The organism is Bacillus sp. (in: firmicutes), assembly GCF_031983925.1.
GTDB lineage: Bacteria > Bacillota > Bacilli > Bacillales > Bacillaceae_G > Bacillus_A > Bacillus_A pacificus.
Window position 1 is genome coordinate 353,783 of sequence record NZ_DALYZR010000001.1, and the last position, 57,671, is coordinate 411,453.

Genomic DNA, 57,671 nt, shown 5'->3' on the forward strand with positions numbered 1-57,671 from the left:
AAAAAAGGACAGTTTCAGCAAAAGTTAAGTAGTCCGGAGGCTTTCGTTAGTACTCGCTTTCAAGAAAAGTTGCAGAGCGAACCTATGAAGGAGACGAAGGCTACTACGCAGCCGGCTAAAGTAGAAGATATGAGTCAGCCGGTACAATCTACGAAAATAGAAGCGGTTGTGAATAAACCGGAAGCATCTATTCATAAAGTAGAGGAAGTAAGTAAGCCGGAAGAAAAGCCTGAAACGAAGAAAGTTGATGACGTGCAAGTCGCGCAAAAAGAGTTTGAACGACGTTTCCCGGAAACGAAAAATGAGGCAGTTGATACGTGGGGATTAACGAAGAAGTATAATATTCAAAAAATACGTTCTTCAAATGAAGGGAAGTATGAGGATATTATAGGTAGAGTAAGTCGTACATACGGAATTCCGAAAACGTTAATTCAAAAAATGATTGAAGTAGAGTCTGATTTTAATCCGAAAACGGTGTCGCATGCAGGGGCGATGGGACTTATGCAGCTTATGCCGGCGATTGTAAAAGAGATGGGTATAAAAAATCCATTTTCACCAGCTGAAAGTATTGAAGGCGGCGTGAAAGAGTTGAGCGGTTATTTAAAGAAAAATAACGGTGACTTAGTATTGGCGCTTGCTTCTTATAATGCTGGTCCTGGTAATGTGAGAAAGTACGGAGGCGTACCTCCATTTAAAGAAACGCAAGGATATATTAAAAAAATATTAAATATCGACGTTTCAAAATAAGAGATTTCATTATATAGAGAGAACATGAAATTTTCGTGAACATGATATGGGAGTGGCTAGATTGAAATTACAAGATGATATTCCGTTAACAATTTATTTTGAAATCGGAAATACGAAAAAGAAAATTGAAGATCTGCTTCATATTACGAAAGGTACATTGTATCGTCTTGAAAATTCAACGAAAAATACGGTGCGTCTTATGCTTGAGAATGAAGAGATTGGAACCGGAAAGATTTTGACGAAGAATGGAAAAATGTACGTTGAAATCGTTGAATTGAAAAGGTAGGGAAGGGGATTTTCATGAGTGGCGATAAATTAAGCCAAGAGCAAATTGATGCCCTGCTGAAGGCGGTAAATGAAGGCGAGGAAATGCCAGCTTTCGCACAAGAAGCAGGGAAGCAAGATAAATTTCAAGAGTATGATTTTAATAGACCGGAGAAGTTCGGTGTTGAACATTTACGTAGCTTGCAAGCGATTGCTTCTACGTTTGGTAAACAGACGTCACAGACGTTATCTGCGCGTATGCGTATTCCGATTGACTTAGAGCCTTCGACAGTGGAGCAAGTTCCATTTACGAGTGAGTATGTGGAGAAAATGCCGAAAGATTACTATTTATATTGCGTCATTGATCTCGGACTTCCAGAGCTTGGAGAAATTGTTATTGAGATTGATTTAGCATTTGTTATTTACATTCATGAGTGCTGGCTTGGCGGAGATAGTAAGCGTAATTTTACGATGCGTAGACCACTGACGGCATTCGAGTTTTTAACGCTTGATAATATATTTGCGCTTCTATGCAAAAATTTAGAGCAATCGTTTGAAAGTGTTGTGGCAATTAAACCGACATTTGTAACGACAGAGACAGATCCGAATGCACTTAAGATTACGACAGCGAGCGATATTATTTCATTACTGAACGTAAATATGAAAACGGATTTTTGGAATACGACAGTGCGCATCGGGATTCCGTTCTTATCTGTTGAAGAAATTATGGATAAGTTAACGTCTGAAAATATTGTCGAACATTCTTCAGATAAGCGTAAAAAGTATACGTCTGAAGTGGAAGTGAAAGTAAATCAAGTGTATAAACCAGTTCACGTTGCCATTGGTGAGCAGAAGATGACGATGGGCGAGATTGAACAAATTGAAGAAGGCGATATAATTCCGCTTCATACGAAAGTTTCGGATGAATTGCTTGGTTTTGTAGATGGAAAGCATAAATTTAATTGTTTTATTGGAAAAGATGGAACGCGTAAGGCGCTCTTATTTAAAAGTTTTGTAGAGTAGGAGGATCCATATGAAGCATGAAGTATCTCCTGTGTCATTAATGGGGTTAGAAGAATTTGCAGGAAAGCGAAATGAAGCAAGTAAAGCACATATTGATACTGTTTCAGATATTTCGATTGAACTTGGTGTAAAGCTTGGGAAAACATCTATTACGCTCGGTGATGTGAAACAGTTAAAAGTGGGCGATGTTCTGGAAGTAGAGAAAAACTTAGGACATAAAGTAGATGTGTATTTAAGTAATATGAAAGTTGGCATTGGAGAAGCGATCGTAATGGACGAGAAGTTCGGTATTATCATTTCTGAAATTGAAGCTGACAAGAAGCAAGCTGCGCTTATGAAAGCGCAAAGTCAAATGCAAGATAAAGAGTAGAGGAGGAGTCATATGTCGTATATGACGACCTTATTTCAAGTCGTTTTACTGTTTGGTGCGCTCGGCTACGGTGCATATTTTATGACGAAAAAGACACGCAAACAGCAGTTTTTTAAACAAGGTGAAAATGGCCACATTCAAGTGAAAGACGGCGTGTATTTAAATCATCAAACGAGCGCCTTTTTATTTGAAGTAGATGGCAAGCAAGTGTTCACTGTTATTAGTAATAACGGTGTACAATCTGTGCAATTAACAGGAACAGGAAATCAGTTTCAACAAGCGCTAGAAGACGCGGTGAAGAGTGAAACGAAAAAAGTAGAGGATCCATCATGAGAATAAAGAAACAGTTATCATTATTAGCCGTTATTTTCGTATTTTCTATCGTTTTTTCAATTATTTTTGTAAATCCAGCGTATGCAGCCCAAAACGGTTTTATTAATTTCGAAAATGGAAAAGAGTTTACGAGTAATTCAAGTGTACAATTATTTGCGCTCGTTACCCTTTTATCATTATCTTCATCTATCGTTCTATTATTTACACATTTTACTTATTTTATGATTGTTCTTGGGATTACACGTCAAGGACTTGGGGTAATGAATTTGCCACCGAACCAAGTGCTCGTTGGACTTGCCTTATTTTTATCACTCTTTACGATGCAGCCTGTTCTTGGGCAACTAAAGAGCGATGTGTGGGATCCGATGACGAAAGAGAAAATAACGGTAAGCCAAGCTGCGGAAACGACAGCGCCGATTATGAAAGAGTATATGTCAAAGCATACATATAAGCATGATTTAAAAATGATGCTAAAAGTACGCGGAGAAGAGTTGCCGAAAGATTTAAAAGATCTTTCCTTATTTACGCTCGTACCATCCTTTACGTTAACGCAAATCCAAAAGGGGTTATTAACAGGGATGTTCATTTATTTAGCGTTTGTATTTATAGATTTGATTATTAGTACACTTTTAATGTACCTCGGGATGATGATGGTACCGCCGATGATTTTAAGTTTACCGTTTAAAATACTCGTTTTCGTATATTTAGGTGGATATACAAAAATCGTCGACATTATGTTTAAAACGGTCGCCTGAAGCGTTTGATGCTATGTGATAGGAGTCATATAAATGAATACGTCACCAATTATAGATATTTTTCAAACCTTTTTTTATAAAGGGGTTATGATTTTAATGCCGGTTGCCGGCGTAAGTATGATTGTCGTTATTATTATCGCAGTCATTATGGCGATGATGCAAATTCAAGAGCAAACGCTGACGTTTTTACCGAAAATGGCGAGTATTGTACTCGTTATTATCATTTTAGGTCCTTGGATGTTTCAAGAGTTAACGACGCTTATTTTAGATTTATTTGATAAAATTCCATCGCTATTGCGTTCGTACTAAGATAGGTGGACTGAAATGAATATGGAATTATGGGCGGCGACGTTTTTTGCGTTTTGCCGCATTACTTCATTTTTATATTTTTTACCGTTTTTCTCTGGTCGATCTATTCCAGCTATGGCGAAGGTTACAGTTGGACTTGCCCTTTCCATAACAGTTGCCGATCAAGTTGATGTCTCTCACATAAAGACAACTTGGGACGTAGCAGCTTATGCAGGTACGCAAATTGTAATTGGATTATCACTTTCAAAAATTGTAGAAATGCTGTGGAACATTCCGAAAATGGCCGGGCATATTTTAGACTTTGATATCGGTTTATCACAAGCAAGTTTGTTTGATGTAAATGCAGGCTCACAGTCTACTTTACTATCAACCATTTTTGATATATTTTTTCTCATTATTTTTATTTCACTTGGCGGCATTAATTATTTCGTTGCCACGATTTTAAAGTCGTTTCAATATACAGAGGCGATTTCAAAATTGTTGACGACTAGTTTTTTAGATAGTCTACTCGCAACGTTATTATTTGCGATCACATCAGCGGTTGAAATTGCACTTCCGCTTATGGGAAGTTTATTCATCATTAACTTTGTTTTAATTTTAATCGCAAAAAACGCTCCGCAATTAAACGTTTTTATGAATGCGTATGTGATTAAAATTACGTGTGGTATTTTGTTTATTGCAATGAGTGTACCGATGCTCGGTTATGTGTTTAAAAATATGACGGATGTATTGCTTGAGGAATATACGAAACTATTTAATTTTTTCTTAACGAAGTAGGGGGACGCACATGGCAAAGGATAATAAAACAGAAAAGGCCACCCCGCAGAAGCGTAAGAAATCGCGTGAAGAAGGGAATATTGCCCGGAGTAAAGATTTAAATAATTTATTTTCCATTCTTGTATTAGCAGTTGTCGTTTACTTTTTCGGGGATTGGCTCGGGTTTGAGATTGCCAATTCTGTATCGGTGCTGTTTGATCAAATTGGAAAAAATACAGATTCAACCGAGTATTTTTATATGATGGGGATGTTACTACTAAAAGTATCAGCACCTATATTAATACTCGTATACGCTTTTCATTTATTCAATTATATGATTCAAGTCGGTTTCTTATTTTCTTCTAAAGTGATTAAGCCGAAAGCGTCGCGTATTAACCCAAAAAACTATTTTACGAGATTGTTTAGTCGTAAAAGTTTAGTAGATATTTTGAAATCACTGTTTTATATGGGATTAATCGGTTACGTCGCTTACGTGCTCTTTAAAAAGAATTTAGAGACAATCGTGAGTATGATTGGATTTAACTGGACTGCGTCACTTACTGAAATTATTAGGCAAATTAAATTTATCTTCTTAGCGATTTTAATTATATTAATCGTTCTTTCTATTATTGATTTTATTTATCAAAAATGGGAGTACGAACAAGATATTAAGATGAAAAAAGAAGAAGTAAAACAAGAGCATAAAGATAATGAAGGGGACCCGCAAGTAAAGGGAAAACGAAAAAACTTTATGCACGCTATATTGCAAGGGACAATTGCGAAGAAGATGGATGGCGCAACGTTTATTGTAAACAACCCGACTCATATTTCAGTCGTACTCAGGTACAATAAACACGTTGATGCAGCACCAATTGTTGTTGCAAAAGGGGAAGATGAGCTCGCTTTATATATACGAACGCTTGCCCGTGAACAAGAAATACCAATGGTGGAAAACCGTCCGCTTGCTCGTTCTTTATATTATCAAGTCGAGGAAGATGAGACGATTCCAGAAGATTTATACGTAGCTGTAATTGAAGTTATGCGCTATTTAATTCAAACGAATGAACTTGAAGTATAATAGCGCGTTTGGAGGAGATCTCTTTGTTTAAGATAGATTCTGCAAGAACCTATTTTTCTATCTTTTTAGCAGCGTCATTCGTAGTGGCGCTCTTAATTCCACTTCCACCATTTATACTTGATATCATTATCGTTTTTCTACTAAGTATGTCAGTGCTTATTTATATGCGAGCGACAAGTATTAACGAGTGGGATGAATTAAAGTCATTTCCGACGATGTTGTTATTAATCGGGATTTTCCGCGTATCGATTAACGTATCGACGACGCGAGCGATTTTGACAAACGGAAATGCCGGTCATGTTATTGAAGAGTTCGGCCAGTTCGTAATTGGCGGGAACTTATTAATTGGTATCGTTATTTTTACAGTATTAATCATATTCCAGTTTATCGTTGCAAACGGTGCATCTCGTACAGCTGAAGTTGCAGCTCGTTTTACGCTTGATTCTTTACCAGGGAAACAAATGTCGATCGATGCTGATTTAAACCAGCGTATTATTTCAGAAAAAGATGCACAAGCAAAACGAAAAAAATTAAATATGGAAACAGAGTTTTACGGGGCGATGGATGGTGCCGGGAAGTTCATTAAAGGGGACGTTATTTTCGGGATTGTCATTTTATTCGTAAACATCATTTTCGGTTTAATTGTCGGAATGATGCAGCAGGGCATGAGCTTTGGTGAAGCGGCTCTTCATTACACGCAGTTAACTGTCGGTGATGGAATTGTAAACCAAATCGGTTCTTTAATGCTTGCGATTTCAACAGGTATTATCGTAACGCGTGTATTTGACGGTTCACCGGATACAGTAACAGAAGGTATCTTTAAAGAGTTATTAGCACATGAAGTCGTTGTATATGCGCTCGGTGGTTTATTTATCGCAATGGGTATTTTTACTCCGCTACCATTTCTACCGTTCGCACTCGTTGGTGGAACAATTATCTTCTTAGGAATTCGAAATAAAAATCGAATGAAGAAAGAAAAAGAAGATGAGCTTCAAAAAGAATTAGAAATGATTCAAGGCGAAGATGAGCAATTGCAACAAGTGGAAGATTCATTTGGCGTATTTACAGATAAATATCCAATTATTGTAGAACTAGGTTTAGATTTAGCGGCACTTGTAAAGCAGAAAATTAACGGGGAAACAGCTCGTGATAAAGTTGTTCTTATGAGGAAATCGATTATTACCGACCTTGGTATTAACGTTCCTGGAATTAACTTTAAAGATAATACGAGTTTTAGACCGCGCGGACGTTACATTATTCGCATTAAAGGTGCGAAGGCAGCTGAAGGTGTTTTGAAATCAGGTTACTTATTAGCGCTGAAAACACCAAATGTAATGGCCGATTTAGATGCAGAACCAGCGAAAGATCCGATTTTTGGCGAGGATGGATATTGGATTTTAGAACATATGGTACAAGATGCACAAATGAAAGGCTATCAAGTATTAGAGCCACTTAGCATATTAATTACACATTTAGATGTTGTCGTTAGACGTAATCTTCATGAGTTAATTCAGCGTCAACATGTAAAAGATTTAATTAACTCCCTTGAAAATGATAATGGCGTTTTATTAGAAGAGATTAAGAAGAAAGAAATCGACTTATCACTTGTTCAAAATGTTATTAAGCAATTGCTAAAAGAAGGTATTTCTATTCGGGATTTACCAACTATTATTGAAGGTATTATTGACGGGAAAGAAATTTATCAAAATCATGTTGACGGCGTAACGTCATTCGTTCGTGAATGTATTTCAAAAGTGATTTGTGAAAATGCGAAAAATCCTGACGGGAAAATATATGCGGCGCTCTTCTCAGATTCAATTGAGTTAGATGCAGACGTTGTGAACAATTCTTATCAAGGTTATTTATTAAACTGGGATTTAGATTTAGAAACGCGAGTCGTTGAACAAGTACAACGCGTATTGAAACAAGCGAGGTTAATGGGAAGAGAACCAGTATTATTAACGCGTAGAAAAGATTTCAGGTTTGCGATTGTAAGACTTCTTGAGCGTTATCAAGTAGAAGCGCAAGTACTTTGTATTAGCGAATTAGCACCAGAAATTGTTGTAGATCAAATTGCCTATATTGAATAGTAGGGGGTGAAGTAATGGAAAGTACAGAAAAGAAAGAAGCGTTAATGCGAATAAAAGCAGCTTCGAAAAATGAATTGTATCGAAAGTTATTTGACCAATATGGTACAGATTATTATTACGTTGTCGATGAAAGTGTAAAACGCAATATCCCGTTTTTTTGGAAAAAGAATTATGAAATGTTAGTTGCTTTTCCAGAGGATAAACAGGAAGAAGTAAACGAAGGCACAGCTCAATTTCATGAACAATTAATGGATGTTGTAAATGATTCTTCAGAACAAATTGTGAAGGCGAACGGAATTCAATCGGTACTGCACAATTTAGAAAACGTGACGACTCCTATGTCGTACGCGGCGATGCAAACAGGAAATAGTGAAGAATGGGCAAGAAAGAAAGAGAAACTATTAAAGCTGTTTGAAAAAGGTATCGTCGTTGTGAAACAGACGGAAGAAACGAAAGTAACGAAAAAGCAAAAAGCTGTGAAAAAAGTCGTTCCCGTCAAAAAAGAAGAAGTGGTTGTAAAAAAAGAAAAGCAAGAATCTGTACCATTTATTATTCAAAAAGTAATTCGCATGCTAGAACAAAACGATGTAGAACAATACTTCATTCATGCATATGCTGAAAAGTTAAAAGTGAAGTTTGAGAATGCAACGATGATTACAGAAGAAGAAGTAATCGAATATATATTGGAAGATATGACCTCTCATTTCAATACGGAAAATGTATTTGAAAAAGAAGTACAAACAATTGCATTAATCGGTCCAACTGGTGTTGGAAAAACGACGACACTTGCGAAAATGGCGTGGCAGTTTCACGGTAAGAAAAAAACGGTTGGTTTTATTACGACCGACCATTCTCGCATTGGGACAGTTCAGCAACTGCAAGATTACGTAAAGACAATTGGATTTGAAGTAATCGCTGTGCGTGATGAAGCTGCAATGACAAGAGCGCTTACGTATTTTAAAGAAGAAGCGCGCGTCGATTATATTTTAATTGATACAGCTGGAAAAAATTATCGTGCGTCAGAAACAGTGGAAGAAATGATTGAAACGATGGGACAAGTAGAGCCAGATTATATTTGTTTAACGTTATCAGCTTCGATGAAAAGTAAAGATATGATTGAAATCATTACGAACTTTAAAGATATTCATATTGATGGTATCGTATTTACGAAATTTGATGAAACAGCAAGTAGTGGGGAATTGTTGAAAATTCCAGCAGTATCATCAGCTCCCATTGTATTAATGACAGATGGACAAGACGTAAAGAAAAACATACATATCGCTACAGCGGAACAATTAGCGAAACAAATGTTGCAAACATCATAGAAAAGAGGTGAAGAATAAGGCAATTGCCTTATTCAATCGAGTATGAACGGTCTTTATATAGGTTCAATGGGTATGATGAATTACATGCAGCGCATTAATGTTCATTCGAATAACGTTGCAAATGCCCAAACGACAGGATTTAAAGCAGAAAATATGACTTCTAAAGTATTTGATGTACAAGACACATATCGCCGCGGTGACGGAGCTGTAACAAATATTGGCTCAGTCGATTACGCTGTAGTACCAGCCGCAACGCATGTGAACTTAGTACAAGGAAATATACAAATGACAAATAGTGCTACAGATTTCTTTTTAGATGATGGTGCAAACGGTACAACATCATTTTTCGTTACATCTAAAAACGATGAAACGTTTTTAACGAGAGATGGTAGTTTTACAATAAATAGTGATCGTTACTTGCAAACATCATCTGGTGCTTTTGTTATGGGAGAGAATAATGAACGTATTCGTATTCCTGAAGGAGCAAAGGTAGCTGTACAAGCAGATGGTACATTATATGATGAAGTAACACAAAATAATATTGCTCGCCTGCAAACAAAAACAGTAGATGCAGAAGCGAATAATCGTCTTGTGCAACGAGAGAACAAAAGCTTTACACTAGCAGAAGGAAATATTGCTGATTTACCGAACGGAACAGGCTTAGTAAAAAACCATATGCTAGAAAATTCAAATGTAGATATGACGAAAGAGATGGCAGATCTAATGACAGATCAAAGAATGATTTCAGCATCACAACGCGTTATGACTTCATTTGATAAAATTTATGAAAAAGAAGCAAATGAAATATTGAGATAGGGGACTTCCGTTAGCGGAAGTCTTTTTTATTTCTGTTTTAAATTTCAGAATTATCAATTGACTTTGTGGAGCTTCTTTTTTATATTAGTAGGTATAACTATAACTACTAAAGAGGTGAGAGTATGACAACGGCATTATATTTAGAAGATGCATACAAAACGATTTGCGAAACAGAAGTGATAAAAGTAGAAGGAAATAAAGTATATGTAAAAGAAACAGTTTTTTATCCAACTGGTGGAGGGCAGGAATGTGATACGGGTGTCATTGTACAAGATGGATCTGTATTTGAAGTTGAAAAAGTAAAGAAGGAGCAGGGAGAAATAGTTCACTATATAAAAGATGGAGCTCAAGTAAATTTAGGTCCAGTTAAATTAGAGATTAATTGGGAAAGACGTCATAACTTAATGCGTCATCATTCTTTACTGCATCTTATCGGAGCTGTCGTTTATGAAAAGTATGGAGCTCTATGCACTGGAAATCAAATCTATCCTGACAAAGCACGTATCGATTTTAATGAGTTGCAAGAGTTATCGAGCGTGGAAGTAGAAGAAATTGTTAAGGAAGTGAATAAACTTATTAAACAAAATAAAGAAATTTCCACTCGTTATATGAGCCGCGAAGAAGCAGAAAATGCTGTAGGAATGATTAAAACAGCCATAAACCTCCTGCCAACTACTATACAAGAAATCCGCATTGTTACAATTGAAAATTTAGACGAACAAGCTTGTGGAGGCACACATGTGAAAAATACGAATGAAATAGGAACACTTGTTATTGATAAAGTAAAAAGTAAAGGTAAGCAAAATCGTCGCTTTGAAGTTAGAGCGATTTAGATTGTGAGGAGTACTAATGGATGAAATTATAAAGGAATTACAAAAGCTAGGTTTTTCCCAGTACGAATGTAAAGCGTATATTGGACTACTAAAACATTCCCCAGTAACTGGGTATGAAGTGAGTAAACAAACAGGAGTACCCCGTTCTATGATTTACGAGGTACTAGGTAAGTTAATGGATAAAGGAGCAGTACATATTGTACCTTCTGAACCAGTTAAATATGTACCAGTACCAGCTACGGAATTAATGAATCGCATGCGAAAAGACTTTGAAAAATCCTTTGAATTTTTAGATGAGAAATTAAATGGTTTAGAACAAGAGCGACAAATAGATGTAATTTCGCATATTCGCTCAAATGATCGTGTTTTGAAGGAAATATGCAATATAATTAATAGAGCGAAGGAAGAGTTATGGATTTCTGTATGGGAAGATCAAGTGCATGAAATTGAGCCATACATTCATCAAAAGGAAGAAGAGGGAGTACATATATTTTCAATCTTATTTGGCGCTCCAGAAACAAAAATAGGAGCGACGTTTCACCATAATTATATGACGCCTCACGTTGTTGAAAAGAGAATGGGTGGTCATTTAACTGTAATTGCGCGTGACGGAGAAGAAGTATTAATTGCGAACTTCTCAAATGATAGCACTTCATGGGCTGTTACAACGTATGACCCAGCTCTAGTTCTCGTTGCTACAGAGTATGTGCGGCACGATATTATGGTTGAAGAAATCACGCAGGAATTTGGAGCTGATAAGTTAGATATGTTATGGCGTGAAAATATAGATTTAGTTCATGTCGTAACAGGAAAACGAACTTTAGAAGGAATGGAGGATGATACGGATGAGTAAAGCCCAAGCACATGTAGCTTTGCAAAGCGATGATACATTTCAGCAAGGAGTAAAAGATTGTTTACCAACTGTATTTGGTTATTTAAGCATCGGTATAGCAGCCGGTGTAATTGCAAAAACAGCAGGTTTCTCCATTATTGAAATTGCGTTTATGTCGACTTTAATTTATGCAGGTTCTGCCCAATTTATATTAGCTGGTATGTATGCAGCTGGTGCACCTGCTTCAGCGATCATTTTCACCGTCTTTTTTGTTAATTTACGCCACCTTCTAATGAGTGCTGCGCTTGCACCGTACTTTACGAAACTGCCTCTATTTAAAAACTTACTAATTGGTTCTCAAATTACAGATGAAACGTTCGGCGTTGCAGTACAGCATGCAGCGCAAAAAGGATATTTAGGCGAAAGATGGATGGTTGGGCTAAATGTAACGGCTTATTTAAATTGGATCCTTGCTACTATTATCGGCGGGCTATTTGGTGAATGGATACCAGATCCGCATACGTACGGTATGGATTATGCATTACCAGCAATGTTTATCGGGTTATTTGTACTTCAGCTCATAAGTAGTAAACCGAAGTTAGCAATTCATCTTACTGTTGCAATTGTAGCAATTATCATCGCATATGTTTCACACTTATTTATGCCAGATAGTATAGCGGTTATTATCGCAACACTACTAGCTGCGACGATTGGAGTGGTGATTGAAAAATGGAAATGAGATTAGATGTAATATTACTTTTATTAGCAGCAGGAGCTGTTACACTCGTGCCACGTATTTTACCTCTACTCGTATTTAGTAAACTACAAATTCCAGAATGGGGTTTAAAATGGTTAAATTACATACCAATCGCGATATTAGCAGCACTTTTAGCACAAGTATTATTTATGCATGAGACGATGCAGTGGGATTACCTGATCGCAGCAATTCCAACATTTCTTGTTGCGATATATACTCGTAGTTTATTAGGTGCAGTATTAACTGGTGTGATTGTGATTATTTTGTTACGTTTCTTTTTCTAAAAAGGATTACGCTCATATAATAGCGAAAGGTGTAATAACATGAAAAATATAGGGGTGGTGTTATGATACTTTTAACGATAGGAGCAATTTTGTTAACGTTGTTTATTTTCTTTATTATCGGCTTCATTACGTTTATGATGTTTGTTGATAAGGCGACACCTCAAATTTATTACACACCTTGTGAATCAGTGACAGTGAAATCTAAAGGTAAAAATAGAAGGAAGAAAAGTTGAAAGTTGACTTTTCTTTCTTTTGTTTTATCTGATTTTTCTGTATAATTTAAGTTAGTTATCCAACTAACTTAAAAGGTGGTCATAGAAGTGGCAAAACCAAATGTTGTTAATAAAGAGAATTTACTACAAGCAGCAAAAGAAATTATTGCAGAGCATGGGATGGAAAAGTTGACATTAAAAGCAGTTGCAGAGAGTGCTCAAGTTACACAAGGTACCGTATATTATCATTTTAAAACGAAAGATCAATTATTACTGGAAGTAACTGAATCGTTTTGTAAAGCGTCGTGGGAACAACTAGGAAAGGATGTACAGTTAGAAAAGGCTTTGCAGTCTGCCGAAAGTAGATGTGTGAAAGATTCAATGTATCATCATTTGTTTTTTCAATTAGTAGCTAGTGGATTACAAAATGATGCGATGAAAAATAAAATTGGTGGATTGTTACATTATGAAAACCAAGAATTAACAAGAGTGTTAAATAAAAATATAGGAGGTACAATGACACCTCAAATTTCAACTGAAACGTGGAGCATTTTATGTAATGCATTAATTGACGGATTGGCATTGCAAGCATTATTCAATCCATCTTTTTCTAGCGACGAAGTATATGGTGATTTGCACCTGTTATTGGAAAAGTTCATAGAGCTACAAAAGGGAGGTAATGGTAGTGAATAATAAACTTTGGCTCACTATTTTATTTTCTATCGGCGTTTGGTTTTTTGCCTCAGCGTTCTTCATTATTTTCGGTTCTTCTGTTTTATTGGAATACACTTCAAGTAGATTTTTTCTACAATTGACGTTTCTTGAATTAGGAACGGCTATAGCTTTATGCTTTGTAATGTGGCTATACAAAAAACTAGATACTACGAAATATGCAGTTATTAAGTTAGGTATATGTGGTACAGCAATCGGTTTAACTTTAGATTCTTACATCTTGTATCATTCTTCTAATCTATTCTCACAATTATCCTCACAGCAAATCATGTCATTTACCATTTGGATGGTGATTGCATATGCTCTTTATTTAATAATTCCTTTCGTTATGGAACGAAAAAGACTGTTATAAAGAGGATTTTTATCCTCCTTATAACAGTTACATCCCCGAAAGAACTAACAAAAACAGCCCAAATAAAAAACTAATAAAGGAAAGAAAACCGATACATATGGAGAATACACGGTTGTTTCTCCATTCGCGCCAGAAAGCGATAAAGCCTAATATGCAAAGGAAAAACCAAATGGGCAGGAATAGTAACTCGCTAATTTTTTCGGGAAGTAACGCATAAAAGGTTGATAAATATAAGATCCAATTTGTAAAAAATAAAATGTAAACGATAATAGATTGTAAGTAGGGACGTTTGGAAAACGCTCCTTTTTTTACGGTTACTAGAATAATAGTTAGCGCTGAGAAAAAGGCAATGAATATGAAAATCAGTAAGAGTAATGTAAGTGTCATTTACATCTCCTTTATAAGAGTGTTTTTTACAAGAAATGAATCTATTAAATTATATGCTTGATTTGTAGAGTGCCCGTTATATTTTTCGGTGTACGGATTTAGAAAACCATGTTCACCGTGTAGTTGGTATATTTCTAATAAAGGGTTCTTTTGTTGCTGCAACGATTGAATGAAAGAGGGTACTGAAAAACTAGCTTCTTTTTCAGGGAAAATAAGTAAGGTAGCACATGTTGGTTTCATATGAATATAGTCACGTATACGAGAACCGTAACATCCGATAATAAAATCTATTTTCGGATTGTTACTACATAGCCATGAGATGGTAGCACCAACACTAAAGCCGATAAGTCCAATATGTGTGTAACGACTAGAAAGATGAGTAATGAATGTTTCAATTTGCTTTTTTCCATCTTCAAATCCAATATGATTCATAAAAAAATGATATGCTTTTTCTTCATCACTATAATGAAATGCAGGTTGCGATTGTAGCAGATTAGGACAGAATACATCTATATGAGATGAAGTGAAGTGGTCGGTAACGTGATGCATATGGTCGTTCACACCATATATCTCATGAACAACAACGAGAGCTAATTTTTTCTTCATCGTTATAAAGTACCTCTATGAAATTTAAATTCTTTCTCAACAAGGCAGATACGAAGGTGGAAGTTTTCATACCATTGCTCACGGCCCCTTTTTTTCGCTTCTTTATGTAAGGCATTCTGTTTCCAATTTTCAATCGCCTCAAGTGATTCCCAATAAGAAATTGTGATTCCGAGCCCTGAATGATCTCGTGCACTTTCTACACCTAGAAATCCAGGTTGCTGCTTTGCAAGTTCCTCCATTTTGTCAGAAGCGGCATTATAGTCTGTTGTATCATTTGATAAATTAGAAGTGAATATAACTGCATAATAATGACTTGTTTTTTGTAAATTATTTTTCATATACAATCCTCCTTTTCATATAGTTTAGCATGTGAAAAATAGAAAAGAAGTCATGGCTTCTTATTAATATTTCGTTTTTTATTGTTACTTGAATGAAGTAAGATGGTTTCTATATTGATGTTCGAAATTTTATTATCACTAGATATGAAAATCTTTATATATGAATGTTTAAAATAGGAAAAAATCACATATTTTGTTAACAAAATATGTGATTTATATTAGAATAATACGTGTAATATATATTTATATAATATATTAATAAATTTTATTGAAGGAGGTGACCTCTTTGCACAGTAGGAGGAAAGAAAATAAAAAAATATTAAATGTATTTGTAGTTGTTATGAGTCTATTCTTGCTATTATCTCAATTACAATTTTTAAGTCCAATTGATACGGCAACGGCAGCAGTTACAGATGAAGAAGGTTTTGATAAACCAACCTATCAATCTATTCATAAAGGTGAGATGTATTCGACCGGTAATGTGAATTTAGGTATTAAAGCTACTGAAGCTCAGAAGAAAACGGCATTGTATTCGGAGATAACGAATACTGCGTATACAGCACCGAATGGCTATACCCGTGAACTCATTGATGTAGATGATGACCCAACAACTACAAATTCATCTAAGGCATATATTCCTGTTCCAGAAGATGCTGAAATTGAATGGGCTGGATTATATTGGAGTTCCACACGTTATGAATTAACGCAGCAACAGTATGTAGCACCAGTTAAGTTCACGACTCCGGCGGGGAAGAGCTTTCAAGTAAAACCAAGTAATACGTATTACGGAAGTGGCTTGCTTTATGGTTTCGGTATTGATGGTACTTATTATTCTAACTATGCAGATGTTACAAAGCTTTTACAGTCCTCTAATTCAAAAGGAGGAAGCTATACTTTAGCAAATATTCCTTATCCAAATACAAAACTTGCATATAATTCTGGATATTATTCTTTTGCTGGTTGGTACATGTTAGTTATTACAAAAGATAAGTCTAAAACAAGAAAAGCATTTACTGTTTATGATGGTGGATTGAAAAGAGCTACTGGATCAGGTGAAAAAGAATTCACAGTGAAAAACTTTATTGCTTCAAAAACTGGAGATTTAGATCCGAAAGTTTCTGTTTTCGCTGTCCAAGGTGATAGATATTGGACAGGTGATAGACTGTTTGTTCACACAGATAACACTTGGAAAGAAATTAATGATAAGCTCAATCCAACTGGTAATATATTTAATTCCACTATTTCTGAATATGAGGAACATATGCGAGATAAGTATCCGGGTACATTTAACCCAGATTATAAAAATAATTTGGGTGTTGATGCAGATTTAATCAAGTTACCAGCAGGATATATTAAACCAGAGCAAAAGGAAATACGCTTAAAAGCTGCGACAGCTGGTGATGACTACGTATTAAACACATTAGCTTTTGCAGTAAATGCAACAGCGCCAGAGCTTGTCATAGATAAGGAAGTAGTAGATGCAAAAGAAAAGTATGAGCCAGGTGATGAAGTTACATATCGTTTAAGGGTGAAAAACATTGAACCGAATTCGAGTTCTGTTGATACAAAAATTGAAGATGTTTTAGATTCGCGTCTAGAATTTGTACCAAATTCGGCGAAAATCATTTCTGGTCCGAATGCTGGAAATGAAACAGAACAAGTTGACTATGATGCAAAGACAAGAAAGTTAACAATAAGAATTGGTGAAGGAGCAAATGCTACAAAAGGTGGAATCTATACGGATAAAACACCTGAGACAACAATTGAATTTAAAGCAAAATTAGGGGGAGAAAAGGTAGAAACAGAAGTCCCTAATATCGCTGTTGTTCAAGGGGTTGATGAGTTAACAGGAAGTCAGGTTGAAGCTAACGATTCTAATAAAGTAGTAGTTAAAGTATTACCCGAACGAGAAGAGAAACCCGGGAAGTTAGTAGCTACTAAACTAGCTAAAGATATAAACGGTGGTACGCTGAAAGTTGGCGACAAACTAGAATATACAATTCATGCTAAAAATAGTGTGCCAGATTCTATCTTAAAGGCAGTTAAAATTACGGATAATCTTCCTGAAGGAGTAGAGTATGTTCCGAACACGTTAAAGATAAACGGAAAGGAACAAACGGATGTTGAAGATGAAGATTATGCACATATAAAAGATGGAACGATTTATGCTCATTTCGGCGATCTTAAAGGTGAGGAAGAGAAAGCAATCACGTTTGAAGTTGTTGTAAAACCGGAGCTGGCAAATAAGAAAATAAAAAACATAGCAATAGTTGAGACCGATAGTTCGAAAGATAAGGAGAAACCAGAAGTTGAAACACCGGTTGACCCGTTGTCTGGACAACTAGAGTCGAAAAAAGAGATTATTGGTATAAAGCAAGAAAAATTTCATGTTAATGATGAATTTGAGTATCAAATTAAAGCCCGAAATAAAGTGGAAAATGGGCTTATTAAAGATATGCGTCTAATAGATAAACTTCCTGAAGGTATTGAGTATATAGCTGGTAGTATGAAATTGAATGGGAATGTATTGACAGATGCAGTTGACGAAGATGAAGGATCGTATGAGGATAATACGATTAAAGTAAACTTTGGGGACGTGCTTGATACAGAAGAAAGAATTGTAACTTTTAAAGTGAAAGTTACGCAAGACGCATTAAAAACGAAAGAAATTGAGAACATAGCGGTTGTTGAGGGGAAAACACCGGATAATGAAGATTTACCACCACAAAAACCGAATGTAAAAACAAATGTAGAAGCAAAGGAACCACAAGTAAGAAAGATGGTTTCGGATGCAGATGAAAAAGAAGTGGAAAAAGCGACATTACAAAGTATAGATGAAGAGTTTACATGGCATGTAAACTATCATTTTGGTAATGATGTTATGAACCTTGAAAAAATAGTATTGCAGGATGACTTAGAAGATATTTTAACTACCTTGCATGTAAAACTTGTAAACAGTAATGGAGAAGAAATAGAAGTTAAACCGCAAATTGATGAACAATCAAAGAAAGTAAGTATTGAGTTACCGAAGCAGGACGGAAATTATGCTTACCTTGCGAATCAATCGTATACAATGCATATTAAGTCAAAATTAAGCGCGAATGTAAATGCAGATATACTAACGAAATACAATGCGAATGATGGTATTCCAAATAAAGCAGAGTTACTGTTTGACCAGAAGAAATTCGTATCAAATGAAGTGTTTGTAGTACCGCCAGCATTAGGGAAATTTGAGATTGAAAAAGTAGATGCGAATGATGAAAATCTCAAATTGGAAGGCGCAGTATTTGAAGTGATTAGTAAAGATGGAAATATAGTATGTAAATTAACAACCGATAAAGATGGTTTGGCAACTTCTATTCCATTAATCGTTGGCAAATATACATTAAAAGAAGTACAAGCACCAAAAGGATATATGTTGATGAGAGAACCAGTAGAAATAGAAGTGAAATCTGGAATGGATTCACAAAGAATAAGAGTAGTAAATAAAAAGAGTGAATTTGTTATTCCAGAGACTGGTGGAATAGGGACAATAATTTATTATGTAATTGGTGGAATATTGATGTTTGTTACATTGTTCCTCTTTGTTAGAAAGAGAAATAATGAGAGATAGAAAAAACAAAAGTAATACAAACAATAGGGAGTGGACAACAATGAAAAGGATTTTTAGTTTATTTTTAATCTGTATGTTAGCTTTTTCAACGTTATCTAACATGGCTGTTAGTGCGGAATCTAGAAGTACAGGTACGTTAACGATTCATAAGTATGAGCAAAGTAAAGGTTCTAAAACAACTACAGAAGGCAATGGAAAAGAAGGACAAACTGTTCCAGAAGATGCAAAACCTTTAGAAGGTGTAACTTTTGAAATTAAACGGATTGAGTCATTTGAAAAAATTTCAAATGATGGAACTGTTATAAAAGAAGAAGCAAAGCCAGTAAAAAATGCTACAATTACAAAGGTAACAAATGCAAAAGGGGAAGCTATTTTTACAGATCTTCCACTAGGACGTTATGAAGTAAAAGCTATTAAAGGTCCAGAACATATTGCTTTGGATACGACTACTTTTATTGTCGATATTCCAATGACAAGTACAGACGGTAAAGATTTAAATTACGATGTTCATATTTACCCTAAAAATGAAACAAAAAGAGGTTCAGTAGAATTCGTAAAAATAGGTGAAGCTGGTCAAGTGTTAAAAGATGCAGAGTTCCATTTGTTTAAAAAGAATAAAGATGGAACAAGCACACAAGTGAAGACACCAAGTTCATTAGTAACAGGGGAAGATGGTAAAGTTCGTGTAGATTCTCTAGAATATGGGGATTATTATTATTTTATTGAGCATAAGGCTCCAAACGGTTATATAACTAGTAAAGAAGAGCGTCCTTTCTCTATTAAGGAATCTGGTGAAGTAGTTAAGCTAGAAGATATAAAGAACTATAAAGAACCTACGATTACTAAAAGTATAAATAACGGTTCAAAAGTAGCTGGAATCAATAAAGAGACAGATTATACGTATGATATCAAAACATTACTTCCAGAAGATATTAAATTATATAAAAAATATGTCGTAACAGATATTTTAGATGATCGTTTGGAAATAAAAGGCCAACCAATTGTTATGGTTGATGGAAAGAAAGTTGAAGATGGTAGTGTAAAAGTAGTTGTAGAAGGTCAAAAAGTAACCGCTACAATTGAAGATTTTTCAAAAATAAATGGAAAAGAGCTTCATTTACAAATTACTGCAAAAATTAAAAGTGATGTTGAATCTGGAGTGAAAATTCCGAACAAAGCAGTACTTGATTTTGTAAATAAAGATGATGTTTCATCAGAAAAAGATGGAAAGCCATCTAATGAAGTGGTGGTCACACCGACAGCTGGAAATATTAAAATTGAAAAAGTTGATGGTAAGGATAAGACGCTTAAATTAGAAGGTGCGAAGTTCCAATTACAAGATAAAAAAGGTAATGTTATAAAAGTTAATGGGAAAGAAATGAATGATATAACAGATGCAAATGGTATTATTACATGGAATGAAATCCCGTACGGTGAATATCAAATTGTTGAGACGGAAGCACCAAAGTATAAAGATAAAGACGGTGCAGTCGAACACTATCAAAAGTTAAGAGATCCGATTGATATTACAATTGATGAAAAACACCAAAAAATAGAGCTACAAGTTGAGAATAATAAGAGTGGATGGATTATTCCAGCAACAGGTGGTATGGGAACAATTCTCTTTACGGTAGTTGGTCTGTTATTAATGGTGACAGCAGCGTTTATTTTCTTTAGAAAGAAACCGGTAAAGAATTCTTAATTCATATTTTATAATAATTGAGTTTGGAAAAGAGGAAAGGTAAAATGCTTTCCTCTTTTCCATATTTTATCCGAAGTGAAAGAGGATGTTATGAAACGAAATATTATCTTTGGAAGTATTTTTTTACTAGGATTAAGTATATTTCTCTATCCAACTGTGAGCAATTGGTTTGCAACAAGAACACATTATTCAGAAGTAAGTACCTATGATGAAGCAGTGAAGAAATTGGAGAAAGAAGAGATTGATCGTAAAGAAACGGAAGCACGAGAGTATAATAAGAAGGTCCAAAATACGACGCAAACATTTTCGGACCCGTTTCATGAAAAGAGTGATGAGGAAAAAAGTTCATATGTAGATATGTTAAATATAGGGGATGTTATGGGGTATGTAGAAATCCCTAAAATTAATGTGAATCTTCCAATTTATCAAGGGACGACGGAAGAAGTGCTAAGTCGTGGAGTTGGACAACTGAATGAATCTTCACTACCAGTAGGGGGAGAAAATACGCATACAGTTTTAACTGGGCATCGCGGTTTGCCTTCAGCACTAATGTTTACTCATTTAGATAAAGTCGAACAGAATGATATATTTTATATACATTCATTAGATAAAATACTTGCTTATAAGGTAGATCAAATAAAAGTTGTATTACCAAATGAAACGGAAGACTTATTAGTTGTACAAGGACAAGATTACGCAACATTAATTACGTGTACCCCGTATGGAGTGAACACGCACAGGTTACTAGTGAGAGGACACCGTGTTCCATATGATGCTGGTGAAAAAGAAAAGATTACAAAATCTTTCATTTTAGAAGATTGGATGATCGTTTTTCCTATTGGTATTATTTGCATCGTCCTTCTAATAATCTATTTAAAAAAACGAAAATAGTATGTATTGTGTGGTGAGTGTGTGAGAAGGGGAGTTATGAGCGTAGCATTGTTTCTTACAGGATTATCACTATTTATATATCCAATAATCGCTAATTATATAAACAATTATGTGTATAAGACAGAAGTGATACGTTATGAAAAAATGGTTGATGATTTAAAAATAGAAGATGTAAATGAGAAGTTTCGAAAGATGGAAACATATAATAAATCGTTAGGGAAAACTACTTTCAAAATGAGTGACCCATTTGTACAGGATGATGAAATAAGTACGGACCTGTTACATTTTATAAACAAAGATGAAATATTTGGCACAATTTCTATTCCGAAAATAAATGAGGAGTTGCCAATTTACTTAGGAGCAAGTCAAGAAAACTTAAGTAAAGGAGTAGGGCAAATTGAAGGGACTTCTTTACCTATTGGTGGGAAAGATACACATGCTGTATTGGCAGGACATCGTGGATATCACGGGGCAACGATGTTTCGTCATCTTGATCAGTTAAGTGATGGAGATGTATTCTATGTAAAGGTATTTGGAAAGCAGCACGTGTATAAAATAATTGGACGTGAAATCATTAATCCAAATCAAGTGGATAAATTAAATGTAGTAAAAGGAAAAGACAAAGTTACACTGCTTACATGTGAACCATATACATCAAGTAAATATCGTTTGTTAGTATATGGGGAGCGAGTAGAAAGTGAGCAAAAGGAAATGGAACGTCTGAAAAAGAGTGTAGTCGAAGTTAGAAGTTATGAAACAAGAGCCATAATTATAAAACTAGCTTGTGGAATAGTAGGTTTCATTGTAATTTGTATTGGTTTGTATGGATTACTAAGGAAAAAATAAGAATGATGATACTTAAATAGAACAAAGAAAAATGCCACTTCAAAAAATGAAGTGGCATTTCTTATATTTCCTCTAAGCTATTAACTGGAACTGTTAATTCGCGTCCTGGGTTTTTTACTTCATATATGCGGGCGGTTTCATTGCTCTCGTCGACGTGTTGAATCATAACAGGCATGCCTTGAAAACTAACATTCGCTTGCTCTGCTGACACAGAAAGCTCTTTTGCACGTTGAATATTCATTTATATTCCTCCCATCATTATTATCTTTGCTAAAAAAGAGGAATAATATACCATTTCGAGACATTCTTAAAGTTTTTGTATTATTTGTAATGTTTCTTTAATAAATGAAGAGAAGATCGAATCAGGATAGCTATCTATTGTTTGAACGGCTTCTTTTGCCTCTTTTAAGGCAGATTTTTTATCTTGAAGTTCTATATAGCAAAGGGCACGATAAGATCCAGCTGTTAATAACCACGATTGATCAAGTGGATGACTCATATAATCTGGTATGGTAGCGTGTTTTAATGTTTCCAAAGCTTCCTTATAACGTTTTAAACCATACAAAGATTTTCCTTTTTCCAGATAATACAGTCCATCGTCTTGGAAAATTGGATCATTTTTTAGTTTTTCTCGAAATTGTTCTAGATGTTCTAATGCGAGTGTATATTCATTAGTAATTGTATTGTAGTAATAAGCTTTTAATATATCTATATTTGCAGCGGATAAAGTATCTTCTGTAAAAATGGCAAATTGCTCAGATTTTTTTATGTAATATAAATATCGTTCTTTATCAGCTACAATGATTTTTTGATAAGATAAAATACGGTAAAATTCATCTGTTTTATAATACACTTGATGTTTTTTTGAAAATGCAAGTGCATCTAAAATGACTTTTTCACATTTTTCATAATTGCCATATGCGAGTAAAATAATTGCTTCTTTTAAATATAATTGTATATGTGTAATAAGATCCATTTCTAAATTCTTCGTTTTATATTCATCGCGAATTCTAGCGATTAATTGTAAACATTCTTTATATTTTTTACGTTTGAAGAGCATATAGTAAAACAGTAGTTTCGTTTCAGTACTTTCGCGATACAAAGTATATTTTTCAAATATAGACACAGCTGTTTCAACGTAATATTCAATATTATAATCGTTCATAATAGCCGCTCCAGTTATGAACTGTTTATATAAACGTGCTGTATTTAAAGTTGGAGGTAAATCTGTTTGAACGATAGGTAGTAAAGTTTTGTATACTTCATCGCCATTTGCCTTTATTAGTGGCTCCATTTTTTGAATAAGTTCTACAACTTCTCCTTCATCTTCTTCTAATAAAAAGCTCGGTTCACATTCAAGTTTTTCTGCAATATATTGTAATGTTTTCATAGAAGGTGTAGCTTTTCCATTTTCAATTTGACTAAGCATACTTTTTGTCAGTTCTGAACCTGCTAGTTCAGTTTGTGTAAGTTTTTTTTCTTTACGTAATGCTTTAATTTTTTCGCCGAGAGTTGCCATAGTGTAGCTCCTTTATAATCAAAAAGTTAAATACAATTAAACTTTTTGTTGTAATAATGGGAAAGGTGATTATATAATAAGTTTAACACAATTTAACTTTCAAAGGGAGAGTGTCATAATGGAAGATGTAAGTATAGGACAACATGATTCAAGAATGAAGATTGCAACGAGAAATATTATTTTAATGATGATTGGAAAAATGACGTCTTTATTAGGAGCAGGCATTTATACGTTTGCAATGGGGTTATACGTATTAAAGACAACTGGTTCAGGGATGGGATTTGCAACTACGCTCGTTTGCGGATCACTTCCAAGGATGATCTGTGGCCCAATTGCAGGTGCTGTAGCTGACCGCATCAATCGAAGATGGCTTGTCATTGGTACTGATTTATTGAGTAGCTTAACGATGCTTATTATGTTTATTCTTGCTACTATATTTGGACCATCACTACTTTTTATTTATGTTTCAGCAGCATTATTATCAATTTGTGCAAGTTTTTATTCTGTAGCATTAACTTCATCTATTCCGAGTTTAGTAGACGAAGGACGTATTCAAAAAGCGAGTGCTTTAAATCAAACGGCGGCTTCTTTATCAAATATTTTAGGGCCGATTATCGGCGGAGTCGTATTTGGTTTCTTTTCAATTCAGTCGTTCTTTTTGTTAAATAGTATTACGTTCTTTTTAGCAGTTATTTTGCAATTATTTATCGTATTTGATTTATATAAAAAAGAAGTGGCTGAGAGTAAAGAGCATTTCTTGACGAGTATAAAAGAAGGTTTTTCATATGTAAAACGACAACATGAAATATATGGTTTAATGAAAATTGCACTGTGGGTAAACTTTTTTGCGTGTGGGCTAACCGTTGCACTGCCATACATTATCGTCCATACATTGCATTTATCTTCAAAGCAACTCGGTACTGTAGAGGGAATGTTAGCAGTCGGGATGCTAATGGGTGCGATTGCTTTATCTGTGCGTAAAGAAGTAAATAATCCGTTTCGTTCTATTTATATTGGATTGTTTTTATTTGCGGGTTTAAGTTTATGTACAGTCTTTCCGTTGTTAGTTATTATTCCAAAAGTAGCGAGTTTTATTTACTATATCGCTTTTATGATGTTAACGGGTATAGCAATTATGGTTGTCAATATTCCGATGCAAGTACATATGCAAAAAACGACAGATCCGAACTACTTAGGGCGTGTATTTGGCCTACTTGAAACAATTGCGACTGCAATCGCACCGCTCGGTATGATTGTATATGGATTATTATTAGATATGTTACCAACTAGCATTGTTATGATGACAATAGGCGGAGGTTTATTGTTAGTTGTATTAGTTGGAGTAAGGCAACATATGGCGAAAAAGCAAGTGGATGTGTCGGCTTAAAAATAATAAAATAATAAAAATTTGACTTATTATTATAAAAATGACCAAATCAGTATTTTAGTTTTTGAAACTCTTTTTCATGTATGTTAAAGTAAAGTGAGCAGGCAAAGAAAAGGAGACAACAGCATGAAAAAATTAAGTTTTGTTATGCTTTTTCTGTTAGTCGTAATGGCTGGATGTAGTAATTATGACACATATATTGAAACAGGTATGCAATCATTGAAAGATGAAAAATATAGTGATGCAACAATGTGGTTTGAAAAAGCAGAAAAAGAGAAATCGGGAAATGAAGCGAAATCATATAAAGAAATGGCCGAGAAAATGGATCACGGAGCGACAGCATTAAAAGACGGTAAGTATTTAGAAGCGAAAGACATTGCAAATGAAGTGTTACAAATGAAAAAAGACGATGCACTTGAAACAGCTGTAACATCAAATGCGGAGAATATGCTTCAAAAAGCAAAAGATGTAGAAAAGAAAGTAAATGAAAGAGTAGCAAAACGGAGAAAAGTAGAAGAAGAAGGAATTGATAAACTCATTAAAGCTGTAGATAGTATAGATGATGTGAAAGAAAAAGAGAAAAAAGTTTCAGAAGCATTAGATAAGGCTGAAGAGGCGCAAGCAAAAATTGAAGCGAAGAAAAATAAATAGAGTTATAGCTTAAAAGGCTGTCGTGTAAAACGACAGTCTTTTAATTTTTTGTTGCATAAGAAGTGATGTTATGTAGTAAAAAAGAAATAATTTTAGAATTCCATCTGTCCTCATGATGAATCGTATAAATATTACGTTGAAATTCAAATTCAGGGATGGGTATATAGCATAGTTCATTTCGTTGTACTTCTTGTTCAATAGCAAGTTTAGAAATAAAGGCAACCCCATTACCGTATTTTAAAATTTGTTTCATCGTTTCTAATGAATCTAATTCAATTTCGGATTGGAATGTAATGTTATGAGCTAACATCCATTTTGTAAGTAAATCTCTCGTTGTAGATGGATTACGATGCAATATTATACGTTCTTTTTCAATATCTTGTAGTGATACATTTTCTTTTTTTGAAAAATGATGTTCTTTGGAGAAAGCAAGAACAAGTGTATCAGGCATTACATTCGTCTGTTTTAAAGATGATTCATCAAACGGTGCTGCTGAAATTACACCGAGATCAATTTCATGATTTTGTAGCATCGTTCGAATTTCAGGAGCTGTTTTTACCATGAGTGTTATTTTTATATTTGGAAATTCACATTGAAATTGATGAACAATTTCTGGTAAAAGATATGTCGCTGGTACATAACTAGCGCCAATTGTTATAGCTCCTTTATGAAAATCTTTAAACTCTTGCGTGACTCGCCTAGCTTCTTTCATAAGCGCATCTATTTTACAAGCATAATGATGCAATGCCTCGCCAGCCTCTGTTAAGAAATATCTTCCAGAACGTAATTCAAATAAAGGTACACCGAGTTCCTCTTCTAAGCTTTTTATATGGAATGTAATAGTAGGTTGTTTAACACCAAGCTGTTCTGCAACAATCGTGAGCTTTTTGTATTTCTTAATAAGCACTACAATTTCTAATTTTAAGAGATTCATGGCAAGTTGCCCCTTTTTCTTCTAACTATAGAAAAAATCTATAGAAATAAATAGTTTATTAGAAGTTTTTTAATTTAATCTTTACAGTACATTAACATTCAGTATAAATCTTCCATATAGAATGAAAGCAGGTTAAGAGTGAGGGGAGAGAGGTGAAACGATGGATATTAAAATTAGTGGATTAGAAAAATCATTTGGAAAAGTACAAGCGTTAAAGCCGTTACAAATTGTGATGAAACAAGGTGAATTCACTACACTTTTAGGACCTTCGGGATGCGGGAAAACGACATTACTCAGAATGATTGCAGGACTGGAAGAGCCAGATAAAGGTGAAATATATTTTGGAGATACGTGCATGTATTCTTCTTCTAAAAAAATAAAAACAGCTCCTCATGAACGTAATATTGGTATGGTATTTCAAGATTTTGCTTTATGGCCACACATGACTGTATTTGAAAATGTTGCATTTGGTTTAAGAGCTACAAAGCAAACGAATCAATTACGGGAAAAAGTAGAAGAGGCAATAAAGCGAGTTCGCTTGCAAGGAATGGAGAAAAGATATCCGCATGAACTCTCTGGCGGACAGCAGCAACGTGTCGCATTTGCGAGAGCAATTGTAACGAAACCACATTTCATTTTGTTTGATGAACCGCTCAGTGCACTCGATGCAATTTTGCGAGAAGAAATGAGATTAGAGCTTATGGATATCGTTCATTCTATTGGTTTAACTGCATTGTATGTTACTCACGATCAAACAGAAGCGATGTCAATGTCAGACCAAATTATTGTCATGAAACAAGGAGAAGTATTACAAAAAGGAACACCAGAAGACATTTATGTGAAGCCATCTCATGAATTTGTTGCAAAATTTGTTGGTAAGGCAAATTGGCTTGTAGAGGGGGAGAAAATGGTTCGCCCAGAGCATATAAGTTGGACAAAAAATGAAGTGTGCGAAATGTATACAGGTGAAGTTCAGCACGTTACATATGTAGGAGAACGCTATGAAGTGAAAGTAAATATGGGGGCAATCGGAATATGGACAGCTTATCACAATAATAAGTTAAGCATCGGAAAGCCAGTATCGTTATATGTACCGAAAAAATGTATTCATCATATAGGGGGAGAATCGTATGAAGAAATTCAGTTCGCTTAAGTCGTTATTTGTATGTACTTTATTATTTTCTGCCGTAGTAACAGGGTGTAGTTCAAAGACAGGTAATGCAGATGCAAAAAGTAAAACTACGAATGAAAAGAAGATTGTTGTATATAGTGCAGGACCAAAAGGATTAGCAGAAAAAATTCAAAAGGACTTTGAAAAGAAAACGGGTATAAAAGTGGAAATGTTTCAAGGAACAACAGGTAAGATTTTAGCGCGAATGGAAGCCGAAAAGAAAAATCCAGTCGTTGACGTAGTCGTACTTGCATCTTTACCAGCGATGGAAGGATTAAAAAAGGATGGACAAACGTTAGCGTATAAAGAAGCGAAACAAGCTGATAAGCTTCGTTCTGAATGGTCGGATGATAAAGGACATTATTTTGGATATAGTGCTTCAGCGTTAGGAATTGTGTATAACACAAAAAATGTGAAGACAGCGCCTGAAGATTGGAACGATATAACAAAAGGAGAATGGAAAGGGAAAGTGAATCTTCCAGATCCAGCACTTTCAGGTTCAGCTTTAGACTTTGTAACAGGATATGTGAAAAAGAATGGAAAAGATGGATGGAATTTATTTGAACAGCTTAAGAAAAATGAAGTTACAGTAGCAGGGGCAAATCAAGAAGCGTTAGATCCAGTTGTAACAGGAGCAAAAGATATGGTCATTGCGGGTGTTGATTATATGACGTACAGTGCAAAAGCAAAGGGTGAACCAGTTGATATTGTTTATCCAAAAAGCGGAACAGTTATTAGCCCACGTGCAGCAGGTATTATGAAGGATAGTAAAAATATAGAAGGTGCAAAAGAGTTTATTGATTATTTATTATCAGATGATGTACAAAAACAAATTTCTAAAGCATATTTATTACCTGGTAGAACAGATATAAAAGCTGAAAATAGACCAAATGTGGAAGAGATTCCAGTATTACATATTGATTGGAAAACAGTTGAGAAAGAACAAGATGAAATAGGAAAACAATTTAAGAAAGTATTTCAATAAGATGGTGATTACATGGTAAATCGATTTGGATCAGTAAGGCAAGTTGGGATGACGGTAGCGTTGTTACTTGTGGCGATGTTAATCGTCATCCCGCTTTTTCTCATTTTACTTTCTAGTGTATATGAAAATAGTAGTTGGAATTTTTTAAAGCCGTTTGAAGTGATGCAGAGTGGTGGATTAGCTGGAATTTTTCTAAATTCGATGCTTCTAGGTGTACTCGTAGTAATAGGGGCAACCATCTTTGCATTTCCATTGGCTTTCATTATGAGCAAAACAGATGTTGGAAAGCATAGCAAATTAGATATTGTTTTTATGATTCCATTTATGACACCGCCGTATATTGGATCGATGGGCTGGATTTTGTTCATGCAACCGAACGGGTATTTCGAACAGTTTTTTCCGATGCTAAAGACGATTTCATCTTCGTTCTTTAGCTTAGGAGGTATGGTTTTAATTATGAGTCTGCATTTATTCCCATTTCTTTACTTCATGTTGAAGAATACATTACTTCAAATTGGGAGTAGTAAAGAAGAAGCGGCAGCAGTTCATGGTGGAAGCTTTTTCTATCGTTTAAGAAAAATAATATTACCGTTATTAGTATCAAGTTATGTAATGGGTGCTTTACTCATTTTCGTAAAGACGATTGCTGAATTTGGAACACCGGCTACATTTGGACGAAGAATCGGATTTCATGTGTTAACATCAGAGATTCATAAATTCATTTCGAGTTGGCCAATTGATTTTAGTAGTGCAACAGCATTATCTTCTTTATTACTTAGTGCATGTATGCTCATTTGGTATATGCAAAACGTATTAAATCGAAAGTATTCATATGCAATGGTTAGTGGAAAAGGTGTGAAATCTAAAAGGTACACTTTGTCTATATTTGTGCGCGCTGTAGCATGGTTCTATGTAATTGGTTTATTAATCGTGTCAATTGGAATCCCGTATTTTTCTATACTGATTGCTTCATTATCAAAGTTAAGGGGCGGCGGCTTACATATAAACAACTTTACAACAAGCCATTATGAAGCATTATTTACAATCGGATCTCCGGGATTAGAGGCCTTATGGAACAGTTTTCTTTTTTCACTTATAACAGCGATTATTGCTGTTATGATTGGCGTCTTTTTAGCACTTATGATTCGAAAGGGGAAAAAGTCCTCTGAAAAATGGCTGGATATGTGCGGTATGTTACCGAATATGGTACCAGGAATCGTAATGGTTGTAGGGCTTATTTTATTTTGGAATTCACCCTATATGCCTCTGTCCATTTACAATACACCAGTCATGGTAATCGTAACGTACGTCGTTCTTTTTTTACCTTATACCGTGCAGTATGTAAAAGCATCGCTCGGGCAAATTGATGATTCTCTTGTGCAGGCAGGAAGTATTTTTTCTGGGAATTATATGTATATTTTCAGAAAAATAATATTACCTCTTATTATCCCGGACATTCTTGCTGGATGGGCGATGACATTTACAATCTCAATAAGGGAGCTAGTAGCATCGCTTCTCGTACTACCCCCATCGGTAGAAACGTCAGCAACATTTATTTTTGCTCAATTTGAACAAGGAGAAGTATCTATTGGAATGGCGATGGCTGTCGTTTCAGTTGGACTTACAACACTATGTTTATTACTTCTGCAACATATGGAGCAAAAACGAAAAGGGGTAGTATGATGAGGATAGAAGTATGGGGAGGAGCGGGAGAATACGGTCGCTCCTGCTACTTTGTAAAAAATAAAGAGACGAAAATATTATTTGATTGTGGTATTAATCGATCATATGAGGACAGTTATCCAAAAATAGAACGGGAAGTTGTACCGTTTTTAGATGCAGTATTTTTGTCACATATTCATGAAGATCATACGATGGGCTTACCTTTATTAGCGAAGTATGGATATAAGAAAAAAATATGGACAACTCGTTATACGAAGGAGCAACTCCCAGCTTACTATGAAAAATGGAGAAACTACAATTTGGCGCAAGGATGGCATGTACCTTATACCGATCAACATGTGAAAGATTTAAATTATGTATATATTGATGAGATTAGCAATCCGAATGAATGGGTACAGATTACCCCTACATTGCGTTTTCAATGGGGGTATAGTGGGCATGTATTAGGAGCTGTTTGGTTTTTATTGGATATGAGTCATACATATGTATTCTATTCTGGCGATTACTCAGCAGAGTCTAACATACTACGAGCTAATTTACCTGAGAAGTTGCACGGCGATATAAAAGTCGCAATCGTAGATGCCGCTTATCATACTGATGATGTTTCGCAACATGAACGAATAAACGAACTATGTACAGAAATTGAACGCGCCGCCGGGAATAAAGGGATAACATTACTACCATTGCCACCCCTTGGTAGGGCACAAGATATCGTATTGTATTTATATAAAAAATATAAAGAACTCCCTATTATAGTAGATCAAGAAATTTTGGATGGATTTCAACAGATGTTCGCATATAAAGATTGGATCAAAAATAATGAAGAACTTGAAGAGCTAATGGAGAGTTTAAAAAGAAACATAATAGTTATGGATGATGATAGCGGTACGCAACATAGTTATGGAATAGTTGTAATGAGTGATGCGAATATGCAAACGAAGCGAGCGCAGTTATATTATGAACAACTTCGGCATGACGAACGAAATTCTATTATCTTTACTGGACATATTGCGAAAGGGAGTTTTGCAGAAAAAGTTTTGAAGGAACGTGTAGGTAAAGAATGTAGGGTGAAGCGAGTTCCATATAAAGTTCACCAAAGTATAAGAGATGTGAAAGAGATGTTAAATACATTATCACCAGAACATACGGTGTTAGTACACGCATTGAAAGAGGATACGGATCGATTACAGAAAAAGCTTAGCACCGCAGGGTATGAAAATGTATATTCACTTACTATGGAACGTATAGAAGTCATTTGAAATGTAAAGGGGATAGGTATATGAAAAAAGTATTTGTATTCGTAAGTATTTTCTTTTGTTGTTTCCTTTATAACGTTAAAGAAGGGTTTGCCGCCAGTCCGATGAAACCTAGTTTTGAAGTGAAATTATTATTAAAGCCAGAACAAGTATTAGGTTATAGCAAAGAGATAAATCAAGAGATACTAGAATATTTCCAGGCTGGTACAAATTATGAAAGAATACAAGTGCAATTTTTAGATACAGCGAATAAAAATTTAAGTAGTGAAGGTTGGTTTGCGAGAATTCGAAAGAAAGAATTTAGTAAAGATTTTGAACTAACATATAAAAAAAGATACCCTATTCCAAATGGTGTAATTCAAGATGCACTAGAAGTAGCTAAAAAAGAAGGATTCGATAGTAATACGGATAGTTATGAGGCGGAAATAGATTGGGGATTTGAGAAGAAAACGTTAAGTATTTCAAATAAGAAAAGCTACAGCGCGAAAGGATATGGAGTACTTGATTTACCAAACGAACGAGCTGCTCAAAACATGTTAATAGAAAAGTTACCAGGGAAAATGAACAAATGGTTGTATACGAATTGGGGAGAAGAAATGTTAAGGGATTCCCGTATTTACGGTCCTGTATTAATGAAACGGTATACAGGGGAGTTTGAAAATATAAAAACGAATATTGAAGTTTGGCAATTAAGTAATACAGGGAAAATAGAAGATGATTTCGTAATAGAAGTGTCGTTTAAAACAAAAGAGGAAAGTATTGCAAAAGAACAAAGAGAATTATTAATGCAGAGTTTAGATCAAAAAGGATGGCTGTTACCGAAAGATAGTTTGAAGACAGAGCTTATTTTTCAGTAAATAGTAAAAAGGAATTCATATGCCATGAATTCCTTTTTATATTTGAGTATTAAGCTAAATCAGCTGATACGAACATATCACTATTTTGAAGATTTTTAGAGCGTAAACTATAAGCAACTACTTTCTTTTTATGTTGCTTGACAACATCAACATGCTCTTCATGACTATAAATATAAAATGTAAAATCTTTTTTGCCGCGCTTTGCATGAATAATTAAAGGCGTACCCTCATTATGTGGCGGTGCATAATAGCGATCTAAAAATAAACCTTCGTTAAAATCATGAATAATTTTGGATTTTTGTTCGCCTTCTAAGTTATTTCCATTGATTGTAACAGTCGCATTCTCTTCTTCCAGTTGCGGATGTGTTTCGTACTTGCTAATAATGGATTCAATAACAGTGTTAGGAAGGCTCGAAACGATAATTTTAAATGCCCCAAATACAACTAACATAACAATAAACCAAGTCGTCATAGTATATCATCCCCTTTTTCCTATTAAATAATATAACTCATATGGTAATAGTACATATGGTGAACTTTTGTATAATTTGTGAAAAATTTTCCTGTTTTTGAACGTTTTTTAACAAATGGAGCTTTGTAAAGAATGAGAGGGAATATTTGGTATGATAAAAAGTGTAGAAGCTTTCTATATATTATAAGGGGGTTATGAAATGGGGAAATTAGATGGTAAGGTTGCTTTTGTTACAGGAGCTGCGATGGGGAACGGAGCTGGAATTGCTCATGTATTTGCAGAGCTAGGGGCGAAAGTATTACTTGTTGATATTTCAGAGACAGTTCATGAGACAGCCAAAAATATTGTAAGTAAAGGGTTAGATGCTGCAAGTTATGTAGTCGATGTAGCTGATATGGATGCTGTTAAAGAAGTAGCGAAAGATGCATATGAGAAGTACGGAAAGATTGATGTGTTAGTAAATAACGCCGGTGTTATTCGACTTGCAAATTTTTTAGATATGTCAGATGAAATGCGTGATTTTCAATTTCAAGTAAATATTAATGGGGTATGGAATTTTTCTAAAGCGGTATTGCCATATATGGTTGAGAAAAATTACGGAAAGATTGTGAATATGTCTTCTGTAACAGGAACATTGGTTGCTGATGAAGGTGAAACTGCATATGCAACGACGAAAGCAGCAATTTGGGGATTTACAAAAGCGTTAGCACGAGAAGTTGCAAAACATCATATTACCGTAAATGCAATTTGTCCAGGTTACATTATGACACCAATGGCAGAGCAAATAGCAAATGAATCTGATCCAAATGAGCCGAGTAATGTAATCGATGGAATTGCTTCAGGTGTTCCTTTAGGACGTTTAGGGAAAATTGAAGAAGTAGGTCAGTTAGCAGGTTTTTTAGCATCCGATGAATCAAGCTACATAACAGGTACACACATTGTCATTGATGGTGGTAGTACATTGCCAGAAACGGTTTCAGTGGGTGTAAAGTAAAAGGATTATGAATGAGAGTTTTAGTTCTTTGAATGATAACGCTAGAAGAAATCTGAAAGAGATTTCTTCTAGCGTTATCATGTTATGTACTATTATTATTATTAGAAAAATCAATTTTGTTACAAAAAGTTGAAATTGAAGTATTTTAAAAGAAAAAGGTTTATAATAAAAATATAACTAATAACCACATTACTAATTATAAGGAAGTGTAACTATGAGTACTGTAACAATCGTGTATGGTATTATTCTTTCCACAATTATCGTTTTATTTTTCGTTGGGGTTTCACGTTACATTCACAAATGGAAAGAAGGCGTTGCGAAATTAAATCACATTGAAGAAGAACTTAGTGATTTAATGTTACATCATGGTAAGTAAAAAGTTTATTTTTAGCTAAATAATGTGAAAAATATCACAAAACATGCTCTCCTTATGAAGGCATGTTTTTTTGTTATGTGAATGATTAGGCACATTCATACATTTTTTCCATACGATACAGTGTGAAGATGGAAATGTTCGGAGTGGAAAAGAGGGATAAAATGAGTAGTTCAGGTTATGTTCCAGATAATAAAAATTTAAAGAAGAGCTCAGGAACTCCAAACCTTTTCTTTGATTCGAGAAAAAATATCTTTTTTAAAAGGGATGAGAAAAACGTTGCATATGAAGTTACGTCAACACAGTTACCAGCCATGATAGGAGGAGCGTTTGTTGATTTATTTATGACGAAAGGGCATATGCGGGAACCACATTGGCATCCGAATGCGTGGGAGTTAGATGTTGTAGTATCAGGAGAAGCAGTTACATCCATTTTAAATCCGGAAACGAATCAATTGCAAAATTATCATATGAAAGCGGGGCAAACTGTCTTTATTCCAATGGGATGGTGGCATTGGATCACAGCGGTAACAGAAGAAGTACAATTACATTTGTTCTTCAATAACGATCAGTTTGAAACAGCAGAAGGATCAGACATACTTAGATTAACACCGCCAGAAGTATTTCAAGCTGCATACGGTGTAAGTGCGGAAAAATTGGGGAAAGACCTTTCGCCAATTAAGGAGTCAGTTGTAATTGGTCCCCCTAACTTAAATCGAATAAAAGGTGTTAAAGAAAGTGACGACTCAAATATAGTCGTTACGTTAAATGGGCAAATAACTTCATGTGAAATAGAATAACTCTTTCTTTTTAGGAAGAGTTATTCTATTTTGTATAATTTTGTAATTAGATTCGTTATAATTATAATATAGAAGGGAATATATGAGAGGGGGTATATTGTGAACATATTAAAAATTATAGGAATTGTTGCAGGAGTCATTATAGTAGCCGTTATAGCTTTCTTTGTCATTACGAGGTACTATTTGTCAAAAGAAGATCCTAATTACGTATTACAGTACATAAAAGAACATAAAGGTGATAGAACATGTTCATTATTAATTAGGAAAAATGGGGAAGTAGTAACATCTATAAATGAAAATGTAAAATTACCATTAGCGAGTATGGCAAAAATCGTAATAGCAGTTGAATTTGCTAAGCAAGTGTCAGAAGGAAAGATAAGCCGAGATGAACAAATTTCATTACAGGAGCTAGAAAAATATTACGTTAAAAACACTGATGGTGGAGCGCATCCTGACTGGTTAGAAGACGCTGAAGCTAGAAAGTTAGTGAAAAATGGACAAATCGCTTTAGAAGAAGTCGCTAAAGGTATGATTCATTATAGTTCTAATGCAAATACGACATATTTGTTAGAAAAGCTTGGAATAGAAAGAGTAAATGAAAGTATAAAAGAGTTAGAGCTTACTAGTCATGATAAGTTCACTTCTTATACGGCTGCACTATATATGAGAGGATACGTAGAAAAAGAACTTCATGTGCCAGAAAATCAGTCATTAAAAACGTTACGTAACATGTCAAAAGATGAATATAATAAACATGTGTTACAAATACAGGAATGGATGAAAGATGAAGAAGAATGGAAAAAACGGGATATTCCATTAAAGGTAGATATGGAATTTCAGCGAATTTGGTCAGATCGATTAGTGGGTGCAAACGCTAAAGATTATATGAGTATAATGGAAAAGATAAATACTAGAAAGTATTTTCCAAAATCAATGCAAGAAGAAATCGAGAACATTTTCCAAGGAACAGTTAAAAATAGTAAGTTCGAATATGCTGGTCAAAAAGGTGGCTCTACCGCATTCGTATTGACAAAAAGTTTGTATACTACAGATAAGAAAGGGAATAAAGTAGAAGCTGTCATTATGTTTAACGATATAGAAGATCAAGTTGCATATCAAAAACTGAGAAATAATATAGATTATTTTATTCAAGATGCTATAGTGGATGAAGAGTTTAGAAAGAAGTTATAATAGAATAATTTTATTATGTAAACAAGATACTGTTACAGGTAGGTGTTGAGATGGGGTTGAGATGGGGTTGAATGAGTATATGCTTGAAACGTTTCCAAATTTAGAACTTAGACCACCTTTATTTTATAATGGGGATATTGGTATTCGCTTTAGATTAGGTGTGAACTATGATTGCAATAACATTTATGAAAACTGCCCATATTTAGAGGGCGTTTATAACAGAGCGATTACTTTATTTCAGTTTTTACATGCAACAGAAGATGATATTTACATTGTAGTGGATGTAGATGACTATGCAGACGGTGAAACTTTCAAACACAAATTGAATATCTTTTCTAAGTATGTAAAAGAGAAGTCTGATTTGTTTAAGTTACAGAAAAATACAATCCCTTATGTTTTTCCAGAAGACGATGAAGACGGGGGATATAAAACACATAGATATACTTTGAAATGTAAAGTTTCAGACTTGAAATACATTCCTATGATAAAAGCAATTTGTAATCAAGATATGGGGATAAAACCGCGTATTTTTCATAGGGTGTATTTCATAAATATTAACAAGAATACTATATTTCACATTTATGATGATAGAGGTTGTGATGTATTAGCTACCTCTCCTAATACAATTAGGGATATGTATCATACATATAATGATTGGATATTAGAATACGACAGAAATAAAATTGATAAAGTATTTAATTGAATGTAGTCTATTTTAAATGAGGGAAATACCATAGAGGTGTTTCCTTTTATTAATATGAAAATCAACATTTAAATTTGAAAGCACTTATTATAACGGTAAAGGGATTTGATGGTAATGTATTGAATTTGGGTAGAAACGGAAAAAGGAGATGAATAAATGACAATAATATATTTCGTTCGCCATGCCCATTCTACCTATACAAAAGAAGAACGGGAGCGTCCTTTATCTGAAAAAGGACACTTGGATGCAGAGAATGTAACAAGCTTATTAAAAGATAAACATATTGATGTAGTGATTTCTAGCCCGTACAAAAGAGCAGTTCAAACTGTACAAGGAATTGCTAATACATATGATGTATCGATACAAATAGAAGAAGATTTACGAGAAAGGTTATTAAGTTCAGAGCCAGTAGCAGATTTTAATGATGCGGTCCAAAAGGTGTGGGAAGATTGGGATTTTGCATACGAAGGCGGAGAATCGAATGATGTAGCGCAAAGGCGTGCTGTAATATGTATGCAAAATATATTAAAAAAATATGAAGGTAAGAATATTGTAATAGGAACTCATGGGAATATTATGGTATTACTCATGAATTATTTTGATTCAAAATATGATTTTCGATTTTGGAAAACAATTCGTATGCCCGATATATTTAAGTTGAATTTTCATAATGAGGATTTAGTTTCTGCCGAAAGGATAGAGAATACGGGTCATCAGATAAATAATTTGTAAAAGTTTATCAAAAAAAGAGGAAAGAGAGATATTATTGTAGAAGTATGACTTTGTAACATAAAAAATATGTTAAAGGAGGCTGTTTACATGTTTGAGAAAGAGAAAGAAGGGCTTATTGAAGTTCACAACGTATATGAAATTGTACCACCAGATGGAACAATTATTGGTATGGCAACGGAAGAAGAAATGGAAATTGCTGCTGAACTAGAGCTGCAGTACTATGCCCATTCTCGTTTGTTAGAAGCAAATATTCAGTTAGACGGTTCCTCCTACAAAGAGTTACTTCAGGAGTTCCAGGAGTACGAAAGAAAATCAATGAGCTTTTGGCGAGCAATACATAAGCGTTTAGCTGTGCCATGGGCATGGGTATTACGTATTGACGTTGCGAATGGCCCTATTTATGTAAGTAATGGGAATGCGTATTACGAAGAAATCGATGATGAAGAAGATTATGAATAGATAAGTAAGGAAGCAGCTTTAGTTGCTTCCTTTTTTTATTTTTAGGGAGTGAACCGCTTCAATGATAATATCTGGTCGATCATTTTCAATTCCGTGGCCAGCATGTTCGGCAAGTATATATTGGCTGTTTATTGAGAGTTGTAATTGTTCATGAATCAGTTCTTGCCACATTGCTTCAAGTTGTGTCGCTTCCTCTTTTTGCATGCCGCCCTCAGTCAACTGAGTAATAGAATATTGAGGGTCTCTACCGATAACGATTAAAGGTATTTCTAATGTTTTATAGAGTTCTTTTATTGAGCGAGCACAATTTTTCCACGTAGATAGTTCAGAAGCTGTCGCTTTATATAATGTAGGAGAGGTAGAAAATTCAATGTACTGTCTTGATTGGTTAGCGAGTATTGGCTTTAGTTCATTAGAAAGCATGTCTACATCCATTTTGGAGTATGTATGATATTTTTGAAGCCACATATCATCCGAATCAGTCTGATCAGAAATTGGTAAATGAAGTTCATCTAATCGGTGTAAGTTCATGGATGTAGAATCAACTAAAATAAGTGCTTGCAACTTATCTTCATGTAACATCGCAAAATGTTGTGCACATAAACCTCCATAGGAATGACCGATTAGAATGATTGGTTCGTGAATATCTAGTTTTTGTAGTAACATATGAAGTTCTTTTGTCGCTTGTAATGTAGTACGTGAATGATTCCTTAGTTCACTTTTTCCGTAACCTGGGCGATGGTAGGAAACGACTGTAAAGTGCTGTGAAAGCTTTTCTATAATAGGAAACCAATCATAAAATGAGCAAGTCATTCCGGTTTGAATGACTACAGTTTGTTCACTACTTCCTTTCATATATACTTCTATAGTTTGCCCCAATACCTCTACAAGTTTATAAATAGTAACCCCTCCTAACTAAGCTTGAAATAATTTTTGACAAGCGAAAACGATGCACCAGACACCTATACCGAACAGGACAGATGTGCTAAGTGAAAATGAGTTTTTTAGGCCAATATAGACGATAAATAATAGTAGTGCGGATGCAGGAAATCCATATAATACACCTATAGCAAATTGACTTAATTCTTGTTTGTTCCCGCCTTCGAAAGAAATCCAAAATAGGCTCAGTAAACTTACGAGAGGAAGGGCAGCAATAAACCCGCCAATCGTACTATAATGTTTAGCGACTTCAGTAATAACACCGATAATAAGTGCCGAAACGATTACTTTAACGAGGAAATGCATACTTTGCCTCCTTCGCTAATAACGAAAAAGCTCTTTCGATTACTTGTTGTTCTTCTTTCGATAACTGCGATTCTAATATTTTTATCTTTTCTTTATCTAGTAAAGTATGCTTTTCTAATACTTCAATGCCTTCTTTCGTTAAAGTAAGGTTCACAACTCTTTCATCTTGTTTGTTTCTTTCTTTCATGATAAACCCTTTTTGAATAAGGCGCTTTACGTGTTCAGATGCTGTGTTATGAGAGAGAGTAAGCTCAGTAGCGACTTTTCCAATTGTTATATCTTTCTCACGAGAAATGATTTGTAAAATACGAATGGCTTGGTGAGAAAGGTTGTCTTCATATTCATATCGTAAGTGATAATAAATACTCTCCCAATGCTGATTGATGTCTTTCATAATAAATCCTCCTGTTTTTATATCGTATAATAAGATATATTCGTTAGTATAGAAGTAAAATCCTTTTATTTGGATAAAAAATGTTGAAAAAGTTTATTTTTATTGAAATATAAGGTAATCTATTTGTAAAGGTATACATTCAGCAAGAGAGAGGATGATAGCTGTGAATACATTCAAATGGATGAGTCATGAACAGATGTATGTAGATGAAATACATGTTGAAAAATGTGGTCCTCTTTCAGTCGGCGTATATGGGGGAAATCAAGAGAGTGATGCATATGAACGAGGAGATGCGGTGCTTGCTTGGTGGGATCCGGAATTACAATTTGAATTTGTTATGATTTTTGATACACACCACAAAACAAAAAATATTGATTATATAATAGAAGCCATTTCAGAAAGAAAAGAGAAACTAAAGGAGTTATTTTCCTACCCGATACATTTAGCTTTTCATCATACACATATGTACTTATTAGCATTATTTACAGATGAGTTGTTTATTGAAAAATGTGATCAAGATGATGAGGAACTTGCATGCTTAATTTGTTTGCGAAAAGGTGAATTTTTATATTGGCTATCAGTCGGTGATTGTTTCGCATATTTATTCCATTCTGAGAAAACGAAAAATGGTAAAGGGCGATTAAATAAACGGAAGAATTACGAATATATTGGTAGGAAAAATATTTTTGCAGCAAATACACCTTGTTTTACGTCAGGTGTAAGAGGATTAGAAAAAGGAATGAATCACATCGTAATGGCAACGGACGGTATTTTAGAGTGTGATAAACGAAGATTTGATGATGACCAATCTTTAATAGAAATATTACACGACGGAAGTTGCTTACAGATTGAGCCAGTATTAACAAATGTATTGCAGTGGAAAGGTAGAGATTGTGCCACAATTATTGGATGGTCCATTGACACTGAAAATAAACGATGTGCTAATTAATATAAAAGGAGTTCAAGGTTTTTATCCTTGAGCTCCTTTTTGTTAAGCAATATGGATGTGATACGTTTTTAACCATTCGTTAACTTGTAGCATGTATTCCATAGCACTTCTTGCTTCGAAATTGTTAATGTCTTTATTACTTTGATCGGCAATAGCAAGTAATGTGGAATGATTAATAAGTGAGAAAATAGGATTGTTTTTATTACTACACATGTCGAGTGATAAATGACGGATTGTTTGTAAATAATGTGGGTCTTGTGAAGTTGGATACGCACTTTTTCTTCTATTCCGTACATCGTCAGGTAAAGCAGGCTTTAATGCTCTACGTAAAATGCCTTTTTCAATATTATCAATGCTTTTTATGTTGAAAGGAACGTTCCATAAATATTCAACTAATCTATAATCGCAAAGCGGTACACGAACTTCAAATCCTACGGCCATACTCATACGGTCTTTACGGTCAAGTAAGAACGGAAGAAATCTCGTTAAAAATAAATAAAACATTTGACGTTGTTTCGCGGATTTTTTACTTTCGCCTTTAAGAGTAGGTACTTCAAGTATCGCTTCTTGGAATCGTGTATCAATATATTCTTCTAGATTACATTGGTTACTTACTTCATGTAGTAGAAGAGGAGATGTATTTTTCCAATTTGTTAGCCAAGGAAATTTATCTACATATAGTAATTCTTCTTGATGAAACCAAGGGTATCCACCGAATACTTCATCAGCAGATTCACCAGATAAAGCTACGGTCGCATCTTTTTTCATTTCGCAAAATAGTAAATATAGTGAAGTTTCCATTTCACCAGCACTCGGTAAATCTTTTGCACGGAGGGGAACGAATAAGTGATTTGCTAATTCTTCAGCATTCACAATAATATCATGATGAGATGTTCCTACATGTTCAGAAACGCGTTTTACCCAAGGAGCGTCTAAACCAGTGCGAGCAAATGTCAGTTCGAAATCTTTTGCGCTATTTACAAAGTCAATGGAATACGTATGAAGTGTTTTATTTTCAGCAGCAAATTCTTTCCCCGCTAGTGCAGTAATCCCGCTAGAATCTAATCCTCCTGATAACATACAGACGAGAGGAACATCGGCAATTAATTGTCTTTTTACTGTATCTTGTAAAATAGATAAAATATGTGATGCTGTATCTTCAGTAGAGTCTGTATGAGCTTTACTTTCTAAATTCCAATACTTCGTAACTACTTTTTTATCACGTGTAAATGTTATAGAATGTCCAGCACGCACTTCTTCAATATGTTTAAAGACGCCACATCCTGGAGTTCGAAATAAGCCTAATCCAAATATTTCATTTATGCCATCCGCATCAATTTCAGTAGGAACAGATGGATGCGCTAATAATGCTTTTATTTCAGATCCGAAAATAATGCTGTCATTTCTTTCTGTGTAAAAGAGTGGCTTTACGCCTAAATGATCACGTGCTAAAAATAATTGTTGCTTCTGATCATCCCATAAGGCGAAAGCGAAAATTCCGTTTAAATGTTGTACGCAATCTTCTTTCCATTCTAAATAAGCATGTAGTAACACTTCTGTATCTGAATGCGTTTCAAATGTATGACCACATTTCCTAAGTTGTTCTCTAAGCTCACGGAAATTATAAATTTCTCCATTATAAGTAAGAGCATACGTATAATCACCAGCGCGAAATGTCTTCGGCTGTGCTCCGCCTTCTGGATCAATTACAATTAAACGCCGGTGTGCAAAGGCCGCACGAGGCGAAAACCAAAATCCTTCAGCATCAGGACCACGATGCTGAATACTATGTGCCATCTTTTCTAAAATAACATGTTCATTGGAAAGGTCCTTATTCCAATTTACCCAACCTGTAATTCCACACATACACATCTCATCTCCTAATTTTTAAAAGTAGATTAACGAAATAAAATGTACACTAAGTTAAAGAATGACTATATAAATAGTGTACTACATGAATCAAATTGCAGACTTGAGAAAATTTTCTTTGAATGCATAGTTATGTGAGACAATGGCTAAGGGAAAGTATTCCATTACATACAAAAAATAATAAAAAGATGAGAGAAAAATTTTTTCTAGACGTTATATAGGGTGTAAAAGCTTTTACAAAAAAATAAGGGGAATCGCTACATGAAATCAAATGAGAAAAATTTTATAAAAAGATTACAGCGGCAAAAAGAAGATGCGCTAGAATTTGTTGTCGATACATATTTACCACTCATCAAGGGAATCACGCATAAAGTTCTTTTTCCAGTTCAAAATGATGGACTCATAGAGGAATGTATAAACGATATATTTCTTTCCATTTGGAATAATGCAAATAAGTTTCATGGAGAGCCGAGTGATTTTAAAAAATGGATTGCAGCGATTGCGAAGTTTAAAGCAATTGATTATTACCGGAAAGCGACTAAAAAAGTAGAAATTATCTCGGATGAGTTTCATATTAGTACGGAAAAGTCAGCGGAAGACGAATTAATCGTTATGGAAGATAGAGAAGAATTATTGAAGCTTATTAATCAATTAGAACCGCTAGATCAAAAAGTATTCATTATGAAATATTTACTCGGTATGAAGGCAGAGGAAATAGGTGACAAGTTAGGATTAACCCGGGCAGCGATCGATAATCGAGTGTACCGTGGGAAAAAGAAACTACAACAAAATGCTACGAATATTAGTTTTGGAGGTAGTGCCATATGAAAGACATTTATGAACTATTAAATGATATTGATATAGATGAGAAAGAACTTGAGGAAATTGAGGCTTCTGAAATTGAAAAAGAAAAAGTGAAGCGTAATGTAAAACAATCGATACGTACGAAGAAAAAGATGAAAAGTTGGAAAAAAGGCGTTGCTGCTGCATCTATTTTAGTAGGATTATCAGTTGCAACGCTTGGTATTGGGTTTCCTACATATGCAGGGGGATTGCCAATTGTAGGTGATATATTCCGATTTTTAGATAATGGTAGAACAGGGTTATATGAAAATTATAAAGAGTTTTCGACTGAATTGAATATGACGAGGGAGAGTAATGGGGTTAAGGTTACCATTAATGATGTAATTTCTGATGGCAGAACAGTATCTATAACGTATTCACTGGAAAGTGAGCAAGACTTAGGGAATGATCCTATAATATTAGGTGGGTTGGATATAATGGACGCTCATGGTAGTTCAGGGAGTGGTAAGATGACTAAAGTTACTGAAAAAAAGTATGTAGGTATGGTAACAACGACGCATCATGATAGCAATAAAAAGGACAAAGTAAACTTTAGATGGAATATAGAGAGAATAGAGATGTCAGATAGGAAAAAATCAATACAAGGTAATTGGAGTTTCGCATTAACTATAAAATCAGTAGATAGTAAGGAGAGAACAATTGGTGGGAGTTCGGAAAAAGAAGGTATAAAAGCAAATATGGAAAAGGTCGCAATGTCTCCGGTTTCATTTATTCTTTATTACAATCAAGAAGTTTCTAAGGACGCGAGGAAAGAATGGGATAGTGTAGATGTTGAATTGACGGTTAAGGATGATTTAGGGAATGATTATTCGGGTGAAGGAAATGGGGGAAGTGGCGACGATCCTTACAATATTCGATGGAGTTCTACATTCCAAAAGTTAAACGAAAATGCAACAAAGCTTATCGTTACACCTCGCGTACACTTACGAGTGCATACACCTGAAAATCATGGTGGAGTGGAGTATGTGAATGGGAAAGAGAAGAAAATAGAAGTACCGAAAAAAGAAGCGAAGAGTAAAGATATTGTTTTAGATGATATTGTAATTGATTTAAAGAAATAGAAGAGAGACTGCCTAAAACCGTTAGGCAGTCTTTTTTTCGTTAAGAACTAGCTACAAGTAATGCATGCGGATGCTGCGCTTTATACTCATCTTTCCACAGAATGTTTAGTTGTTCCCACGATTCGCCGCTATCAGTGGATTGAAATACGCCATTGTTATTTAAAGTGTAAAACGTATGTGGTTCTGCTGGATTTGTCGCAAACATTGAAATGACTGTACCGATTGCTGATGGTAGACCTTGCTGTACTTGCTGGAACGGAGTATCTTTCGTTTTACGATATATATAAGATTCATAAGGAATACGATGATGAGCGAGATCTGCACTCGGTGCGGCAGAAACGAGAATTGTATCACAATCAGCTGGATCGATAGCCATGCTGTATAAATAATGATGTTCAAGTCCTTCGCTGCATGAAATCCAGCTGTTTCCACTGTTATAACTTTCGAGGTATGCGCGATCAGGTCCGCCCATAAATCCGTCACCACATGATGCATAAAGGCGATTTGGAGCTTCAGGGTGCATAAGCAATTGATGAGCATCGATAGGAGCACCGAATTTTTTATCCATCCATGTATGCCCTCTATCATTACTTTGAATAACAGCACCAGCTTCAATTGAAACATGGATTGTATTTGGATTATTTGGATCAACTGTAATCCAGCGTACGTGATGGGTAAACGGTCTAGGTGGGAAAGCCCACGTATAAGAAGATAATAATGATTTCATATTTTTAAGTTCAGTCCACGTTTCCCCACCATTTTCCGAACGGAATAAAGCACTAGGTTCTGTTCCTACATAAACGACGCCATATCCGTTAACTTGTTCATTAGAGCTTATCGTAATGGAAGTGATCGAAGAATGTAAAATACCATCTTCTTTTGGAAAATCAAAGTAACGATAAGAATCTCCAATTGGTCTCCATGAATCTCCGCTATCGTCACTTAACCAGAGACCTCGTCCAAAAGTGCCGCAATATATACGATTCTTTTGAAATGGATCAACAGCGATACAGGTAGGTTGCATATTTTGTAAGTGATACGCTGCTTCATAGTTACCATATCGTTCTTTCACTACAACAAGTTCACGTTCCATACAGAGAAATAATCTTTTCAATTTCGTCCCCTCCTTAAAAATTCTTTCCTTAGTAAACAATATGAAAATAAAAAAGAAGTAGTCTTGTTTTTATTTGAGAAAAAGGACTTGTTTGAAAAATAGCGAAGTGTGTATACAGAGGAAATGGGATAAAGATAGGGAGTTTGTTCCATACTAATGTACAGATATTATCCTTAAAGGAGCCTTAGTATGGGACATTCACATGATCATGGTCATTCAAAAAATAAAAAGGCGTTACTATTCGCATTCTTACTAACAACAAGTTTTATGATTGCTGAAGTTATTGGGGGATTTGTAACAAATAGTTTAGCACTACTATCTGACGCGGGGCATATGCTAAGTGATGCGGTATCGTTAGCTTTAAGTTTACTTGCGTTTAAGCTTGGAGAAAAAACAGCAACAGCTGCGAAAACATATGGATATAAGCGAGTCGAAATGTTAGCGGCATTATGTAACGGTGTCGTTCTTATTGTCATTTCAATATACATTTTTATTGAAGCAATTCGCCGTTTTAAAGAGCCAGTTGAGATTGCTAGTAATGGGATGCTCATTATTGCTGTACTTGGTCTGCTTATTAATATTTTATCAGCTTGGATATTAATGAGAGGCGGAGATGTGAAGGGCAATTTAAATTTAAGAAGTGCTTTCTTACACGTATTAGGAGATCTATTAGGGTCAGTCGGAGCGATAATTGCTGCGTTACTTATTAAGTTTTTTGGATGGACTGCTGCAGATGCGATTGCTAGTATTCTTGTGTCTATTTTAGTCATTATTAGTGGATGGCGTGTAACACGTGATACGGTCCATATATTAATGGAGGGTGCACCACAACACATAAATGTGGAAGAGGTAAAAAGTACATTATTAAATATTCCGGTTGTAAAAGAAGTTCATGATTTGCACATATGGTCTGTCACATCGGATTTTCAAGTATTAACTTGCCACTTGATTATTAAAGGAAATGAAACACAAAGTGTATTAAAAGAGGCTACTGATGTATTAAAAGAGAAATTTCATGTAGAACATGTCACCATTCAAGTAGAAATAGATGGTGAATTTAATCATAGTGAGACAACTTGCAAAGTATGAAAGAAAAAGGATAAGAAAAAGTGTCATAACATTTTTCGCACGGCATACATATATATAATGTGGCCACAAATACTTTGTAAGGTAAATATTTCATGAAATTACTTTACTTATAAAGAGTCATCTTTTATAATCAAAAGTGGTAATTGATAAAGATTATCATTTTCAATGATCGTAGAAAGGAGTTTTTTAAAAGATGAGTAGTCAACTCCGTTTTGCTGTTGAAAATCGTAAGAGGCATTTAATTGATGAGTTAATTGGAGCGGGTGTGTTTAAAATTCGTGACCGACAATTATACGAGCTGTCTTTAGAGGAATTGGAAAAAGAGTACGAAGATATGGAAGATTATGCAGATATTCAGGCATAGCTATATATATTAGTAAAAAGAGAGCTGGTTACGATTTTGTGTAGCCAGCTCTCTTTTTATTTCGTAGAAATTATTTTTTGTATTTCTTTCATTGGACGAAGCCAGTTTTGAGTCATCATTCGTTCTATTTGTTTTTCGTCCTGCTTTTGCAGTGCTTGAATGATGGAGTGATGTTCTTCAATAGATTGACTTGCTGGAACGAAGTTTTGGAAAAACAAGTATTCAAGACGTAAAACGTGAAGTTGCATATTTTCTAGAAAGGGTTCAATATATTGATTTTTAGCAATAGAAGAAATGGTATTGTGAAATTGTATATCTAGTTGTAAAGCTTGTTTTGTGTTTTGTTTCTCTATAGAGCACTGAAAATCATCATTTATTTCAGAAAGTAGTTTCAAATCAGCGTCTGTAATATTTTGAAGTGCTTGTTTTCCTATAATAGAGTGAAGACCAGCCATCGTCTCATAAATGATCGGAATGTCGTCTAACTGAATAGGAGCAATTTTTGTTTTTTGTCCAGGTACCATTTCCACTAATCCAGAAAGCTCTAATATTTGAAGCGCTTCTCTTACAGGTGTTCTGCTTACTCCTAGTGCTTCAGCTAGTTCCCCATCATTAATTTTTTCATTGGGCTTCAGTACACCTTCAATAATCCAATCTTGTAGTTGATTTAAAACGAGTGATTTTGCTGAAACTCTTCCTAGTTTTTTATTATTTTGAGGGATAGGCATAGTGAATTTAATCCTTTCATTGTATATTTTTCTTTTTCTCATGAACAAGCTTTAATTCGGGTTTCCCTTCATCCGGTTTTTGGCTTAAGATAAGCACCATTACAATGACACAAAGGGCCCCTAATAACTGAAAAGATTGAAATGGTACATGTAATATAAGTACAGAAGAAATAATAGCTGCGAGTGGTTCTGTACAACCGAATAATGTCGTTTCTTTCGGGGTTAAGTATCGTATGCTGTCTAAGTATAAATAAAATGCGATGAGTGTCCCGAAAATGATGACAAATGTGATGAGCGGTAAGGTATTTAGTTTTACATATTTCATCGTTGACAATAAAATGAATTCTTTCGTAGTAATAAAGTGTACAATCGTTACACCAATACCCCCAATAATCATGCCCCATCCAACGATAACTGAGGAAGACCATCTATCTAGTAATTCTTTTGAATATAAACTATAAAAAGCAAGAGATAATCCAGATAAAATACCCCAAACGATAGCTGGTGTAGAAACAGCTAAGTTATGAACAGACCCGTTTGTTAGTAAGAGGAAAGTGCCTACTAATGAAAGGACAATTGAAATAAAATCAATTTTTGATGGACGAACGTTCCATTTGAAAAGTAAGTATACAGTAATAAATATAGGAGCTAAATATTGCAATAATGTTGCAACGGCAGCATTTCCTTCTTTAATAGAAGCGAAGTACGTGTATTGTACAGCAAGCATACCGAATAGGCCAAACAATATCATTTTAGTAGCATCAGATCTTTGTTTCCATATGCTGAATATTTCTTTTTTTCTCGTTCCGAATGATGAAATAATGAGCAAGATAACGCCCGATATAAGCAATCGAATTGTAACTAACCATTCAGTAGAAACATGTTCATATTGAAAAAGTTGTTGTGCAGCTGTTCCAGATAATCCCCATAAACAAGCACCAATTACAACCATAATGATTCCTTTTAAACGATTTGGATTCATCATGTATTGATTCCTCCTTTCAAAAAATATATCGTATACAATATGCAATATATCACGAAATGAATAAAAAATAAACTGAAAATTCTCACTTGATGTAAAGCTGTTATTCAGATTAAAGAAGTTTGTTAAATAAGAGAACGATAAAATAAAAAGGCTTTCGTTTACGGAAGCCTTTCTATTTTAAATTATGAAGTGTAAGTAAAAGCTGGAATAGGATCAATGAATGTATCCCAGTTTTGTGCCATTTCTTTTTCTGTTAATAGACAATCATCTAATGATTGTTCAATTAAAGAACGGTTCATATCAATTCCGATAAATACGAGTTCGGTTATTCGATCTCCATATCGCTCGTTCCAGCTTTTCAATACCTCGGGTTCTTCTGTAATAATTTGATTTCTTTCAGTTTCAGGTAATGCTGCTATCCATTCACCGGCTCCTTGAATTGTAATAGAGGAACCCGCTTGAGATAGAAGCCCTATCATATTATTACGTGATGCGAGCCAGAAAAAGCCTTTTGCTCTTACGACATCCACAGGCCATTTTTCTAGCCAATTCATAAGGCGTTCAGGATGGAAAGGATATTTACGGCGATACACAAAGGAATTGATGCCATATTCTTCAGTTTCAGGTGTATGATGTTCACTATTTAATTCTTGTATCCAACCCGCCGATTGACTCGCTTCCTCATAATTGAATAAGTTTGTATTCAAAATTTCTTGCAGTGGTACGTTGCTAAATGAAGTTTCAATAATTTTTGCACTAGGATTTAATTTCTTAAGTAAATGATGGAGCTCTCTCACATCTTCTTTTTCTAGTAGGTCTATTTTATTAAGGAGAATTACATTTGCAAACTCAATTTGATCTATTAATAAATCAATAACTTCCCGAGTATCGTTTTCATCAATTGCCTGCTTACGGTCTAATAAACTTTCACCATCTGCAAAATCATCCCAAAATCTATTTGCATCTACAACAGTAACCATCGTATCGAGGCGACAATTTTTTGTTAAGTCAATGTTCAGAACATCGTCTGTATACGTAAACGTTTGGGCAACTGGAATCGGCTCACTTATACCGGAAGATTCAATAACTATATAGTCAATATCACCGTTTTCTACAAGCCGATTCACTTCTATCATTAAATCCTCTCGTAGTGTGCAACAAATACAGCCATTTTGAATTTCTACTAGTTTTTCCTCCGTACGTGAAAAACCACCTTTTTTGATAAGGGATGCATCAATGTTTACTTCGCTCATATCATTAACGATAACAGCTACTTTTAAGTTGTTCTTATTAGTCAAAATATGATGTAGTAAGGTGGTTTTTCCAGCTCCTAAAAAACCACTCAATACAGTGATAGGTACTTTTTTCATGAAATACTCTCTCCTTTAAATCGTAATGATTACGTTTTATATTAAATGATGGAAAAGAAAAAATCAATAATAAATCATAATGGTTACGATTTAAGAATAGGAATAGACTATAAAATTTGTGCTGTAGCAGGAAGCTTTTGGACAAGCACTTGTTTACATATAAGTAAAATGGAGGCGAGAAGGATGGTCTTTAATAGGGTTTCAAAAGAATTAATAGGAATAGCTCTTATTGCTATGTTTCTCTTTTTATTATTTTTTGTAGATTTTACAAGTTTAGCAAATTTGCATAAAAGTATGCCAAAAGAATGGTTGAATGTGAATACGGTGTTTTTAAGTATTATATTTGAAGCAATACCATTTATTTTATTAGGGGTAATTGTTTCTTCTCTCATTCAAGTGTTTGTGACAGAAGATATGATTCAAAAAGTAATGCCGAAATCTCCAATTGTTGCAATGGTTCCAGCAGTATTTGTTGGAATTCTTTTTCCAATGTGTGAATGTGTCATTATACCAATTGTAAGAAGGCTCATTCAAAAGGGGTTACCACTTCATGTGGGCATTGTTATTTTACTAAGTGCACCTATTATGAATCCAGTTGTTCTTTTATCTACTGTATATGCGTTTCAAAAAAATGATTACATTGTATATGCACGCTTTGGGGTAACAATTCTTGTTGCTCTATTCATAGGTTTAATTGTGTATTATCGCTATCGCGAAAGAAATGTTTTAAAAGACGTAGAGGTGTCAGTTCAAAAAAACAAAAAAAAGAGTTGGAAAGATGTTATGAATCACACTGTAGATGAGTTTTTTGATACTGGTAAGTATTTACTGATTGGTGCTTTTTTAGCAAGTGTATTTCAAACATTTTTTGATCGGAATGTACTGGATGCAGTAGCACATAACGAAGTAATTGCCCCAATTATTATGATGGGATTTGGTTATGTTTTATCCATTTGCTCTGCGGCCGATTCGTTTATAGCGGCATCTTTTGGACATGTTTTCTCTGTAAAAGCACTTCTCGCATTTCTTGTGTTTGGGCCTATGCTCGATATGAAAAATACGTTCATGTTGTTTGCATATTTTCAAAAGAGATTTGTATTCTTTTTGATTGGAATTATTATTTTATCGGTGTACACAATCGTGCAAATTACAACGTTATAGGAGATGAGAAACGTGGATGAAAAGGAACAGAAGGCCTATCATCGCTATATTCGTGGCATTATTTTAATTGGTTTAGCAATGCTCTTATTTAAACTATTTGTAACCGGGAATATTTATAATTTTATCGCTCCAAAAATGATTAAATTTACGTATATAGCTTTTGTAGTAATTTTACTTCTTGGTTCATTACAAGTTTGGGGAGATGAGAGAGAGGAACAAGATGATTGTAATTGTTGTGTGCATCATAGGGAATTGAAGTTAGGGTTAAAAAGATATTTTGTATATGTTTTATTTGTTGTTCTAATTATTAGTGCTTTTCTATTTGGAAGTGTAACAATTGACGGAAGTTTAGCAGGAAAAAGGGGTATGAATCAAAGTGTACAGGCGATAAGTATGGAAAAGAACGAAAAAGAGGGAATACAGGCAAATTCTAATGGGAAAGAACAAGATGAAAGTTCGAATTTAAAAGTGACTGATCAAGCGGAAGAACAATTAGCAAAAAGTATGTTGGGACAACGAAAGATACAAGTAGAGGATAAGGATTATGTTCAAACAATGAGTATAATTGGTCAAGATGTAAAAGGATTTAAAGGGAAGGAAATTACATTCTCAGGGTTTATATATAACGATAAGGATGTGACGGGTGATAAAGCGGTAGTGGCGCGATACGGCATAACTTGTTGTATTGCGGATGCATCTGTCTGGGGGATGATTGTTGCAGGGGAAAACGTAAAAAAGCTCCCACAGGAAACATGGGTGAAAATAACAGGTTTGTTGGACGAAACGACATATAAAGGAATGCTATTTCCACTCGTAAAAGTAAACAAAGTGGAGAAAATCAATAAGCCAATAGATCCATATGTATATGATGCTTTACCACAATAAAAAAGAATGAATTCTTCATATTTTCATGAAATAGAATCATAATCATGACGATAAAAAAATAAAGATAAGAGTAATTTGGTTTGTTAAAAATATGTGTAGAAGGAGATACGCGATGAACTGGGTTACTCATAAACCAACATTTGAATTTGATAATTTTAGTCCATTTATTCGTGCGAATACTGCGTGGCTTGGACATTTGGAGTTCGCATACGATTTAGTAAGATTTGAAAAACCAGAAATATTAGTTGAGCTAGGGACACATCTAGGAGCTTCTTTTTTCAGTTTTTGTCAAGGGGTAAAGGATGGGGGATTAGCTACAAAATGTTTTGCTGTAGATACTTGGACGGGAGATGAGCATACAGGTCCATATGGAGAAGGCGTTTATCAAATCGTAGAGAAAGTCGTAAATACGAGTTATCCCAATATAGGTAATTTAATTCGTTCTACTTTCGATGAGGCCGTTGATCAATTTCAAGATGGAACGATAAACTTGTTGCATATTGATGGCTATCATACGTATGAAGCAGTTTCTCATGATTATAAAACATGGTTACCGAAACTTGCGAATAACGGTATTGTGTTATTTCATGATATTGAGGTGAAAGATCGAAACTTCGGCGTGTATAAGTTTTGGGATGAAGTCACAGCAAAGCACCCTCATTTTCAGTTCCAGCATTCATATGGACTCGGCGTATTATTTCCGAAAGGTTGTAGCGATAAGTTTGTGGAAATACTTAAAAATAAAGAAGAAATACAAAATATGTATAAATAAAAGTGGAGCATGCATCATTTGAATGATGCATGCTTTTTTGTGTGGGGAATAATGATATTCCTTTAAACGGTGAGGATAATAGTAAAAAGTTTGATGGTGGCAAATATTAAAAAAGTTACTCTTTGATTGTTAAATATAAAAAATGTAACATTTTTTATATTTTCCATTGCGAAAAGTAGCATCTACTTTTACAATAGAAAAGGTGTCCAATATATTATACTGGAAAAATAAATCGAAATAATATGAAAATTTTGTTTTGTCTTCGCTAATTGTATATTACATACATGTAAGACGACACACGTCATGTTATCGACTTGTAAGGAGAGAAAAAAATGAAAAGTGTAAGATTACCATCGATGCTAGAAATCATAGTTCTTTTATTACTATTTCTTGCTGTTGTCTTTTCCTTCCAAACGATTTTTGATCTCCCAATTCAATTAGCGCTATTTATTTCATGGTTTTTAGTAATTGCGCTTGGATTAAGATTAGGATTTCGTTATCAAGAATTGCAAGATGCAATTACGAAAGGGATTTCTAACGGATTAGAAGCAATACTGATTTTAGTTGCAGTAGGTGCTTTAATTGGAACATGGATTGCTGGTGGCGTTGTACCAACATTAATCTATTATGGGTTAGAATTTATTCACCCTAGCATATTCCTATTAGCAACATTAATTATTTGTTCGATCACTTCTATCGCAACAGGAACATCATGGGGAACAGTTGGAACAGCAGGTATTGCTATGATGGCGATTGGTGAAGGGCTTGGATTACCACTTCCACTTGTTGCTGGTGCAGTTCTTTCAGGAGCTTATTTCGGCGACAAATTATCACCACTTTCTGATAGTACAGTTCTGGCAGCTTCTATGGCGAAAGTAGATGTTATTGCTCACGTTCGAGCTATGCTCGTATTAGATGTTCCGGCTTATATTATTACTAGTATTATGTTTACTGTAGCTGGTTGGATGTATGGCGGAGATAACGTAGATTTAAATCGAGTAGAGTTTTTAAAAGAAGCTTTATTAAAGCAATTTGATATTAAAATATGGATGCTTGTTCCAGCGGTCATTGTTATTGTTCTATTAGCACTAAAGAGACCGTCTATGCCAACAATTGCAATGGGAGCTTTAATTGGTGCGATTTGGGCAACTCTTTTCCAAGGAATGAACTTTGGAGATGCCATTGGAACAGCGTATAATGGATTCTCAATTCAATCTGGTGTTGAATTTGTGGACAAGTTATTAAACCGTGGTGGAATTAACGGTATGCTTGGATCAGTAGCCGTTATTATTTTCGGTTTAGGATTTGGTGGATTACTTGAAAAACTAGGTGTTTTAAAAGTAATCGTATCAAAATTTGAGAAGAAATTAAATTCTGCAGGTAATGTAACATTGTCTACATTAATCGTGGCATTCTTAGCGAATATATTTGGTTGTGCAATGTACGTATCATTAATTTTAACACCGAAAATTATGGAAGAAAGCTATGATAAATTAAAAATAGACCGACGTGTATTAGCACGTAACTCAGAAGTAGGTGGAACGTTAACTTCAGGTATGGTTCCATGGTCTGATAATGGTATTTTTATGGCTGGTATTTTAGGTGTAGCAACGTTCTCATACGTTCCATTTATGTGGTTAAGCTTCGTATCGTTAATTTTAGCGGTTATTTACGGATATACAGGCAAATTTATTTGGTATGTTGATGATGCTGAAAAAGGAAAAGAAGCATCATAAATAAAAAATCACCTTCTACGTGTTGTAGAAGGTGATTTTTTATTTTGTAATAGGAGTTGAAGAAGTTATCTCAACCTCATATTTAGCAATTTTTTGTTGTATCTTTTTCTGCTAATTGACGAACAAGTTCATATCCAATTCCTTTATTTGCACCTGTTATGAAAGCATATTTTTTCATATTGAATTCCTCCAGTAGTGTTATAGTAGGTTACAAAGGAGAGGATACAGCCTAAACTTAAGTTTAGGCCAAGAGGAATTTTTAAAAATAAGTATAGAATATCTACATATATGAGTGAGAATTCTTATCATTTAAAAGAAAGTCTGTTATTATAAGAGATGTAGGTATTTTATTTTCAAGGGGATGAAAAAATGGAGTACAGAATTGAAAGAGACACATTAGGAGAAATTAAAGTTCCAGCTGATAAATTATGGGCAGCACAAACACAACGTAGTAAAGAAAACTTTCCGATTGGCACAGAGCAAATGCCGCTTGAAATTGTAAAAGCATTTGCCATTTTAAAGAAGAGTGCAGCACTTACTAATAAAAAATTAGGAAAGTTATCAGAAGAAAAAGCAGAAGCAATTGTGACAGCAGCTGACGAAGTGATTGCAGGGAAATGGAATGAACATTTTCCACTTGTCGTATGGCAAACAGGTAGTGGTACTCAGTCAAATATGAATGTGAATGAAGTAATTGCAAACCGAGGGAATCAAATTTTGAAAGAGAAGGGATTTGACGTACATATTCATCCGAATGATGATGTGAACATGTCTCAAAGTTCAAATGATACTTTCCCAACTGCGCTTCATGTAGCATGTGTACTCGCAGTAGAAAATCACGTGTTACCAGCAATTACGAAATTAAAAGAAACGTTAGCAGAAAAAGTAAAAGCATTTGAAAATATTATAAAAATTGGTCGTACACATTTACAAGATGCGACACCGTTAACATTAGGACAAGAAATTAGTGGATGGCACCGTATGCTTGAAAAAACAGAGCGTATGATTGCAGAGAGCAATACATATATGAAAGAGCTTGCGATTGGTGGTACTGCAGTTGGAACAGGTATAAACGCCCATCCTAAATTTGGTGAGATGGTATCTGAGGAAATTAGCCAATTTACAGGTAAGCAATTTATTTCTGCACCAAATAAATTCCATGCATTAACGAGTCATGATGAAGTTGTATATACACATGGGGCATTAAAAGCATTAGCAGCGGATTTAATGAAGATCGCTAACGATGTGCGCTGGCTGGCAAGTGGTCCACGTAGTGGGCTAGGAGAAATTATTATTCCAGCAAATGAGCCAGGAAGCTCTATTATGCCAGGAAAAGTAAATCCAACGCAAAGTGAAGCGTTAACGATGGTTGTAGCACAAGTGATGGGAAATGACGCAACAATTGGATTTGCAGCGAGCCAAGGCAATTTTGAGTTAAATGTATTTAAACCTGTTATTGCATATAACTTCTTACAATCTGCTCACTTATTAGCAGATGCAATTGTTTCATTTAATGATAATTGTGCAGTTGGTATTGAAGCAGATGAAGAAGTCATTAAAGAGAATGTGAATCGTTCATTAATGCTTGTTACAGCATTAAACCCGCATATCGGATATGAAAATGCAGCGAAAATTGCGAAGCATGCTCATAAAGAAGGGCTAACTTTAAAAGAAGCAGCGTTGCAATCTGGACTACTAACAGAAGTACAATTTGATGAAATTGTCGATCCGAAAAAAATGATTGCTCCGAAAGAGTAATAAAAACACCAAGATTCTTCGTTTAGGATCTTGGTGTTTTTTATTACTGTAAGTGCCAAAATATATTATTTGTTAGCACACGTATTCAATATTTTCATATGTGGGCAGTTTTCTTTTAAAAGTGCAATGAATTTTTCTTCTTCTTGTGGTACGAAAGTTGTCACAGAGTCGAATAAATTATAATGGATTTCTAATTGCTGTCTAGTCCATTTCTTTGAATGAAGTTTTTTACCAGAGTATTTAATGTGGCGAATATCTTCAAAGGGAATTTCAGTACGTAGTATGAAACCATGTTTTACGAAAAGAGATGATTCCGTTACGTTGTAGTGAGAGAAATAGAATGAAGAAAGATTCACGATATTTAGCAGCATCATGAGGGTGAAAAAAATAGAATTTTCATTTTGGAAGAATAGCGAAATGAAAAAAATCATGATAAATAATGTAATAAAAATGACGTGAAATGGATTTTTTTTCGCTTTAAATTTCAAGTTAGTCACCTCGATATACGTGTACTTTAACTAAATTAAATCATAACATCGTAATAAAACGTGCGAATATGCATAATTGCATATTCGCACGTTTTATTATTTATGTAAAATTTCTTGATGGGATAAATTCAAAAGAAGTTTTGTAATAGTGGAGTGGCATGAAGTGACTTACAAGAATAGAAAGATAGCGTTAGTCATAATTAGTTGTATGACGGTTATGGGTAGTTGTGCAAAGAAATTTGTTGAGGATGGAAATCGAAAACATATATTTGTAGAGGTAAGTAAGGTTTTAGTAGAGACTGTAAATAGAATATATAAAAAGTAAAAGGTGTTTTCTTATACGGAAACACCTTTTTTAGTTAAAATTGAGTGCTGAAGTTTTGGAATGTATGAATACCAGTCCCGTGTTTGATCAGCTCTT

General features: G+C 34.6%; 64 protein-coding genes and 2 pseudogenes (1 of these 66 cut by a window edge). 48 read left to right on the plus strand and 18 right to left on the minus strand.

The window, feature by feature from the left end; translation table 11 throughout:
• Positions 1-129: 129 nt before the first annotated feature.
• The 19 genes and pseudogenes from RTP99_RS01965 to RTP99_RS02055 all read left to right on the plus strand — a co-directional run.
• A pseudogene (locus RTP99_RS01965) lies at positions 130-726 on the plus strand (lytic transglycosylase domain-containing protein); the annotation flags it as partial.
• Between the two features lie 82 nt (positions 727-808).
• Entirely contained in the window at positions 809-1,033 is a 225-nt protein-coding gene (locus RTP99_RS01970) for a flagellar motor switch protein FliN (protein WP_000775712.1), read from the plus strand.
• 14 nt (positions 1,034-1,047) lie between these two features.
• Entirely contained in the window at positions 1,048-2,034 is a 987-nt protein-coding gene (gene fliM, locus RTP99_RS01975; RefSeq protein WP_000012187.1) for a flagellar motor switch protein FliM, read from the plus strand.
• Between the two features lie 10 nt (positions 2,035-2,044).
• On the plus strand, positions 2,045-2,404 hold the full coding sequence (gene fliN / locus RTP99_RS01980) for a flagellar motor switch protein FliN (RefSeq protein WP_000680025.1): 360 nt from the start codon (positions 2,045-2,047) through the stop codon (positions 2,402-2,404).
• 12 nt (positions 2,405-2,416) lie between these two features.
• The gene (locus tag RTP99_RS01985) at positions 2,417-2,737 is read left to right on the plus strand and encodes a hypothetical protein (protein ID WP_000121170.1); all 321 of its coding nucleotides are present in this window, start codon (positions 2,417-2,419) and stop codon (positions 2,735-2,737) included.
• Positions 2,734-3,492, plus strand: a complete 759-nt coding sequence (locus RTP99_RS01990; RefSeq protein ID WP_001220586.1) for a flagellar type III secretion system pore protein FliP — start codon at positions 2,734-2,736, stop codon at positions 3,490-3,492. Before RTP99_RS01985 ends, RTP99_RS01990 begins: the two co-directional genes overlap by 4 nt.
• A gap of 33 nt (positions 3,493-3,525) precedes the next feature.
• Complete coding sequence (locus RTP99_RS01995) at positions 3,526-3,801, plus strand: flagellar biosynthetic protein FliQ (protein ID WP_001098085.1); 276 nt, start codon at positions 3,526-3,528, stop codon at positions 3,799-3,801.
• Between the two features lie 15 nt (positions 3,802-3,816).
• Entirely contained in the window at positions 3,817-4,578 is a 762-nt protein-coding gene (locus RTP99_RS02000) for a flagellar biosynthetic protein FliR (protein WP_001055716.1), read from the plus strand.
• Positions 4,579-4,588: 10 nt separating this feature from the next.
• Complete coding sequence (flhB, locus tag RTP99_RS02005) at positions 4,589-5,635, plus strand: flagellar type III secretion system protein FlhB (RefSeq protein ID WP_001030107.1); 1,047 nt, start codon at positions 4,589-4,591, stop codon at positions 5,633-5,635.
• Positions 5,636-5,658: 23 nt separating this feature from the next.
• Positions 5,659-7,725, plus strand: coding sequence for a flagellar biosynthesis protein FlhA (gene flhA, locus RTP99_RS02010; protein WP_000472544.1), 2,067 nt, complete (start codon positions 5,659-5,661; stop codon positions 7,723-7,725).
• A gap of 14 nt (positions 7,726-7,739) precedes the next feature.
• Positions 7,740-9,050 (plus strand): flagellar biosynthesis GTPase FlhF, encoded by a 1,311-nt coding sequence (gene flhF / locus RTP99_RS02015; protein ID WP_000446200.1) that lies wholly within the window; start codon positions 7,740-7,742, stop codon positions 9,048-9,050.
• Between the two features lie 42 nt (positions 9,051-9,092).
• A complete protein-coding gene (locus tag RTP99_RS02020; RefSeq protein ID WP_001013941.1) occupies positions 9,093-9,866 on the plus strand; it encodes a flagellar basal-body rod protein FlgG in 774 nt (257 codons plus the stop codon).
• Positions 9,867-9,988: 122 nt separating this feature from the next.
• Positions 9,989-10,699: an alanyl-tRNA editing protein gene (locus tag RTP99_RS02025; RefSeq protein WP_000205371.1), complete on the plus strand. Its 711-nt coding sequence runs from the start codon at positions 9,989-9,991 to the stop codon at positions 10,697-10,699.
• Between the two features lie 16 nt (positions 10,700-10,715).
• Positions 10,716-11,552 carry a TrmB family transcriptional regulator gene (locus tag RTP99_RS02030; protein WP_000343369.1) on the plus strand — a complete coding sequence of 279 codons (837 nt, stop codon included), beginning with the start codon at positions 10,716-10,718 and terminating at the stop codon, positions 11,550-11,552.
• Positions 11,545-12,270: an AzlC family ABC transporter permease gene (locus tag RTP99_RS02035; protein WP_000030487.1), complete on the plus strand. Its 726-nt coding sequence runs from the start codon at positions 11,545-11,547 to the stop codon at positions 12,268-12,270. Before RTP99_RS02030 ends, RTP99_RS02035 begins: the two co-directional genes overlap by 8 nt.
• Positions 12,261-12,572: an AzlD domain-containing protein gene (locus RTP99_RS02040; RefSeq protein ID WP_000425936.1), complete on the plus strand. Its 312-nt coding sequence runs from the start codon at positions 12,261-12,263 to the stop codon at positions 12,570-12,572. The genes RTP99_RS02035 and RTP99_RS02040 overlap by 10 nt, the downstream gene beginning before the upstream one ends.
• 62 nt (positions 12,573-12,634) lie before the next feature.
• Complete coding sequence (locus RTP99_RS02045) at positions 12,635-12,805, plus strand: DUF3951 domain-containing protein (RefSeq protein ID WP_000602235.1); 171 nt, start codon at positions 12,635-12,637, stop codon at positions 12,803-12,805.
• A gap of 87 nt (positions 12,806-12,892) precedes the next feature.
• Positions 12,893-13,477, plus strand: a complete 585-nt coding sequence (locus RTP99_RS02050; protein ID WP_001118327.1) for a TetR/AcrR family transcriptional regulator — start codon at positions 12,893-12,895, stop codon at positions 13,475-13,477.
• A complete protein-coding gene (locus tag RTP99_RS02055; RefSeq protein WP_001060579.1) occupies positions 13,470-13,868 on the plus strand; it encodes a DUF5367 family protein in 399 nt (132 codons plus the stop codon). Before RTP99_RS02050 ends, RTP99_RS02055 begins: the two co-directional genes overlap by 8 nt.
• Before the next feature lie 27 nt (positions 13,869-13,895).
• On the opposite strand, the gene RTP99_RS02060 is transcribed toward RTP99_RS02055, so the two are convergent.
• From RTP99_RS02060 to RTP99_RS02070, 3 genes are read right to left on the minus strand one after another with little or no spacing between them, the layout of a single operon-like run.
• On the minus strand, positions 13,896-14,255 hold the full coding sequence (locus tag RTP99_RS02060; RefSeq protein ID WP_000176482.1) for a hypothetical protein: 360 nt from the start codon (positions 14,253-14,255) through the stop codon (positions 13,896-13,898).
• On the minus strand, positions 14,256-14,861 hold the full coding sequence (locus RTP99_RS02065; RefSeq protein WP_000727632.1) for a dienelactone hydrolase family protein: 606 nt from the start codon (positions 14,859-14,861) through the stop codon (positions 14,256-14,258).
• 2 nt (positions 14,862-14,863) lie between these two features.
• Positions 14,864-15,199 (minus strand): antibiotic biosynthesis monooxygenase family protein, encoded by a 336-nt coding sequence (locus RTP99_RS02070; protein WP_000794571.1) that lies wholly within the window; start codon positions 15,197-15,199, stop codon positions 14,864-14,866.
• 277 nt (positions 15,200-15,476) lie between these two features.
• Here RTP99_RS02070 and RTP99_RS02075 point away from each other — a divergent pair, with 277 nt between their 5' ends.
• From RTP99_RS02075 to RTP99_RS02090, 4 genes are all read left to right on the plus strand, one after another.
• Entirely contained in the window at positions 15,477-18,812 is a 3,336-nt protein-coding gene (locus RTP99_RS02075; protein WP_392387601.1) for an isopeptide-forming domain-containing fimbrial protein, read from the plus strand.
• A 40-nt stretch (positions 18,813-18,852) separates the two neighbouring features.
• Complete coding sequence (locus RTP99_RS02080; RefSeq protein WP_000821080.1) at positions 18,853-20,514, plus strand: SpaH/EbpB family LPXTG-anchored major pilin; 1,662 nt, start codon at positions 18,853-18,855, stop codon at positions 20,512-20,514.
• Between the two features lie 90 nt (positions 20,515-20,604).
• Positions 20,605-21,405, plus strand: a complete 801-nt coding sequence (locus RTP99_RS02085; protein ID WP_000827797.1) for a class C sortase — start codon at positions 20,605-20,607, stop codon at positions 21,403-21,405.
• Positions 21,406-21,426: 21 nt separating this feature from the next.
• A complete protein-coding gene (locus RTP99_RS02090) occupies positions 21,427-22,251 on the plus strand; it encodes a class C sortase (protein ID WP_041184656.1) in 825 nt (274 codons plus the stop codon).
• 61 nt (positions 22,252-22,312) lie between these two features.
• On the opposite strand, the gene RTP99_RS02095 is transcribed toward RTP99_RS02090, so the two are convergent.
• The gene (locus RTP99_RS02095) at positions 22,313-22,492 is read right to left on the minus strand and encodes an H-type small acid-soluble spore protein (protein ID WP_001025740.1); all 180 of its coding nucleotides are present in this window, start codon (positions 22,490-22,492) and stop codon (positions 22,313-22,315) included.
• A gap of 66 nt (positions 22,493-22,558) precedes the next feature.
• Positions 22,559-23,770: a helix-turn-helix domain-containing protein gene (locus RTP99_RS02100; protein WP_000212355.1), complete on the minus strand. Its 1,212-nt coding sequence runs from the start codon at positions 23,768-23,770 to the stop codon at positions 22,559-22,561.
• 118 nt (positions 23,771-23,888) lie between these two features.
• Between RTP99_RS02100 and RTP99_RS02105 the strand changes: the two genes are divergently transcribed.
• Together RTP99_RS02105 and RTP99_RS02110 are read left to right on the plus strand one after the other, a co-directional pair.
• On the plus strand, positions 23,889-25,157 hold the full coding sequence (locus RTP99_RS02105) for an MFS transporter (protein WP_000390441.1): 1,269 nt from the start codon (positions 23,889-23,891) through the stop codon (positions 25,155-25,157).
• Between the two features lie 126 nt (positions 25,158-25,283).
• Complete coding sequence (locus RTP99_RS02110) at positions 25,284-25,808, plus strand: COG3014 family protein (RefSeq protein ID WP_000736432.1); 525 nt, start codon at positions 25,284-25,286, stop codon at positions 25,806-25,808.
• A gap of 40 nt (positions 25,809-25,848) precedes the next feature.
• Here RTP99_RS02110 and RTP99_RS02115 read toward each other — a convergent pair whose 3' ends face one another.
• Entirely contained in the window at positions 25,849-26,742 is an 894-nt protein-coding gene (locus RTP99_RS02115; protein ID WP_001050630.1) for a LysR family transcriptional regulator, read from the minus strand.
• Between the two features lie 160 nt (positions 26,743-26,902).
• On the opposite strand from RTP99_RS02115, the gene RTP99_RS02120 reads away from it, so the two are divergent.
• From RTP99_RS02120 to RTP99_RS02140, 5 genes are read left to right on the plus strand one after another with little or no spacing between them, the layout of a single operon-like run.
• Complete coding sequence (locus RTP99_RS02120) at positions 26,903-27,895, plus strand: ABC transporter ATP-binding protein (protein ID WP_000351826.1); 993 nt, start codon at positions 26,903-26,905, stop codon at positions 27,893-27,895.
• Entirely contained in the window at positions 27,873-28,898 is a 1,026-nt protein-coding gene (locus RTP99_RS02125) for an ABC transporter substrate-binding protein (RefSeq protein WP_000714693.1), read from the plus strand. The genes RTP99_RS02120 and RTP99_RS02125 overlap by 23 nt, the downstream gene beginning before the upstream one ends.
• 12 nt (positions 28,899-28,910) lie before the next feature.
• Positions 28,911-30,581, plus strand: coding sequence for an ABC transporter permease (locus RTP99_RS02130; RefSeq protein ID WP_000248128.1), 1,671 nt, complete (start codon positions 28,911-28,913; stop codon positions 30,579-30,581).
• Complete coding sequence (locus tag RTP99_RS02135) at positions 30,578-31,840, plus strand: MBL fold metallo-hydrolase (RefSeq protein WP_041184657.1); 1,263 nt, start codon at positions 30,578-30,580, stop codon at positions 31,838-31,840. The genes RTP99_RS02130 and RTP99_RS02135 overlap by 4 nt, the downstream gene beginning before the upstream one ends.
• A 20-nt stretch (positions 31,841-31,860) precedes the next feature.
• The gene (locus RTP99_RS02140) at positions 31,861-32,694 is read left to right on the plus strand and encodes a hypothetical protein (RefSeq protein ID WP_000755320.1); all 834 of its coding nucleotides are present in this window, start codon (positions 31,861-31,863) and stop codon (positions 32,692-32,694) included.
• A gap of 49 nt (positions 32,695-32,743) precedes the next feature.
• Here the strand turns inward: RTP99_RS02140 and RTP99_RS02145 are convergent, their stop codons facing one another.
• A complete protein-coding gene (locus RTP99_RS02145) occupies positions 32,744-33,166 on the minus strand; it encodes a YfmQ family protein (RefSeq protein WP_000214595.1) in 423 nt (140 codons plus the stop codon).
• Positions 33,167-33,365: 199 nt separating this feature from the next.
• Here RTP99_RS02145 and ucpA point away from each other — a divergent pair, with 199 nt between their 5' ends.
• The 7 genes from ucpA to RTP99_RS02180 all read left to right on the plus strand — a co-directional run bounded on the left by ucpA (position 33,366) and on the right by RTP99_RS02180 (position 38,418).
• Positions 33,366-34,160 (plus strand): SDR family oxidoreductase UcpA, encoded by a 795-nt coding sequence (gene ucpA / locus RTP99_RS02150; protein ID WP_000517016.1) that lies wholly within the window; start codon positions 33,366-33,368, stop codon positions 34,158-34,160.
• Positions 34,161-34,374: 214 nt separating this feature from the next.
• Entirely contained in the window at positions 34,375-34,536 is a 162-nt protein-coding gene (locus tag RTP99_RS02155) for a hypothetical protein (protein WP_000109006.1), read from the plus strand.
• A gap of 161 nt (positions 34,537-34,697) precedes the next feature.
• Positions 34,698-35,333, plus strand: coding sequence for a cupin domain-containing protein (locus RTP99_RS02160; RefSeq protein ID WP_000098965.1), 636 nt, complete (start codon positions 34,698-34,700; stop codon positions 35,331-35,333).
• Between the two features lie 99 nt (positions 35,334-35,432).
• Positions 35,433-36,524 (plus strand): serine hydrolase, encoded by a 1,092-nt coding sequence (locus RTP99_RS02165; protein ID WP_001023332.1) that lies wholly within the window; start codon positions 35,433-35,435, stop codon positions 36,522-36,524.
• A 61-nt stretch (positions 36,525-36,585) separates the two neighbouring features.
• Positions 36,586-37,227 (plus strand): DUF3885 domain-containing protein, encoded by a 642-nt coding sequence (locus RTP99_RS02170; protein WP_000523913.1) that lies wholly within the window; start codon positions 36,586-36,588, stop codon positions 37,225-37,227.
• Between the two features lie 156 nt (positions 37,228-37,383).
• Positions 37,384-37,959 (plus strand): histidine phosphatase family protein, encoded by a 576-nt coding sequence (locus RTP99_RS02175; protein WP_000152730.1) that lies wholly within the window; start codon positions 37,384-37,386, stop codon positions 37,957-37,959.
• A gap of 87 nt (positions 37,960-38,046) precedes the next feature.
• Positions 38,047-38,418 carry a hypothetical protein gene (locus tag RTP99_RS02180; RefSeq protein ID WP_000461775.1) on the plus strand — a complete coding sequence of 124 codons (372 nt, stop codon included), beginning with the start codon at positions 38,047-38,049 and terminating at the stop codon, positions 38,416-38,418.
• Between the two features lie 18 nt (positions 38,419-38,436).
• Here RTP99_RS02180 and RTP99_RS02185 read toward each other — a convergent pair whose 3' ends face one another.
• The 3 genes from RTP99_RS02185 to RTP99_RS02195 are packed head-to-tail and all read right to left on the minus strand — an operon-like array spanning position 38,437 to position 40,057.
• Entirely contained in the window at positions 38,437-39,273 is an 837-nt protein-coding gene (locus RTP99_RS02185; RefSeq protein ID WP_011040195.1) for an alpha/beta hydrolase, read from the minus strand.
• A 60-nt stretch (positions 39,274-39,333) separates the two neighbouring features.
• On the minus strand, positions 39,334-39,663 hold the full coding sequence (locus tag RTP99_RS02190; RefSeq protein ID WP_000545632.1) for a DUF3147 family protein: 330 nt from the start codon (positions 39,661-39,663) through the stop codon (positions 39,334-39,336).
• Positions 39,647-40,057, minus strand: coding sequence for a MarR family winged helix-turn-helix transcriptional regulator (locus tag RTP99_RS02195; RefSeq protein WP_046646888.1), 411 nt, complete (start codon positions 40,055-40,057; stop codon positions 39,647-39,649). Before RTP99_RS02195 ends, RTP99_RS02190 begins: the two co-directional genes overlap by 17 nt.
• 121 nt (positions 40,058-40,178) lie before the next feature.
• On the opposite strand from RTP99_RS02195, the gene RTP99_RS02200 reads away from it, so the two are divergent.
• Positions 40,179-41,006 (plus strand): PP2C family serine/threonine-protein phosphatase, encoded by an 828-nt coding sequence (locus RTP99_RS02200; protein ID WP_016717104.1) that lies wholly within the window; start codon positions 40,179-40,181, stop codon positions 41,004-41,006.
• A gap of 42 nt (positions 41,007-41,048) precedes the next feature.
• On the opposite strand, the gene asnB is transcribed toward RTP99_RS02200, so the two are convergent.
• On the minus strand, positions 41,049-42,872 hold the full coding sequence (gene asnB / locus RTP99_RS02205) for an asparagine synthase (glutamine-hydrolyzing) (RefSeq protein WP_000334017.1): 1,824 nt from the start codon (positions 42,870-42,872) through the stop codon (positions 41,049-41,051).
• Between the two features lie 264 nt (positions 42,873-43,136).
• On the opposite strand from asnB, the gene RTP99_RS02210 reads away from it, so the two are divergent.
• Both RTP99_RS02210 and RTP99_RS02215 read left to right on the plus strand, forming a co-directional pair.
• On the plus strand, positions 43,137-43,703 hold the full coding sequence (locus RTP99_RS02210; RefSeq protein ID WP_046646889.1) for a sigma-70 family RNA polymerase sigma factor: 567 nt from the start codon (positions 43,137-43,139) through the stop codon (positions 43,701-43,703).
• Positions 43,700-44,800, plus strand: a complete 1,101-nt coding sequence (locus RTP99_RS02215; protein WP_000653131.1) for a DUF4179 domain-containing protein — start codon at positions 43,700-43,702, stop codon at positions 44,798-44,800. Before RTP99_RS02210 ends, RTP99_RS02215 begins: the two co-directional genes overlap by 4 nt.
• 40 nt (positions 44,801-44,840) lie before the next feature.
• On the opposite strand, the gene RTP99_RS02220 is transcribed toward RTP99_RS02215, so the two are convergent.
• A complete protein-coding gene (locus tag RTP99_RS02220) occupies positions 44,841-45,914 on the minus strand; it encodes a WD40/YVTN/BNR-like repeat-containing protein (protein WP_041184658.1) in 1,074 nt (357 codons plus the stop codon).
• 189 nt (positions 45,915-46,103) lie between these two features.
• On the opposite strand from RTP99_RS02220, the gene RTP99_RS02225 reads away from it, so the two are divergent.
• Positions 46,104-47,003 (plus strand): cation diffusion facilitator family transporter, encoded by a 900-nt coding sequence (locus RTP99_RS02225; protein WP_000510019.1) that lies wholly within the window; start codon positions 46,104-46,106, stop codon positions 47,001-47,003.
• A 193-nt stretch (positions 47,004-47,196) separates the two neighbouring features.
• Positions 47,197-47,367: a Fur-regulated basic protein FbpA gene (gene fbpA / locus RTP99_RS02230; RefSeq protein WP_000098301.1), complete on the plus strand. Its 171-nt coding sequence runs from the start codon at positions 47,197-47,199 to the stop codon at positions 47,365-47,367.
• A gap of 56 nt (positions 47,368-47,423) precedes the next feature.
• Here fbpA and RTP99_RS02235 read toward each other — a convergent pair whose 3' ends face one another.
• From RTP99_RS02235 to RTP99_RS02245, 3 genes are all read right to left on the minus strand, one after another.
• Positions 47,424-48,095: a GntR family transcriptional regulator gene (locus RTP99_RS02235; RefSeq protein ID WP_011040197.1), complete on the minus strand. Its 672-nt coding sequence runs from the start codon at positions 48,093-48,095 to the stop codon at positions 47,424-47,426.
• Positions 48,096-48,111: 16 nt separating this feature from the next.
• Positions 48,112-49,080 carry a DMT family transporter gene (locus tag RTP99_RS02240; protein WP_000981813.1) on the minus strand — a complete coding sequence of 323 codons (969 nt, stop codon included), beginning with the start codon at positions 49,078-49,080 and terminating at the stop codon, positions 48,112-48,114.
• Between the two features lie 182 nt (positions 49,081-49,262).
• The gene (locus RTP99_RS02245) at positions 49,263-50,450 is read right to left on the minus strand and encodes a GTP-binding protein (protein WP_000757655.1); all 1,188 of its coding nucleotides are present in this window, start codon (positions 50,448-50,450) and stop codon (positions 49,263-49,265) included.
• Positions 50,451-50,633: 183 nt separating this feature from the next.
• Here RTP99_RS02245 and RTP99_RS02250 point away from each other — a divergent pair, with 183 nt between their 5' ends.
• The 4 genes from RTP99_RS02250 to nhaC all read left to right on the plus strand — a co-directional run bounded on the left by RTP99_RS02250 (position 50,634) and on the right by nhaC (position 55,004).
• Entirely contained in the window at positions 50,634-51,611 is a 978-nt protein-coding gene (locus RTP99_RS02250) for a permease (protein ID WP_000231711.1), read from the plus strand.
• Between the two features lie 12 nt (positions 51,612-51,623).
• Positions 51,624-52,496, plus strand: coding sequence for a TIGR03943 family putative permease subunit (locus tag RTP99_RS02255; RefSeq protein WP_000343563.1), 873 nt, complete (start codon positions 51,624-51,626; stop codon positions 52,494-52,496).
• Positions 52,497-52,608: 112 nt separating this feature from the next.
• Positions 52,609-53,268 carry a class I SAM-dependent methyltransferase gene (locus RTP99_RS02260; protein ID WP_001104677.1) on the plus strand — a complete coding sequence of 220 codons (660 nt, stop codon included), beginning with the start codon at positions 52,609-52,611 and terminating at the stop codon, positions 53,266-53,268.
• Positions 53,269-53,600: 332 nt separating this feature from the next.
• Entirely contained in the window at positions 53,601-55,004 is a 1,404-nt protein-coding gene (nhaC, locus tag RTP99_RS02265; RefSeq protein WP_000843989.1) for a Na+/H+ antiporter NhaC, read from the plus strand.
• A 100-nt stretch (positions 55,005-55,104) separates the two neighbouring features.
• On the opposite strand, the pseudogene RTP99_RS02270 reads toward nhaC, so the two are convergent.
• Positions 55,105-55,182: pseudogene (locus tag RTP99_RS02270) on the minus strand (SDR family NAD(P)-dependent oxidoreductase); the annotation flags it as partial.
• 191 nt (positions 55,183-55,373) lie between these two features.
• On the opposite strand from RTP99_RS02270, the gene fumC reads away from it, so the two are divergent.
• Positions 55,374-56,762, plus strand: coding sequence for a class II fumarate hydratase (fumC, locus tag RTP99_RS02275; RefSeq protein WP_000456629.1), 1,389 nt, complete (start codon positions 55,374-55,376; stop codon positions 56,760-56,762).
• A gap of 65 nt (positions 56,763-56,827) precedes the next feature.
• On the opposite strand, the gene RTP99_RS02280 is transcribed toward fumC, so the two are convergent.
• Positions 56,828-57,250, minus strand: a complete 423-nt coding sequence (locus RTP99_RS02280; protein ID WP_000669081.1) for a PH domain-containing protein — start codon at positions 57,248-57,250, stop codon at positions 56,828-56,830.
• A 163-nt stretch (positions 57,251-57,413) separates the two neighbouring features.
• Here RTP99_RS02280 and RTP99_RS02285 point away from each other — a divergent pair, with 163 nt between their 5' ends.
• The gene (locus RTP99_RS02285; RefSeq protein ID WP_033678361.1) at positions 57,414-57,575 is read left to right on the plus strand and encodes a hypothetical protein; all 162 of its coding nucleotides are present in this window, start codon (positions 57,414-57,416) and stop codon (positions 57,573-57,575) included.
• Positions 57,576-57,609: 34 nt separating this feature from the next.
• Here the strand turns inward: RTP99_RS02285 and RTP99_RS02290 are convergent, their stop codons facing one another.
• Positions 57,610-57,671, minus strand: partial view of a hypothetical protein gene (locus RTP99_RS02290; protein ID WP_001022869.1) — the 3' end only. 121 nt of this gene lie beyond the right edge of the window; only the last 62 of its 183 coding nucleotides appear in the window; its start codon lies beyond the right edge, outside the window — the gene reads right to left on this strand; it ends in the stop codon at positions 57,610-57,612.

Coding starts and splice junctions, on each gene's coding strand:
- RTP99_RS02195 (WP_046646888.1), bottom strand. CDS start 40,057: ATGAAAGACATCAATCAGCATTGGGAGAGTATTTATTATCACTTACGA.
- RTP99_RS02060 (WP_000176482.1), bottom strand. CDS start 14,255: ATGACACTTACATTACTCTTACTGATTTTCATATTCATTGCCTTTTTC.
- RTP99_RS02105 (WP_000390441.1), top strand. CDS start 23,889: ATGGAAGATGTAAGTATAGGACAACATGATTCAAGAATGAAGATTGCA.
- RTP99_RS02120 (WP_000351826.1), top strand. CDS start 26,903: ATGGATATTAAAATTAGTGGATTAGAAAAATCATTTGGAAAAGTACAA.
- RTP99_RS01995 (WP_001098085.1), top strand. CDS start 3,526: ATGAATACGTCACCAATTATAGATATTTTTCAAACCTTTTTTTATAAA.
- RTP99_RS02240 (WP_000981813.1), bottom strand. CDS start 49,080: ATGATGAATCCAAATCGTTTAAAAGGAATCATTATGGTTGTAATTGGT.
- fliM (WP_000012187.1), top strand. CDS start 1,048: ATGAGTGGCGATAAATTAAGCCAAGAGCAAATTGATGCCCTGCTGAAG.
- RTP99_RS02170 (WP_000523913.1), top strand. CDS start 36,586: ATGGGGTTGAATGAGTATATGCTTGAAACGTTTCCAAATTTAGAACTT.
- flhB (WP_001030107.1), top strand. CDS start 4,589: ATGGCAAAGGATAATAAAACAGAAAAGGCCACCCCGCAGAAGCGTAAG.
- RTP99_RS02095 (WP_001025740.1), bottom strand. CDS start 22,492: ATGAATATTCAACGTGCAAAAGAGCTTTCTGTGTCAGCAGAGCAAGCG.
- RTP99_RS02130 (WP_000248128.1), top strand. CDS start 28,911: ATGGTAAATCGATTTGGATCAGTAAGGCAAGTTGGGATGACGGTAGCG.
- RTP99_RS02080 (WP_000821080.1), top strand. CDS start 18,853: ATGAAAAGGATTTTTAGTTTATTTTTAATCTGTATGTTAGCTTTTTCA.
- RTP99_RS02235 (WP_011040197.1), bottom strand. CDS start 48,095: ATGCCTATCCCTCAAAATAATAAAAAACTAGGAAGAGTTTCAGCAAAA.
- RTP99_RS02175 (WP_000152730.1), top strand. CDS start 37,384: ATGACAATAATATATTTCGTTCGCCATGCCCATTCTACCTATACAAAA.
- RTP99_RS02140 (WP_000755320.1), top strand. CDS start 31,861: ATGAAAAAAGTATTTGTATTCGTAAGTATTTTCTTTTGTTGTTTCCTT.
- RTP99_RS02125 (WP_000714693.1), top strand. CDS start 27,873: ATGAAGAAATTCAGTTCGCTTAAGTCGTTATTTGTATGTACTTTATTA.
- RTP99_RS02215 (WP_000653131.1), top strand. CDS start 43,700: ATGAAAGACATTTATGAACTATTAAATGATATTGATATAGATGAGAAA.
- nhaC (WP_000843989.1), top strand. CDS start 53,601: ATGAAAAGTGTAAGATTACCATCGATGCTAGAAATCATAGTTCTTTTA.
- RTP99_RS02180 (WP_000461775.1), top strand. CDS start 38,047: ATGTTTGAGAAAGAGAAAGAAGGGCTTATTGAAGTTCACAACGTATAT.
- RTP99_RS02115 (WP_001050630.1), bottom strand. CDS start 26,742: ATGAATCTCTTAAAATTAGAAATTGTAGTGCTTATTAAGAAATACAAA.
- RTP99_RS02065 (WP_000727632.1), bottom strand. CDS start 14,861: ATGAAGAAAAAATTAGCTCTCGTTGTTGTTCATGAGATATATGGTGTG.
- RTP99_RS02185 (WP_011040195.1), bottom strand. CDS start 39,273: ATGAAAGGAAGTAGTGAACAAACTGTAGTCATTCAAACCGGAATGACT.
- fbpA (WP_000098301.1), top strand. CDS start 47,197: ATGAGTAGTCAACTCCGTTTTGCTGTTGAAAATCGTAAGAGGCATTTA.
- RTP99_RS02155 (WP_000109006.1), top strand. CDS start 34,375: ATGAGTACTGTAACAATCGTGTATGGTATTATTCTTTCCACAATTATC.
- RTP99_RS02110 (WP_000736432.1), top strand. CDS start 25,284: ATGAAAAAATTAAGTTTTGTTATGCTTTTTCTGTTAGTCGTAATGGCT.
- RTP99_RS02250 (WP_000231711.1), top strand. CDS start 50,634: ATGGTCTTTAATAGGGTTTCAAAAGAATTAATAGGAATAGCTCTTATT.
- RTP99_RS01985 (WP_000121170.1), top strand. CDS start 2,417: ATGTCGTATATGACGACCTTATTTCAAGTCGTTTTACTGTTTGGTGCG.
- RTP99_RS02245 (WP_000757655.1), bottom strand. CDS start 50,450: ATGAAAAAAGTACCTATCACTGTATTGAGTGGTTTTTTAGGAGCTGGA.
- RTP99_RS02100 (WP_000212355.1), bottom strand. CDS start 23,770: ATGGCAACTCTCGGCGAAAAAATTAAAGCATTACGTAAAGAAAAAAAA.
- RTP99_RS02145 (WP_000214595.1), bottom strand. CDS start 33,166: ATGACGACTTGGTTTATTGTTATGTTAGTTGTATTTGGGGCATTTAAA.
- ucpA (WP_000517016.1), top strand. CDS start 33,366: ATGGGGAAATTAGATGGTAAGGTTGCTTTTGTTACAGGAGCTGCGATG.
- RTP99_RS02000 (WP_001055716.1), top strand. CDS start 3,817: ATGAATATGGAATTATGGGCGGCGACGTTTTTTGCGTTTTGCCGCATT.
- RTP99_RS02025 (WP_000205371.1), top strand. CDS start 9,989: ATGACAACGGCATTATATTTAGAAGATGCATACAAAACGATTTGCGAA.
- RTP99_RS01990 (WP_001220586.1), top strand. CDS start 2,734: ATGAGAATAAAGAAACAGTTATCATTATTAGCCGTTATTTTCGTATTT.
- RTP99_RS02020 (WP_001013941.1), top strand. CDS start 9,093: ATGAACGGTCTTTATATAGGTTCAATGGGTATGATGAATTACATGCAG.
- RTP99_RS02210 (WP_046646889.1), top strand. CDS start 43,137: ATGAAATCAAATGAGAAAAATTTTATAAAAAGATTACAGCGGCAAAAA.
- RTP99_RS02085 (WP_000827797.1), top strand. CDS start 20,605: ATGAAACGAAATATTATCTTTGGAAGTATTTTTTTACTAGGATTAAGT.
- RTP99_RS02045 (WP_000602235.1), top strand. CDS start 12,635: ATGATACTTTTAACGATAGGAGCAATTTTGTTAACGTTGTTTATTTTC.
- RTP99_RS02040 (WP_000425936.1), top strand. CDS start 12,261: ATGGAAATGAGATTAGATGTAATATTACTTTTATTAGCAGCAGGAGCT.
- RTP99_RS02260 (WP_001104677.1), top strand. CDS start 52,609: ATGAACTGGGTTACTCATAAACCAACATTTGAATTTGATAATTTTAGT.
- RTP99_RS02070 (WP_000794571.1), bottom strand. CDS start 15,199: ATGAAAAATAATTTACAAAAAACAAGTCATTATTATGCAGTTATATTC.
- fliN (WP_000680025.1), top strand. CDS start 2,045: ATGAAGCATGAAGTATCTCCTGTGTCATTAATGGGGTTAGAAGAATTT.
- RTP99_RS02030 (WP_000343369.1), top strand. CDS start 10,716: ATGGATGAAATTATAAAGGAATTACAAAAGCTAGGTTTTTCCCAGTAC.
- RTP99_RS02035 (WP_000030487.1), top strand. CDS start 11,545: ATGAGTAAAGCCCAAGCACATGTAGCTTTGCAAAGCGATGATACATTT.
- RTP99_RS02225 (WP_000510019.1), top strand. CDS start 46,104: ATGGGACATTCACATGATCATGGTCATTCAAAAAATAAAAAGGCGTTA.
- asnB (WP_000334017.1), bottom strand. CDS start 42,872: ATGTGTGGAATTACAGGTTGGGTAAATTGGAATAAGGACCTTTCCAAT.
- fumC (WP_000456629.1), top strand. CDS start 55,374: ATGGAGTACAGAATTGAAAGAGACACATTAGGAGAAATTAAAGTTCCA.
- flhF (WP_000446200.1), top strand. CDS start 7,740: ATGGAAAGTACAGAAAAGAAAGAAGCGTTAATGCGAATAAAAGCAGCT.
- RTP99_RS02160 (WP_000098965.1), top strand. CDS start 34,698: ATGAGTAGTTCAGGTTATGTTCCAGATAATAAAAATTTAAAGAAGAGC.
- RTP99_RS02190 (WP_000545632.1), bottom strand. CDS start 39,663: ATGCATTTCCTCGTTAAAGTAATCGTTTCGGCACTTATTATCGGTGTT.
- RTP99_RS02135 (WP_041184657.1), top strand. CDS start 30,578: ATGATGAGGATAGAAGTATGGGGAGGAGCGGGAGAATACGGTCGCTCC.